The sequence below is a fragment of the Actinomycetospora sp. genome, assembly GCF_036497245.1.
Taxonomy (GTDB): Bacteria; Actinomycetota; Actinomycetes; order Mycobacteriales; family Pseudonocardiaceae; genus Actinomycetospora.
Map to the genome: position 1 here is coordinate 1 of NZ_DASXJS010000153.1, position 42,150 is coordinate 42,150.

Below are 42,150 nucleotides of genomic sequence, written 5' to 3' on the forward strand. Positions count from 1 at the left end.
CCACACCGGCCGCACACCCATCAGCGCGAGGGCCTCGGCGATGTCGTCGCCGCTGGTGCGCATCGCCGCCGTCCCCCAGAGCGAGAGCCCGACGCTGGTGGGCCACTCGCCGTCGTGGTCCTCGCGGTACCGCTCGAGCAGGGAGTCGGCCAGCATCTGGCCGGTCTCCCAGGCCAGCCGCGACGGGACCGCGCGCGGGTCGATGGAGTAGAAGTTGCGCCCGGTCGGGAGCACGTTGACCAGCCCGCGCAGCGGCGAGCCTGATGGCCCGGCCTTCACGTGCCCGCCGTCGAGGGCGTGCAGGACGCCGTCGATCTCCTCGGTGGTGCGCCCGAGGCGCGGGACGACCTCGGTGGCGGCGAAGCGCAGGATCCGCTCCACGGTGTCGTCCTCGGTGCGCGCGAGGACCTCGGTGACGACGTCTCCCGCGTCGTCGGGCCGCCAGCCCCGCTTCTCCATCCCGACGACGAGGCTGTGGGCCAGTTCCTCGGCGCGATCGACGTCGATGCGGCTCGCGGCTCCCGCCGCCTCGTCGAGGCCGAGCGCCTCCCGCAGGCCCGGCAGTGTCTGGGTCCCCGACCACATCTGCCGCGCCCGCAGCACCGCGAGCACCATGTCGACCCGCTCCTGGCCTGCGGGCGCGCGCCCCAGGATGTGCAGGCCGTCGCGGATCTGGGCGTCCTTGATCTCGCAGAGCCAGCCGTCGAGGTGCATGACGAACTCGTCGAAGCGCTCGTCGTCGGGCTGATCGGTCATCCCCAGGTCGTGGTCGAGCTTCGCGGCCTGGATGAGCTGCCAGATCTGGCCGCGGATCGCCTCGATCTTGCCCGGGTCCATCGCCTGGATCGAGGCGTACTCGTCGAGCAGCTGCTCGAGCCGAGCGAGGTCGCCGTAGGACTCGGCGCGCGCCATCGGCGGCACCAGGTGGTCGACCAGGGTGGCGTGGGCGCGGCGCTTGGCCTGGGTGCCCTCGCCCGGGTCGTTGACCAGGAACGGGTAGATCAGCGGCAGGTCGCCGAGGATCGGGTCGGGCGCGCAGGAGGCGGACAGCGCCGCCGTCTTGCCGGGCAGCCACTCCAGGTTCCCGTGCTTGCCGACGTGCACGACGGCGTGGGCGCCGAAGCCCGCCTCGCTCTGCAGCCACCGGTAGGCGGCGAGGTAGTGGTGGCTCGGCGGGAGGTCCGGGTCGTGGTAGATCGCGATCGGGTTCTCCCCGAACCCGCGCGGCGGCTGCATCATCACGACGACGTGGTCCCGGACGATCGCGGCGAGCACGATCGCGTCGGTGCCGTCGGAGTCGTCCCGGAACATCTGCCCGGGCGCCGGGCCCCAGTGCTCCTCGACCTCCGCGCGGAAGTCGGCGGGCAGCGTCCGGAACCAGGCGACGTAGTCGGCGACCGGGATGCGGACCGGGTTGGCCGCCATCTGCTCCTCGGTGAGCCAGTCCTGGTCGTGCCCGCCCGCGTCGATCAGGGCACGGATGAGCAGGTCGCCGTCGTGCTCCTCGAGCCCGGGGACCGGGTTCTCGGCGGAGCCGACGCGGTACCCGGCGTCGCGCATCGCGTCCAGCAGGGCGACGACGGAGGCCGGGGTGTCGAGCCCGACGGCGTTGCCGATGCGGGCGTGCTTGGTCGGGTAGGCGCTCAGGACGAGCCCGACCTTCTTCTCGGCGTTGTCGAGATGACGCAGCCGGCCGTGGCTCACCGCCAGCCCCGCGACCCGCGCCGCCCGCTCGGGGTCGGCGACGTAGACCGGGAGCCCGTCCTGGTCGGTCTCCTTGAAGCTGAACGGCACGGTGATGATGCGTCCGTCGAACTCCGGGACGGCCACCTGGTTGGCGGCGTCGAGGGGGCTCACGCCGTCGTCGTCGGCGAGCCACTCCTCGCGGGACCGGGTGAGGCAGAGCGCCTGCAGGATCGGGACGTCGAGGGCGGCGAGCGCCCCGGTGTCCCAGGACTCGTCGTCCTCGCCCGCGCTCGCCGAGGCCGGGCGGGAGCCGCCGGCCGCGAGCACCGTCGTGACGAGGACGTCGGCGTGGCGCAGCCGCTCGAGCAGGTCGTCGTCGGGGGCACGGAGGCTGGAGCAGAACAACGGCTCGGGGATGCCGCCCGCGTCGACGATCGCGTGGCACAGGCCGTCGACGAACGCGGTGTTCCCGGCCATGTGGTGCGCGCGGTAGTAGACGACGGCGATCCGGGGCCGGTCTGCGTGCGTCAGCGATGCCCTATCGGTGTGCTCGATGCGCATCGCCACGACGTCGGACGTCTGCAACTCCACATTCTCCGCCGAATCCTCGGCCGACCAGCCCGGCAACCGACCCCACGTGGGCATCTCCTCCGGCGCCGCGAACCCGTAGCCGCTCAGCAGCACGGTGTCGGAGAGGAACGCGGCGAGCTCGCGCACGTTGTCCGGCCCGCCCTGGGCGAGGTAGAGGTGCGCCTGGGTCGCGACGCCCACCGGCACCGTCGAGGACTCCATCAGCTGCGCGTCGGGCGCCTGCTCCCCGCCGAGCACGACGACGGGTCGCGGCTGGGCGGCCTGGTCCAACAGGGCGTCGAGCCCCGCCTCCCATGCCTGCCTGCCCCCGAGGAGCCGGACGACGACGAGGTCGACCCCCTCCAGCAGCCCGGGCAGCTCCGTCTCCGGGTCGACGCGCGCGGGGTTCGCCCAGCGCCAGCTCACGGCCGCCGCGTCACTCCCCGCACGGGCCGATCGCAGGTCGGTGTCGGACGTCGAGAGAAGGAGCAGCACGGTCAACATCTCACCATCTGCGCAAGTACTGTGTCATCGATGCCCCGCACCCGAGACCGCGCCGCGACCCGCGCCCGGCCCGACGCCTGCCCCGGCGCGTGGCGCCGTCACGAGGCCGCCGACGGGGCCCTCGCGCGATTCCGCCCCGTGGGCGGGGCGACCACCGCGGCCGAGCTCCGGCTGCTCGCCGGGGCCGCGACCCTCGGCGGATCGCCGCTCGAGCTCACGTCCCGGGGATCGTGGCAGGTCCGGGGCCTCGCGGGAAGCACCGCCGACGACCTCGCCGACGCGCTGCGTGCCGACCGCCCCGACGCACTGCTGGACGCCCTCGGACGCGACATCCCGTGCGGTCTGCTCACCTCGCCGCGCTCGACCCGGCTCGACGCCGCATCGGCGCAGGTCGCGGACGGGCTGCGCGGGCGCACCGACGTGCCCGGGCGACTGCTCGTGGCCCTGGAGGACCGCGTCCCCGCGGGCGGCGACGTGACCACGGTCATGACGGGGGACGTGAGTGGACAGGGCGCGGACATCACGGTCGTCCTGACGCCGGGCGTGGGCGCGTCCGGCTCCTCGGCGGCTCCGGAGCCCGGTAGGCGCGCACCGGTCACGGCCGCGCTGCTGCTCGACGGACCCGACGGCGCCGTCGTCGACACCGGCCTGCGCCACACCGACCCCGCCGCCCTCGCCGTCGCCGCCGTCGACGCGTTCACCGCGCGACGCGACACCGCCTGGCGGGTGCGTGAGCTCGACGACGCCACCCGCGCCGCGCTCGTCGCCGACGTCCGCGACCGGACCGCCGCCGACGAGCCCGCGACCGATCGGACCGCCGCGCTGACGCCCGCACCCGCCGACCCCACCGCCCTCGGCTCCCGCGACGACGGCACCCTCGAGGTCCTCCCCCGCCTCGGCGAGGTCGACGCCACCGCGGCCGCGGCGCTCGTCGGACTCCTCACCGACGGCGTCACCCTGCGCGCCACCCCGTGGCGCACGCTGGTCCTGCGCGGTCTCACCGATCCGCACGCCGCCGCCCGGGCCCTGGACGGGCTCGTCGAGACCGATCCGGTCTCGCGCTGGCGGGGGCTCTCGGCGTGCGTGGGCGCACCGCGCTGCGCGAAGTCGCTCGCCGACGTGCGCGGCGACCTCGCCGCCGCCGTCGCGTCCGGCCACGCCGGCGGCACCGTCCGCCAGCACTGGGTGGGATGCGGGCGGGCCTGCGGCACGCCCGGCGGACGGGTCGCGGTGATCGAGGCCCTGGATCCCGGTGAACCACGGGGAGACGACGGGCATGCTTGCGCAGTCCGTGATCAGCAGCGCGGGACCTACCGCACGGTGGTCCGCTCGGGAAGGGTGACCGGATGACCTCGGGCAGTATCGGCAAGGTGGCCGAGCAGCACGGGATCCACGAGCCGGACTCTCCGGCGGTCCCGGCCTACGTCGCCGACGGTGCCGAGATCTACCGGCGCTCGTTCGCGATCATCCGCGAGGAGGCCGATCTCACCCACCTCCCCGAGGACGCCCACGACCTCGTCATCCGCATGATCCACTCCTGCGGGATGACCGATCTCGCCGGCGACACCGTGGTCTCCCCCGGTGCCGTCGCGGCCGCCCACGCCGCCCTGCGTGGCGGGGCCCCGGTGCTCTGCGACGCGATGATGGTGGCGTCGGGGATCACCCGGCGCTTCCTGCCCGCGGGCAACGACGTCGTCTGCACGCTCAACGACCCGGACGTCCCCGCGAAGGCCGCGGCGCTCGGGACCACCCGCAGCGCCGCCGCGCTCGACCTGTGGTTGCCGCTGCTCGAGGGCGCGGTCGTCGCCATCGGCAACGCCCCGACCGCGCTCTTCCGCCTGCTGGAGCTGATCGACGCCGGCGCGCCGCGACCCGCCGTCGTCCTGGGGCTGCCGGTGGGGTTCGTGGGGGCGATGGAGTCGAAGGCGGCACTGGCCGGACATCCGGCCGCACCGGACCACGTCGTCGTGCACGGGCGCCGGGGCGGCTCGGCGATGACGGTCGGCGCCGTGAACGCGCTGGCCCTCGGAGCAGGAGCGTGAGCGGGGACCCGACGGAGATCCAGGGCAGCACGCCGATAGGGGGTCGGCTCTACGGGGTCGGGGTGGGTCCCGGGGACCCGAACCTGATGACGGTGCGGGCGGTCGACCTGATCCGTGGCGCCGATGTCGTGGCCTACCACTGCGCACGGCACGGCCGGTCGAACGCGCGGGCGATCGCGGCGGCGCACCTCGGCACGCAGGTCGAGGAGGCGCTCACCTACCCGGTCACCACCGAGGCGACCGACGACTACCAGGGCCTCATCGACGCCTTCTACACCGAGGCGGCCGGACGGCTGGCCGCGCACCTCGACGCGGGGCGCGACGTCGTCGTGCTCGCCGAGGGCGACCCGTTCTTCTACGGGTCGTACATGCACCTCCACAAGCGGCTCGCGCACCGCTATCCGGCCGAGGTCGTGCCGGGGGTGACGAGCGTGTCGGCCGCGGCGGCGGCACTCGGGACGCCGCTGGTGGAGCGCGACGAGGTCCTGACGGTGCTGCCCGGCACGCTGGACGAGGACGAGCTGACGCGGCGGCTGGCCGACACCGACGCGGCCGCGGTCATGAAGCTCGGCCGGACCTTCACCGGGGTCCGGACGGCGCTGCGCCGCTCGGGTCGCGCCCAGGAGGCCCGCTACGTCGAGCGGGCGAGCACCCAGACCGAGCGACACGGCGCCTTCGAGGACGTCGACCCGGCGTCGGTGCCGTACTTCTCGGTCGGGATCGTGCCGTCGCGGGTACACGTCGCGACGACGGAGCAGGCGCGTGCGGACGGGGACTCGGCCCGTTCCCCTGCCAGCGATGCGCACCTGCTTGCACCCAACGCCGGCAACTCCGCACGCTCGAACGGCTCTGCGCGCTCGACCAGCGGCCGTGTCACCGTCGTCGGACTGGGCCCGGGTGCGCGGGACCGCCTGACCCCCGAGGCGGCCACCGCGCTCGCCGAGGCCGACGACGTCGTCGGGTACACCACCTACGTCGCCCGGGTGCCCGTGAACCCCCGCCAGCGGGTGCACGGCTCGGACAACAAGGTGGAGTCCGAGCGCGCCGCCTTCGCCCTCGATCTGGCGCGCGCCGGACGACGGGTCGCGGTCGTCTCCTCGGGCGACCCGGGCGTGTTCGCGATGGCCTCCGCCGTCGTCGAGGTCGCCGCCGAGGACTACCCCGACGTCCCGGTCGAGGTCATCCCGGGCATCACCGCCGCGCACGCGGTCGCCGCCCGGATCGGCGCGCCGCTGGGCCACGACTTCGCGACGATCAGCCTGTCCGACCGGCTGAAGTCGTGGGACGTCGTCGAGCGCCGGCTCGCCGCGGTGGCCGAGGCCGACATGGTCGTCGCGCTCTACAACCCCGCGAGCCGGTCGCGCACCTGGCAGGTCGAGGCGGCCCGCGACATCCTGCTCAAGGTCCGCGACCCCGCCACGCCGGTGATCATCGGGCGCGACGTCGACGGACCCGAGGAAACCGTCCGCGTCGTCGAGCTCGGTGCCCTGGAGCCGTCCGAGGTCGACATGCGCACGCTACTCATCATCGGCTCGTCGCAGACCCGCTGGGCCGCGACCGGCTCGGTGTACACGCCGCGCCGCTACCCCTGAGCGCCGACGGCCGCGATGGACGAGAAGGCGGTGAGCCGGCGTACTGAGCTTCGCCGGCACCGAAGGACCAGTTCTCCTTCGGGACCTCGACCAGGTTGATGAACACGTCCTCGGTGCGGAGTCCGACAGCTGCGCACGCGACCACTTGACACCGTTGTAAAGTCACCGCCGCATCCATCGGCGGAGGGGGACGGACGTGGCACTGCCCGGGGTCGAGGACCGCACGCTCCTGGCCGCCGTCGACCGTGTCCTCGCCCGGGACCCGGACCTCGTCGCGCAGACCGACCGGGACGGCGAGTGGACCTTCGCCGCCGCCGTCGAGCGATCGCTCCGTCTCGGCGCCGGGCTCGCGACACGGGGCAGCGGAGTCGACCGCCCGGTGGCGCTGATGCTGGACAACTCGCTCGACGGCATCCACACCTGGCTCGGCGTCGTGCTCACCGGTGGGGTCGAGGTCCCGGTGAACACCGCCTACAAGGGCCGCTTCCTCGCCCACGTGCTGCGCGACTGCGGCGCCTCGGTGCTCGTCGTCGAGGACACCTACCTCGAGCGGATCGCCCGGATCGCCGACGAGGTCCCCGAGCTGCACACCCTCGTCGTCCGGGGCGCCCTCGAGGCGGCGACCGTCCTGCCCCGCGGCCGGTTCCGGATCGTCGAGCTCGCCGAGCTGGACGCCGCCGCCGCCGCGAGCCCCGTGCGCCGCGGGCCGGGAGACCTCCACGCGATCATGTACACGTCGGGCACGACGGGGCTCTCCAAGGGCGTCCTCGTCCCGCACGCGCAGGCCTACACCTACGCCAGCCGGGAGCACCAGGAACGCCCGCACCGCGGCGACCGCGCGCTCGTGACGCTGCCGGTGTTCCACCTGGCCGGCCAGTGGTACGGCGTCTACCAGGCGCTGATCCACGGCATCGGGTGTGTGCTCGAACCGGGCTTCTCCGTCGGCGGCTACTGGGACACCGTGCGCCGCCACCGCATCACCGTCACGACGATGCTCGGCGCGATGGCCGAGCTGCTCGCGCAGCGCGCCCCTGCCGCCGACGACGCCGACAACCCGCTCGAGCTCGCGATCATGGCGCCGCTGGCCGGGGACGTCGAGGAGTTCCGCCGCCGCTTCGGGGTCGACCTCGCCGCGGTGTACGGGATGAGCGAGATCGGGGCGGTACTCGACGGGCCGCCCGAGACCGTGGTCGGGGGCGAGGCCGGGTTCCCGCGCGAGGGCTACGAGCTGCGCCTCGTCGACGTCGACGGGGCCGAGGTCGCCCCGGGCAGCATCGGCGAACTGCTGGTCCGCGCGCAGGTGCCGCACACCGTGATGGCCGGCTACCACGGCCTGCCCGAGGAGACCGCCCGTGTCCTGCACGACGGCTGGGTGCACACCGGCGACGCGTTCCGCACCGACGACGAGGGCCGCTTCTTCTTCTGTGACCGCATGAAGGACGCGCTGCGCCGCCGCGGCGAGAACATCTCGAGCTTCGAGGTCGAGCGCACCGTGAACGAGTACCCCGCGGTGTACGAGAGCGCCGTGGTGGCGGTGCCGTCCGCCCTGACCGAGGACGACATCAAGGTCGTGGTCGTGCTCCAGCCCGACGCGACGCTCGACCCGGCCGAGCTGACGGCGTTCCTCGTCGACCGGCTCCCCTACTTCATGGTGCCGCGCTACGTCGAGGTCGCCGAGGCGCTGCCGAAGACACCCACCCACAAGGTGCAGAAGGCGGTGCTGCGTGACGCGGGCATCGGGTCGGCGACCTGGGACCGCGAAGCCGCCGGCATCCGCGTCACCCGCAGCGGTGCCTCCGGCATGTGAGCACCACGAGCGGCTCCAGCGACATGTCGTGCTCACGAGACCGGAGGTCACCCATGCGCCGCCTGCTGGTCGCCAACCGCGGGGAGATCGCCCTGCGCCTGCTCGACGGGGCCGCCGCCCTCGGCTGGTCGACGGTGGTGGTCCACCCCGCCGACGACCGAGAGTCCGCCCCCGTCGCCCGCGCCGACCACGCCGTGGAGCTGCCCGGTGCCGGACCGGCGGCCTACCTCGACGTCGGCGCCGTGATCACGGCCGCCGTCGACTCGGGCGCGGACGCGCTGCACCCCGGCTACGGCTTCCTCGCGGAGAACCCGGCCCTCGCCTGCGCGTGCAGCGACGCCGGGATCACGTTCGTCGGGCCCTCGCCCGGGACCCTCGAGCTCTTCGGCGACAAGGACCGCGCGCGGTCGCACGCGGCGGGCCTGGGCGTCGCGGTGCTCGAGGCGACGCGTCCCGACGACGCCGACGCGGCCGCCGCCCTGCTGGCACGGACCGGCGCGGTGATGGTCAAGGCGGTCGCCGGGGGTGGCGGCCGGGGGATGCGCGTGGTCCGGGACGCCGCGACGCTCCCCGACGCCCTCGCTCGCGCGGCGTCCGAGGCCGGTTCTGCGTTCGGCGACCGGCGGGTGTTCGCCGAGCAGTACCTCGACGGGGCGCGGCACGTCGAGGTCCAGCTCGTCGGCGACGGCACCGGCGGCGTCGCCGTGCTCGCCGACCGCGACTGCAGCCTCCAGCGCCGCCACCAGAAGCTCGTCGAGATCGCCCCCGCCCCCGGTCTGCCCGACGAGGTGCGCGGCCGGCTGCACGACCAGGCCCGCGCCCTGGGCGCCTCGGTGGAGCTGTGTGGGCTCGCCACCGCCGAGTTCCTCGTCGCCGGGGAGCGGATCGCGTTCCTCGAGGTCAATCCCCGGCTGCAGGTCGAGCACACCGTCACCGAGGAGGTCCTCGGCGTGGACCTCGTGGTGGCCGGCCTGCGGATCGCGGACGGGGCGAGCCTGGCCGAGGTCGGCCTGGACGCCGTGGGCCCGCCGCGGGGAGTCGCCCTCCAGGCCCGGGTGTGCACCGAGACCCTCGACGCGGACGGGGGCGTCCGCCCGGCAGCCGGCACCCTCACCCGCTTCACCCCGCCGTCGGGGCGCGGCGTGCGGGTCGACACGCACGGCGGCGTCGGCACCACGATCAGTCCCCGCTACGACTCGCTGCTCGCCAAGGTCGTCGTGCACGACGCTGACCTCGCCGCCGCCGTCGACCACGCCGCCCGGGCGCTCGCCGCGTTCGACGTCGCCGGGGTCGCGACCCAGATCGGCGTCCTGCGCGCGCTGCTGGGCCGCGACGAGGTGCGCACCGGCCGGTGGGACACCGGGCTCGTCGAACGGCTCCTCCCGGAGCTGGTCGCCCACGACGACGGGCCCGTCCCGGCCGCGAGGGGAGGATCCGAGCGCTCTACCGGCACGAGGGCTCCCCTCGCGCGGGGCGGTGAGGTCGCGCAGGGCGGGGAGCCCGCCGACGGCGAGGTCGCGCTGCGGGCGGCGACCGCGGGCACCGTCGTCGCCGTCGAGACACCCGCCGGCGCCGCTCTCACGCCCGGCGCACCCGTCGTGGTCCTCGAGGCGATGAAGATGGAGCACGTCGCCACGGGATCGGTCGCGGGGACGGTGCGCACCGTGGCGGTGGCCGTGGGGGACGTCGTCGCCGAGGGCGACCTGCTCGCTGTCGTCACCCCCGACCCGGACGCCGCCACGGGCAACGACGAGGCCGCGGCGATCGACCCCGACCACGTCCGCGGCGACCTCGCCGAGATCCACGACCGTCACCGGCTGCTGACCGACGAGGCCCGCCCCGACGCCGTCGCCAAGCGCCGCGCGCTCGAGCGTCGGACCGCGCGGGAGAACGTCGAGGACCTCTGCGACCCCGGGACGTTCGTCGAGTACGGCGGCCTCGCGGTGGCCGCCCAACGGCGCCGCCGGACGATGGCGGACCTGGTGGCGCGCACGCCTGCCGACGGCATCGTCACCGGGATCGGCGTGATCGAGGGCAGGCGCTGCGTCGTGCTCGCCTACGACTACACCGTGCTCGCCGGCACCCAGGGCGTCCTCTCGCACGCCAAGACCGATCGGGCGCTGGAGCTCGCGCTCGCCCACGACCTGCCCGTCGTGCTCTTCGCCGAGGGCGGCGGCGGACGGCCCGGCGAGACCGACACGATCGCCGTCGCGCAGCTCGACGTGCCCACGTTCGCCCTGTTCGCCCGCCTCTCGGGGCGCGTCCCGACGGTGGCCGTGGTCGCCGGGTACTGCTTCGCCGGCAACGCCGCGCTCGCCGGGTGCGCGGACCTCGTCGTCGCGGTCGAGGGCGCGAACCTCGGGATGGGCGGTCCGGCGATGATCGCCGGTGGCGGGCTCGGCGAGGTGGCCCCGGGCGACGTCGGGCCGATGGACGTCCAGGTGCCGAACGGCGTCGTCGACGTCCTCGTGGCCGACGAGGCGGCAGCGGTCGACGTGGCCCGGCGCTACCTCGCGCTCGCGGGCCCGGCGCCGGTTCCCGAGCGCGCCGACCAGCGGGCGTTGCGCCACGCCGTGCCCGAGAACCGGCTGCGGGTCTACGACGTGCGGGCCGTGGTCGACACCCTCGTCGACCCGGGGTCGCTGCTGGAGCTGCGGCCGCACCACGGCGTCGGGATGATCACCGCGTTCGCGCGGGTGCAGGGGCGGGCGGTCGGGCTGCTGGCCAACGACCCGCGCCACCTCGGCGGCGCGATCGACGCCGAGGCCGCGGACAAGGCGGCGCGGTTCCTGCAGCTCTGCGACTTCCGCGGACTGCCGGTGCTCTCGCTGTGCGACACCCCCGGCTTCATGGTGGGTCCCGAGGCCGAAGCCACCGCGACCGTCCGGCGGTTCTCGCGGATGTTCGTGGCCGGGGCGAACCTGCGGGTGCCGGTCGTCTGCGTCGTGCTGCGCAAGGCCTACGGGCTCGGCGCGATGGCGATGTCGGGCGGGTCGATGCGCGTCCCGGTCACGACGGTGGCGTGGCCGAGCGGGGAGTTCGGCGGCATGGGGCTCGAGGGCGCGGTGGAGCTCGGGTACCAGGCTGAATTGGGGGCGCTGGCGCCCGATGCACGTCAGGCGCGCTACGACGAGCTGGTGGCCGCGCTCTACGAGCAGGGCAAGGCGCTCTCCGCGGCGGTCGTCTTCGAGATCGACGACGTCATCGACCCGGCCGACACGGCCGCCGTCGTCGTCGCGGCCCTCGAGACCGCCGAGGGCCCGCTCGGACCGCGGCGGGCGATCGTGGACACGCGATGACCGGGCCCGCGGCGACCCGCGAGGCGATCCTCGCCGGCGCGGTCGCGGTGTTCGCGCGCCGCGGGGTGGACGCCGCGTCGATCGGTGAGCTGGCCGAGGCAGCAGGTGTCACGCGGCCGACCGTGTACGCCCACTTCGGCGCCAAGAACGAGATTTTCCGGGCGCTGGCGTACCGGGTCCGCGACGACGTCCTCGCCGCGCAGGCCGTCACCGGCACCGACGAGCCCGCGGCGATCGCGCGCACCGTGATCACCGACTACCTCGACCTCACGGTGCGCCACCTGCGGGTGCTGGAGCTGCTCGCGGCCCGGGCGCGCACCGACCCGGAGTGCGCGGCGCTGCAGGTCGAGATCCTCGACCGGGTGCACCGGCGGAACACCCGGTTCCTCGCGCGGCTGGCGGCGGCCGGGCTCGCGGACCCGGTGATCGCGCCCGAGAAGGTGTCGGAGGCGATCACGGGGATCGTGCGGCGGTTCGCCGAGATCGTCGACGCGCAGCCGGGCGAGCGGACGGCGCTCGCGGACGCGGCGGTGGCGGCCTACCTGCGCCTGGGTGGCCTCGTGAGGGGTTGATCGAGAGCGCGCTCGCAGGCCTAGCGTCGGTCCCATGACGAGCAGCGCTGCACCCACGATCCTGATCGTCGGGGCCTCCCGGGGTCTCGGCCACGCCATGGCCGCGGAGTTCCTGGCCCGCGGCTGGCACGTCGTCGGCACGGTCCGGGACCCGACGACGCACACCGCGCTGCACGACCTCGCCGACGACCACCCGGGCCGGGTCGAGGTCGAGGTCCTGGACATCACCGAGCCGGACCAGCTCGCGTCGCTGCGCGACCGTCTGTCCGGCCGGGTCCTCGACGTCCTGTTCGTGAACGCCGGGACCACCAACGACGAGCGGACGCTGATCGGTGAGGTGTCGACAGACGACTTCGTGACGGTGATGGTCACCAACGCGCTGAGCCCCATGCGTGTCGTCGAGACCCTCCAGGACCTCGTCGCGCCCGCCGGACTGATCGGCGCCATGACCTCCGGGCAGGGCAGCATCACGAACAACACGACCGGGATGCGCGAGGTCTACCGCGGCAGCAAGGCGGCGCTGAACATGTTCATGCGCAGCTTCGCCGTCCGACAGCCCGAGACGCGCGCCCTCGCCCTGATGGCGCCCGGCTGGGTGCAGACGGCCCTCGGCGGACCGGGAGCCCGGCTGACCATCGAGGAGAGCATCCCGAACCTGGTGGAAGTGCTCCTCGCCAAGCGTGACCGGCCCGGCCTCGAGTACCTGGACTATCTGGGGCGGACGGTGCCCTGGTAGGTGGCCTCCGGCCACGTGAGCTCTCATCCGTGTTATCGCGCGGATTTGTGCTCACGAGCGCGGAGCGCACCTGCACGCGGAGCGCACTTGCCGAGCAGGTCCCGCAGCGTCGCGCGCTCGTCGGGGTCGAGCGCGCCCAGCGCCTCGTCCTCGGCGATCCGCAGCTCGGCGGTCACCTCCGTCAGCACCTCGCGGCCCACGTCGGTGAGAACGACGAGGTTGCGGCGCCGGTCGTCCGGGTCGCGCTCGCGGCGGGCCCGCCCCTCGCTCTCGAGCTCGTTGAGCGCGGCGACCATGTCGCTCGGGTCGACCCCCAGCCGCCGCCCGATCTCCGCCTGCGACGCCGGGCCGGCGTCGGCCAGGGTCGCGAGGATCCCGTACACGTAGGGCCGACGCAGCCCGGCGGACTCGAGCCGCGCGTGGATCGCCTGCTCCACCAGCCGGTTCGCCCGGCGGAGCCGCCAGAACGTCATGTCGCGGAACGAGGCGGGCGCCGTGTCGTCGCACCGCTGGTCGTCGTCGCGCATGCGCGCAGCCTAATCGTTGGCAACACCCACGGCTCTGGCGCTATCGTTGGCCGTACTAACATTGGCGGAACCAACGAAAGAGGGCGTCATGCGCACCGTCCGCTTCCACCGACACGGGGACCCCGACGTGCTCGTCGTCGAGGAGGTCGCCGTCCCGACGCCCGGACCCGGCCAGGTGCTCCTGCGTACCGAGCTCGTCGCCGGGAGCTTCGTCGACACCTCGGTGCGTCGCGGCGACGGACCCTTCGGTCCCGGTCCCCTGCCGTCGAGCCCGCACGGGGAGGTCGTCGGGACCATCGAGGCGGTGGGCGAGGGCGTGGATGATGCGTGGCGAGGGCGTCGGGTCGCGGCGCTGGTGTTCGCCCAGGCCTACGCGGACGCGGTCCTCGCGGACGCGGCAGCGTGTGTCCGGGTACCGCAGGACCTCCCGGCGGCGGACGTGAGCGTGCTCGCGATGGCGGCACCGGTGGCGATGGCGGCGCTCTCGCTGGGCCGGTTCGGGCCGGGCGACACCGTGCTCGTCCAGGCTGCGGCCGGGTCGATCGGGCACCTCGCGGTGCAGCTCGCGCGGCTGCTCGGCGCGTCACGGGTGGTCGGCGCGGTCGGCAGTGCCGCCAAGCTCGACGTCGTCCGGGGGCTCGGCGCGGACGCCGTCGCGCTCGACGGCGACTGGACGGATCCGGTGCGCGCCCTCGTCCCGGGCGGTGTGGACGTGGCCCTGGACAGCGCCGGGGGTCAGGTCACCGCGGACACGCTGGAGGTGCTCGCCCCGTTCGGCCGGCTCGTCGTCTACGGCGCCGCGAGCGGGACGCTGCCCTCGATCCCGGCGCGCCCACTGCTGGCGGGGCGGTCGGTCACGGGGTTCGGGATCGGCACCTGGGCGGCGACCCACCCCGCGGAGGCCGCCCGGCACCGGGCGATGATCACCGGGTGGCTCGCGACCGGCGAGCTGCGGGTGCTGACCTCGGACGTCGTGCCGCTCGCCGAGGCCCCGCGGGCGCACGCGCTGCTCGAGGACCGCGCGCGGGTGGGCCGGGTCGTGGTGGTGCCGTGACCGGCTCCGAGTGGACCCCCATGGCTGCCCCCGTAGCCACGAGGGTCCACTCGGCGAGGTCCGAGCGCGGGGCGCACCTACGCGCTGGCAAGCGCCCCGTCGCCGGCCTTCGCAGCGACCAGTGACTCGTGCGTCGGCGCGTCCGGCACGTGTGCGGGCTTCAGCGCGGCGAACTCCCGACGCAGCACCGGCACGACCTCCTCGCCGAGCAGGTCCAGCTGCTCGAGCACGGTCTTGAGCGGCAGACCAGCGTGGTCCATCAGGAACAACTGGAGCTGGTAGTCCCCGACGTACTCCCGGAAGCCGAGCGTGCGGTCGATGACCTCTTGCGGCGAGCCGACCGTCAACGGCGTCTGGGTCGAGAAGTCCTCGAGCGACGGGCCACCGCCGTAGACCGGAGCGTGGTCGAAGTACGGCCGGAACTCGTTCACCGCGTCCTGCGAGTTCTTCCGCATGAACACCTGACCGCCGAGCCCGACGATCGCCTGGTCGGCCGACCCGTGGCCGTGGTGCTCGAACCGGCGCCGGTAGAACTCCACCATCTGCCTGGTGTGCGACGCCGGCCAGAAGATGTGGTTGTGGAAGAAGCCGTCGCCGTAGAACGCGGCCTGCTCCGCGATCTCGGGCGAGCGGATCGACCCGTGCCAGACGAACGGCGCGACGCCGTCGAGCGGGCGCGGCGTCGAGGTGAAGCCGTGCAGCGGCGTGCGGAACTCGCCGTCCCAGTCCACGACGTCCTCGTCCCACAGACGGCGCAGCAGCGCGTAGTTCTCGATCGCCAGCGGGAGGCCGTTCCGGATGTCCTGGCCGAACCACGGGTAGACCGGACCGGTGTTGCCGCGGCCCATCATGAGGTCGACGCGCCCGCCCGCGAGGTGCTGGAGCATCGCGTAGTCCTCGGCGATCTTGACCGGGTCGTTGGTCGTGATCAGCGTCGTGGACGTCGACAGCTGGAGCGTCGAGGTGGTCGCCGCGATGTAGCCGAGCAGCGTCGTCGGTGACGACGGCACGAACGGCGGGTTGTGGTGCTCGCCGGTCGCGAAGACGTCGAGCCCGACCTCCTCGGCCTTCTGCGCGATCGTCACCATCGACCGGATGCGCTCGCCCTCGCTCGGCTCGCGTCCCGTCGTCGGGTCCGGCGTGACATCGCCGACCGTGAAGACTCCGAACTGCATGACGGCGGCCTCCCTCTTGGTTGAACCGTCAACTACTGTACGGGCCCCAACCGTGCGGCGGCGATGGTTGTTCCCGCACGACGGCGAGGGCGCCCGCCACGTCGTCGACGACCCGGACCCCCTCCGGCAGCGGCGGCCGGTCGACCAGCACCACGGGCACCCCGAGCTCGCGCGCCGCGACGAGCTTGGCCTCGGTCGCTCCCCCGGAGTCCTTGGCGACGACGACGTCGACGCGGTGGCGGCGCAGCAGCGCGCGCTCGTCGTCGAGGGCGAACGGGCCGCGCGCGAGCAGGAGCTCGGACCGCGTCGGCAGGGCGTCCGGAGCCTCGATCGCGCGGACCAGGAACCAGGCGTCGACGTCGAGGAACTCCCCCACGCCCTGCCGCCCGATCGCGAGGAACACCCGCCGGAACCCGACGACGGCGGTCGCCGCGGCACCCGTCGTCGGGACCCGGCGCCAGTCGTCGTCCGGCCCCTCGGCCCACCCGGGCCTGCGGAGCACGACCCACGGGGTGCCGACGCGGGCGGCAGCCGCGGCGGCGTGCCCGGTCATGCGCGCGGCGAAGGGGTGGGTGGCGTCGACGAGCAGGTCGACCTCGGACAGCGCCGCGGCGAGGCCGTCGACGCCGCCGAAGCCCCCGGTGCGGACGTCGCCCGCGGGCAGGCGGGGATCGCGGGTGCGCCCCGCGAGCGAGGTGGTGACGACGACGTCGGGCTCGGCCGCGAGCGCGTCCGCCAGCTCGCGGGCCTCCGCGGTGCCGCCGAGCACGAGCACGCGTCGCGGGGTCACGGGCTTCGCCGCCCGGAACGAACGACTCGTTCGTGCACATAGAGGCCACGAACGACTCGTTCGTTCACCACGGGAGCCCGCCTCACGCCCGCTCGCGCGCGGCCGAGTAGAGGTGGCTCTCGCACCCCTGCTCGGCCATCCCGACCACGGGCCCGACGACGATCACCGCGGTCCGCCGGATGCCCGCGGCCTCCACCCGGTCGGCGATGTCGGCGAGCGTCCCCCGCACGACGAGCTCGTCGTCCCGGGACGCGCGCGCCACCACCGCGACCGGCTCGGACGCCGGCCGGTGCTCCCGCAGCGCGGCCACCACCTCGGCGCAGCGCTGGACCGCGAGGTGCAGCACGAGGGTCCCGCCCGCGGCGGCCCACACGTCGAGCGACTCCCCCGGCGGCATCGGCGTCGCGTTGGCGGCGTCCCGGGTCAGCACGACCGACTGCCCGACGCCGGGCACGGTCAGCTCGGTGCGCAGTGCCGCGGCGGCCGCCGAGAACGCGGGGACGCCGGGCACGATCTCCCAGGGCACCCCGGCCGCGTCGAGGCGGCGGGACTGCTCGGCGACCGCCGAGAACACGGCGGGGTCGCCGCTGCACAGCCGGGCGACGTCCTCACTGCGGGCGTGCGCCGCGACCAGCTCGGCGACGATCTCGTCGAGGGTCATGCGCGCGGTGTCGACCTTGTGGGCGTGTGGCGGGCAGTGCGCGAGCAGATCGTCGGGGACCAATGAACCGGCGTAGAGGCACACCGCGCTCGTCGCGATCGCGCGCAGGCCGCGGATCGTGATCAGGTCGGCCGCGCCGGGGCCCGCACCGACGAAGCGGACGGTCACGAGTTCCTCCAGGGCGGGGTGATCGACGACGGTTCCCGGACGTCCAGTGCCTGCAACGAGTCGTTCCTGGCACCCGGCCCGCCGCCGCCGTCGGGACCCACGTGCAGCACCCACTGGGTGACCGGGGCGAGGGCCTTCCACCCGAGATAGCGCCCGACGGGGGTCGCACGGGACACCGCGATGCGCCGGATCGTCCCGCCGTGCTCGCCGAGGGCGGCGGCGAGCGCGGCCTCCCCCTCGATCGTCACCGCGTTGGCCACCAGCCGCCCGCCGGCGCGCAACGCGGTCCGGCAGGTGTCGAGCATCCCGGACACCGACACCCCGCCACCGACGAACACCGCGTCCGGGGCGTCGAGCCCGGCCAGCGCCTCGGGCGCTCGTCCCTCGACCACGCGCAGCGCGGGCACGCCGAGCGTCTCGGCGTTCGCGGTGATCCGGCCGGCGCGGTCGGAGCGCGCCTCGATCGCGATCGCGCGCGCGGTCGGCTCGACGCGGCACCATTCGATGCCGATCGAGCCCGCTCCCCCGCCGACGTCCCACAGCAGCTGGCCGGGCAGCGGGCGCAGCGCGGCGACCGACAGCGCCCGGAGCTCGGCCTTCGTGAGCTGGCCGTCGTGGTCGTAGGCGCTGTCGGGGAGACCGGGGGCTCGACCGAGGAGATCGTCGTCGGGCAGCGCGGGACAGGCGACGGCGACGACGGCGAGCGGGTCGTCCGTGGGCGCGTCCCAGTCGGCGGCGACGCCGTCGGTGCGCGACTCGTGCTCCGCGCCCAGCGAGGTCAGCACCGTCATCCCGGCCTGCCCGTATCCCGCCCCGACGAGCAGCGCGGCGAGCAGGCGGGGCGTCTCCCCCGAGTCGGCGAGCACCAGCAGGCGCCGGCCGGGCGCGAGCGCGGCCCGGACGGCGGCGAGGGGACGCCCGACCGCGGACACCGTCACGACGTCCTGCTCCGTCCAGCCCAGCCGCCCCGCCGCGAGCGCGAGCGACGACGGGTGGCCGACGACGGCGGCGTCCGGGCGGTGGCGCAGGACCGTCGAGCCGATGCCGAAGAACATCGGGTCGCCACTGGCGAGCACGACGAGCTCCGCGCGGGCGTGCCGGTCGAGCAGTCCCGGAAGGGCAGGCATCAGCGGGGAGGGCCAGGACTCGCGCTCGGCGGTCACGGTGTCGGGCAGCAGATCGAGCTGGCGCGGGGCACCGAGCACGACCGCGGCCTTCTCCAGCGCCGTGCGGGCGGGCGGGGCGAGCCCGGGCCACCCGTCGGCGCCGATGCCGACGACGGTGACGCTCATGAGGCGTTCGGGTGACGATCGCGGGCACGCACGGCGGTTGACCCTAGGTGCTCGATCGGCCGATGTCCCCGGTCGCCGGACGTGACGAGCGTCGTCCTGCTCAGCCCTTCGACGCCACCTCGTCGGCGTACTTCTTCGTCATGTGGTCGACCGCGGAGAGCTGGGACGCGGCGTACTCGTCCCGCTTCCCCCCGGCCCGCTCCTTGGCCGCCCGGGTCGACTCCGCGTGCGAGGTCCCACCCCAGGTCGTGCCCTGGAAGTGCGGCATGACCTCCTGGGCGATGAGCTCCCACGACCGCTTGGTCGCCTGCGGGTTGGCCCACTCGTGGCCGAGCAGGAGCATCGCGCCGAAGCCGCCGGACTGGTCGGCGAGGCGCTGGACCTGGGCCCGGGCGTCCTCGGGCGTCCCGATAGCGCCGACCCCGGCCTCGTTGATGAAGTCGATCATCTCCTTGACGTCGCCGCCCTCGACCGCCATCTGCGGGAAAGCCGCCGTCTTCTGGAAGTACCGGAACCAGGCCTCGATGCCGTACTCGACCTCGCGGTAGGCCTGCTCCTTCGTCTCCGCGACGTGCATGAGGCCGACGAGGCGCCACTTGTCCCGGTCCGGCTCGGGCTGCCCGTAGTGCTCGGCGCGCTCCCGAACGACGTTCCAGTGGTGCGCCAGCGCGTCGAATCCGTCCTGGGTCAGCGTCGCGCCGATGTTCAGCAGCCCGACGCCGTGCCGCCCGGCCATGCGCGGCCCGGTCGGCGACGCCACGGCCGCGACGGCGATGTCGAAGCACGGCTCGGTGTAGGGCCGCAGCTGCAGTCGGGCCTCGATGAGGTTGTGGGTCTTCGTCTGCTCGGTGACGACCTCACCGGCCAGCAACCTCATGATGATGTCGAGGTTGACGTCGAGGAGCTCGCGGGTCTCGGTGGGGTTCAGCCCGATCATCGACGAGTCGGACGGCAGGGACCCGGGCCCGACGCCGAGCATCGAGCGCCCGCGGGTCAGGTGGTCGAGCAGGACCATCCGGTCGGCCACCCACAGCGGGTTGTGATAGCTCGCCGAGGTCACGCCGGTCCCGAGCCTGATTCGCTTCGTCCGCTCGGCGGCCGCCGCGATGAAGATCTCCGGCGAGGCGATGATCTCGCTGCCCGCCGAGTGGTGCTCACCGATCCACGCCTCGTCGAACCCGAGTGCGTCGAGGTGCTCCATGAGCTCCAGGTCGCGCTGCAGGGCGAGGGTCGGGTTCTCCCCGGCTCGGTGGAAGGGGGCCAGGAACGTGCCGAATCGCAACCTGCTCACGCGTCCTCCTCGACGTCGGGGCCGTTTCCCGAACGTAAGCCGGATCACACGCTTGTGTCCATGATGTGCCTGACCCGATGTGAGACGTCAGGCGGCCGCCTCGCACCGATGCACGATGTGCGCCACGGCCGGTGGGCCGTACGCCGCGGCGACCCGGCCGATCAGCACCCGCAGCTCGTCCCCGGGCCAGTCCGGGGGCCGCAGCTCGTGCGGCAGCCCGGGGTCGCGCAGCAGGTCGACGAACACCGCGTTGGTGAGGTGCACGATCCGGCGCAGCGCATCGGGGCCGGGCGCGGGGGTCGGCGCGTCGAGAGCGGCGTGCAGGGCCGGCAGGTGGGCGCGCAGGTCGGCGGCGAGATCGTCGAGGGCCCAGGCCCGCCGGGCCATCGCGGCCGCCGTCGCGGTCCCCGTCGCACCATGATCACCGGGACGTCGCGGTTCCGGACGCCCACCGCCCGGAACCGCTACGTCCCGGTGATCATGTTCGGCCGGAGTGGGGTCGGCCGGATTCTGACCGGGCGTGCCGTCCTCCGGGAACCCGCCCTCGACCGCGAGCCGCCCGAGCACCACCGACGCGCCCGGCGGGGCGTCGGCGAGCACCTCGGCGAGCGCCGCACTCCGGTCGACCGGGCTGATCAGCACCCCCGGCTGCCACGGCGCGTACCCCACGAGCACCGCCGTCCGGCGCAGCCGGTCGCGGTACGGGCGGGCCGACTCCGGGACCTGGTGCAGGAGGGTGTGGAACGAGCCGTCCCAGGTCGACGACTCGCCGCGGTCGTCGCGCAGGCGCTCGACGGAGGCGCGGAACGCCCCGGCGAGGTGGTGGTCGACCTGCCGTCCCCGCGGGGTGGTCACCAGCTGCCCCTGCTCGCGCATCCGGGCCAGCGCCCGGCGGGCCGCCGGGGGCGCCAGCCCGAGGTCCCCGAGGAGCGCCACGAGGGCGGGCCCGGGCAGCGCCGATCGCCCGGACATGCCGAACAGGGCGGCGACGAGCGCCGCGGGCGAGCCCTGCCGCGAGGCCGCTTCCTGTTGTACGGTTCTGCTCACGATCGGGAGTCATCCTGTCACAGTTCCGGGGGCGCCGTGCTGACGAAGATCCTTCCGTGGGTACTGATGGCCGTCCTGGACATCGCCGCCCCGATCGTCGTCTACGGCGTCGCCTCGGGCGCCGGCCTCGGAGATGTCCCGGCCCTGCTGCTCAGCGCCATCGGGCCGGCGGTGAACGCCGTGATCTCGGTGGTGGTGCGTGGGCGGATCGACGAGTTCAGCGCCTTCATCCTCACGATCATCATCGTGGGCGCGGCGACGTCGCTGCTGTTCTCGGACGCGCGGTTGCTGCTGCTCAAGGAGTCGGTGGTGACCGGCGTCCTCGGGCTGCTCTTCCTGGCGAGCGTCCCGACGAATCGGCCGGCGATCTTCCTGTTCGGCCGCCGGTTCGCCACCAACGGCGACCCCGAGCGCATCGCCTGGTGGAACGGGTTGTGGCAGTTCCCGCTCTTCCGGCGCACGCAGCGCCTGATGACGACGATGTGGGGTGTCGGCCTGCTCGGCGAGGCCGTGGTCCGCATCGTGCTGACCTACCAGTTGCCCGTGGCGACGATGGTCGTGGTCAACGCCGTCGTCCCCGCCGTCGTCATCGGGGTGCTGGTCGTCGCGACGTTCATCTGGGGCAAGCGGGCCGGGAAGGCCGGGGAGGCGCGGGCCGCCGCGGCGGCGCAGGCCACCTACGGCCGGAAGGCCGTACCCCCGGCGACGGCGTAGAGCCGCCCCTGCTCGTCGACCAGTTCGGCGCGCCCGACCCGCAGCCGCCGCCCGCCGTGCTCGACGACCACCCGGCACATCACCGGCGTGCCCGCGGCGCGCACCGGGCGGATGAAGCTCACCGAGAAGTCGTCGGGGATCACGTCGAGGGCGTGCGAGAGCCCCCGCGCCGCCAGGCCCGCGAGCGCGCCGCCCTGCACGACGCCCGCCGAGTTCATCGCGGTCGCGTCGGGGTGGGCGATCATCGTCGTGCCGTCGCGGGTGGGGTCCTCGCCGCGGTGGGGCATGAGCATCCGCCACGGGGTGGGGCGCGTCGACCAGGCCGGAGCCATGCGCCCGTACCGCCCGGCGAGCTCGTCGGTGAGCGCGGCGTTGCGCCCCACGCAGCGCGCGACCGCACGCCCCTCCCGGTCGACGACCGTCGCCGAGCTCAGCCCGACGCCGTTGTTCGCGTCGTCGAGCTGCGCGGTCGCGCACAGCTCCTCGCCCGACAGCGGTCGCCCGAGCAGCTGCACCCCCAGCCGGACCGTGACGATGCGGTCGCCCGCCCGCAGGGTGCTCGAGTAGGACACGCCGAGCACGAAGTCGGCGAGGATCAGCAGCGACTCCAGCAGCCCGTCACCGGGCACCGTCGGCATCCGCGCCGAGCAGGAGCCGCGCTCGAGCGAGGTCAGCTCGGCGTGGGTGGCGGCGTGCACCGGGGCCAGCGGAGTCCCGTCGGCGACGAGGCCGCGCAGCACCGCCAGCGGGCTCGGGTCGTCGCTCACGCGGCGATCATGCCCGGTCCGTTCCGGGCGGCGACGGTCGGGCGCCGGGTTCCCGCACCCGACCGTCGTGCCCGGCGGAGGTGACGCGGACGCTCAGCGCACCCCGGCGGACACGGGCACCGTCACCCCGGTGAGCTCCTCGCAGGCGGCGAACAGAGCCCGCTGGACCTCGCGGTCGTGGGACGCGGCGGTCGACCCCACCGGGATCGGGTGGCCCGACGTCTCGCCCCAGCCGTCCGGCCCGACGTACACCCCGCCGGGCAGGTCGGGCACCGTCGCCGCGTACAGCTCCGGCAGGGCGCCCATCTCGGGACCCTGGGCGAAGAAGCGGTTGCCGAGCCCCATCAACGCGTCCTGGAACGACTCGGTGCGCGACTGCAGGTTGGTCGCCGAGTAGCCGGGATGGGCGGCCATCGAGCGCAGCGAGGAGCCCGCGGCGACGAGGCGGTACTCCAGCTCGTAGGCGAACATCAGGTCCGCGAGCTTGGACTGCCCGTAGGCGAGCCAGCGCTGGTAGCGGCGGCGCTCCCAGTTGAGGTCGTCGAGCCGGATCGAGCCGAACCTGTGCATCACCGACGACATCGTGACGACCCGATCGGTGATCCGGTCGAGCAGCAGGCCGGTCAGCGCGAAGTGGCCCAGCACGTTGGTGCCGAACTGCATCTCGAAGCCGTCGGCGGTGCGCTGCTCCGGGATCGCCATCAGCCCGGCGTTGTTGACGAGCACGTCGACCGGGCCGACCCGGCCGGCGAACCGCCGGACGGAGCCGAGGTCGGACAGGTCGAGCTCCTCGACGGTGGTGGTGCCACCGACGCCGCCGCGGGTGATCTCGGCGGCCGCCTGCTCGCCCTTGTCGGTGTTGCGGCAGGCGAGCACCACCCGCGCGCCGTGCGCGACGAGCTCACGGGCCGTCACGAGGCCGAGGCCGGAGTTCGCTCCGGTGACGACGTACGTGCGGCCGGTCTGGTCGGGGATGTCGGCAGAGGTCCAGGGAGCCATGAAGGTCCGGGTACCCGCCCGTGAGCGATTTTCGTCGTCCGCACGACGAAATCCGCTCACAGGGCGTGGGCGATCTCCCGGTACACCGCCGCGTTCACGCACAGCCCGAGGTGGCTCCCCCGGACGACGACGTTGCTCACCGCCCCCGGGTCGGCGCCGCTCCCCGGCCCACCACCCGCGGGCGCCACGCACGACTCCGGCCGCACGATCCCGTCCTCGCTGGTCCGGATCGACGTCAGCGGCACGGGGCCGACCCGGCGCAGGTCCGCACCGAACGCACACGGGCACGACGTCGTCAGGCACTGCGGGCGGGCGGGTCGCCACAGGCTCTGTCCCAGGCGGGCCCACCCGACGGCGGCGAGGGTCAGCACCGAGGCGTCGAAGGGCGACGAGAGCGGGCTCCCGAGGGTGATCACCGCCCGGACCCGGCTCGGGCGGCGGACCGCGACCGCGTGCGCGAGCAGCCCGCCGCGGCTGTGCCCGATCAGCGCGACCGGGCGGCCGGATCGCTCGGCCACGTCGCTCACCCGGCGGTCGAGCCGGCGGACCGCGGCCTCCGAGCAGTCGACGTTCCAGGCGATGCCCGAGCGGTAGGTCCGGTGCCCGATCCGGCGCAGCCACGCGCGCAGGACGGCGAGCGACACGTCGCCCGCCCCGAACCCGGGGACCAGCACGACGGGGGCGCCGTCACCGTGCGGGACACCGACCCCGCGGTGGACCTGGCTCCCGAGCAGCGCGGCGAGCTCGAGCTGGACCCGGGCCTCGCCGAGCACGTTGCCGCGGAACGGCGGGATGCGCGGTGCCGCCTCGTCCGGGACGCGCGACGCCGCCGCCCCCGGGACGTCCGGCCGCGCCGCCACGCCGAGCGACGCTACCCGGCGTCGCGCGCGCACACCGTGGGATACTGGCGATGTGCACCTCACCGGCGAAGCGGATGCGGTCGGCGTCGACGGCGATCACCGGGTCTGCGCGGCCATCGAGGCCCTGCCGGACCGGGCGACGATGCACGGCTGGGTCTCGCGCTTCGCGCTGCTCGCCGACCCGACGCGGCTGACGCTGCTGCTCTGCATCCACGAGGTCGGCGAGATCTGCGTGTCCGACCTCGCGCTCGCGGCGGGTCTCAAGGACTCGACGACGAGCCAGGCGCTGCGCCTGCTGCGCGCGCAGAACCTCGTCAGCGCGCACCGCGACGGCCGGGTCGTGCGTTACCGACTCGCCGACCCCGTCGTCACCGATCTGCTCGACCGCATGCACCAGGGCCCGTACGAGGAGCTCGGCGCCGCGGCCGTCACCCCAGGAGCTTCTCGAGGATCTCCGCGAGACGCTTCGCCTCGATGAGGAAGGCGTCGTGTCCGTAGGGCGACTCGATGCGCTCGACCGGGCCGGACGTCGGGATCAGCTCCGCCAGCTCCTCCTGCTGGTGCAGCGGGTAGAGCCGGTCGCTCGTGGAGCCGGCGACCACGGTCCGGGCGGTGATGCGGCCCAGCGCGTCGGCGGTGGAACCGCGGCCGCGGGCCACGTCGTGGCCGTTCATGGCCGCCGTCAGGGCGACGTAGGACCCGGCGTCGAACCGGTGGACCAGCTTCTCGGCGTGGTGGTCGAGGTAGGACTCCACCGCGAACCGGCCGGGTGAGGACGCGTCGTAGGGATCCTCGCCGGGCTGCGGGCGCCGGCCGAAGCGGGTGTCGAGCTCCTCGGCGGTGCGGTAGGTGGAGTGCGCGATCCGGCGCGCGACGCCGAGCCCCACGTGCGGGCCCTGGCCGCGCGGCCGGTCGTGATAGTCCCCGCCGCACCAGTGCGGGTCCTCGCGGATGGCCGCGAGCTGCGGCGACGCCCAGGCGATCTGGTCGGCCGACGCCGACGCCGAGCACGCGAGCAGCAGCAGCCGCTCCACCCGGTCGGGGTGGGTCACCGCCCACTCGACGGCCCGCATCCCGCCCATCGACCCGCCGAGCACCACGGCCCAGCACGCGATCCCGAGCTGGTCGGCGAGCCGGACCTCGAGAGCGACCTGGTCGCGCACGCTGGTGGTCGGGAACCGTGACCCCCACGGCTGCCCGTCCGGCGCCCGGGACGCGGGCCCCGTCGTGCCCTGGCAGCCGCCGAGGACGTTGGGCGCGACGACGAACCACCGGTCGGTGTCGATGGCGAGCCCGGGCCCGATGACGCCGTCCCACCAGCCCGGCGTGGGATGGCCGAGGCCCGCGGGACCGGAGACGTGGCTGTCCCCGGTCAGCGCGTGCAGGACGAGCACCGCGTTGTCCCCGCTGAACTCGCCCCACGTCTCGTAGGCGACGGTGACGTCCGGCAGCGCCGCACCGCCCTCGAGCGGCAGCGGATCGGGCAGGGTGACGAAGCGACGCCGACCCACCGGGTCCCCCTCCCGCCACGCACCGGTGGCGGGAGGGAGGACCGGCACGGTGTCGGTCGCGGGCGGGGCGCCGGGCGAGCCCGCGGCACGGCCTCCGGGGAGCAGTTCGGTCACACCGCCGACTTCGCCGCGGTGAACCCGGCCTCGAGGTCCGCCTTGAGGTCCTCGACGTACTCGATCCCGACGGCCAGCCGGACGAGGCCGGGTGTCACGCCGGAGGTGGCCTGCTCCTCGGGGGAGAGCTGGCTGTGGGTGGTCGACGCCGGGTGGGCGATGAGGCTGCGCACGTCGCCGATGTTGACCAGCTGCGAGTGCAGGCTGGTGCCGTCGACGAAGGCCCGGCCGGCCTCCACGCCACCGCGCAGGTCGAACGACACGATCGCGCCGACACCGCGGGGCAGGTACTTCTTGCCCGCCTCGTACCACGGGCTCGACGCGAGCCCGGCGTAGTAGACCTTCTCGACCTCGTCGCGCGCCTCGAGCCACTCGGCCAGCGCCTGCGCGTTCGCCACGTGGCGCTCCAGGCGCAGGGACAGCGTCTCGATGCCCTGGATGATGAGGAACGCGTTGAACGGCGAGATCGCGGCACCGGTGTCACGCAGCACCTGGACGCGCAGCTTGGCGGCGTAGGCGCCCGGCCCGAGGGCCTCCCAGTACTTCAGACCGTGGTAGCTCGGGTCCGGCTCGGTGAAGCCCGGGAAGCGGTCGCCGTGGGCGCCGAAGTCGAACGTCCCGGCATCGACGACGAGGCCGGCGATGGTGGTGCCGTGCCCACCCAGGTACTTGGTGGCCGAGTGGATCACGATGTCGGCGCCGAACTCGATCGGGCGGAGCAGGAACGGCGTCGGCACCGTGTTGTCGACGAGGAGCGGGACGCCGACCTCGTGCGCGACCCCCGCGACCCCGGCCACGTCGAGGACGTTCGAGCCCGGGTTGGCGATCGTCTCGGCGAAGAACAGCTTGGTGTTCGGGCGAGCGGCGTTGCGCCACTGCTCGAGGTCGTCCTGGTCCTCGACGAAGGTGACCCCGATGCCGAGCTTGGGCAGCGTGTAGTGGAACAGGTTGTACGTGCCGCCGTAGAGGCTCGGGCTCGACACGAAGTGGTCGCCCGCCTCCGCGATGTTCAGGATCGCGGCCGTGGTGGCCGCGGAGCCGGACGCGAACGCCAGGGCCGCGACGCCACCCTCGAGCGCGGCCACGCGCTTCTCGAGCACGTCCTGCGTCGGGTTCATGATCCGCGTGTAGATGTTGCCCGGCTCGGCGAGGCTGAACAGGTCGGCCCCGTGCTGGGTGTCGCGGAAGACGTACGACGTGGTCTGGTAGATCGGCGTCGCCCGTGCACCCGTGGTCGGGTCGGGCTCGGCGCCTGCGTGCACCTGCTGGGTCTCGAAGGACCAGTTGGCCTCAGGGGTGCTCATGCGCTGGGTTCTCCTGTCGTGAGAGGGGTTCTCGGGGATCAGTCGACGGATCGGACGCCAGGGCGACAGAACTCGTCGAAGGCGTCGATGCGACGACTGGGCCAGAACTCGTCACGAACGGGCTCGAGCACGGCGGTGTGGAGCACGCGGTACAGCCTAGTAGGTCGGCCGTCCGGCCGTGAGCACTCGCGTGGGTCACCCCACCGGCACCCCGGGAGACCCCGCCACCGCGAGCAGCTCGTCCCGTGGCGAGGCCGAGGAAGGGGTGCGCCCCGGGAGCAGGATCCCGACCTGGCGCCACAGCTCGGCCCGCGGGACGAGACCGGTCAGCACCTCGGCCGCCAGCTCGTCGTCCACCGGCGCCGGCGTCCCCGCGAGAGCCGCGAGCGCCTCCGCCCCGAGCGTGCGGGCGACGACGAGCTGCCAGAGGTACTCCTCGCCGGAGCAGTCCCCGAAGGAACAGTGCACCGGCGCGTCGAGGTCGGCCACCGCGCCCGCGGCGTCGCGGGCCGCCACCCCGAGCCGCGCGAACGCCGCCGCGGGGTCGGCGCCGAGAAGGTCGCCGTCGAACGCGTCCGGCCCGTGCTCCGCCATGGTCCGACCGGCGAGCATCGCCGGGATCCACGCCTCGTCGCGCGCGAGGTGGGCGACGGCCGCACCGACCGGGGTGCCACCGGGCGGGTCGGTGGCGAACACCGGGCGCACCGTGCCGCCGCCCGAGCCCCCACCGACCCCCGCGACCGCCTCCACCATCGCGCGGTCCGCCCGGAGGAAGGTCTCTGTCACGGTCATGGCTGCTCCTCGCCGTACTCGGCCGGTGGACCGCACCACGGTCGCGCCCGAGGCGGTCAGGTGCTGTCCTCGACCGCATGCCCCGCCGTCTCCGTTCCCGGCCCGGAACCGTGGCGACGACGGTCACGCCGATCGCCACGACGTACGCGGCCAGCGCCGCGATCATCGGGCCGGTGAGCGACACGGTGCCGCTCACGGTGAGCAGGGCGCCGCAGACCGCGGCCCCGAGGGCACCCCCGGCCTGCCGGGCGGTGGTGAGCACGCCGCTGCCCAGCCCGGTGCGGGCGGCGTCCACCCCGGACATCGTCACGGCGGTCATCGCGGGCATCGCGAGCGAGCAGAACCCGAGCACGGCCGCCCCGACGGCCACGAGCCACAGCGGCCCCGTCGACCCCGCGACGGCCAGGATCGCGGTGCCCAGCGCCCCCATCGCGTAGCCGGCGAGCATCGGGGGACGCGGACCGACGCGCGCGGTCAGCCGCGCCGACAGCGTCGACCCGATCCCGACGGCGACCGTGAGGGGCAGCACGACCAGTCCGGCGCGGAAGGCGCTCTGGCCGAGCGGACCCTGCAGGAACAGCGAGATCGCGAGCAGCGCGCCGTAGAGGCAGAAGTTGAAGAGGCCGCCCGCGGCGGTCCCGCCCGAGAAGGCGCGGACGGAGAACATCGACATCGGCAGCATCGGCTCGGCTCGCCGTCGCTCGGTCACGACGAGGAGCACGCCCCCGAACCCACCGGCGGCGACGAGGCCGAGGGAGAACGGGTCGGTCCACCCGCGCTGCCCGGCCTCGATCAGTCCGCCGGTGAGCGCGCCGAGCGCGACGACCCCGAGGGCGAGGCCGACGACGTCGGTGGAGCGCTCGCGGCGGGGCGACTCGACGACGGCGAGACGGGTCAGCAGGAGGGTCCCCGCGCAGACCGGGACGTTCACCAGGAAGATCCACCGCCAGTCGGCGACGGCGATGAGCGTGCCGCCCAGCACCGGGCCGGTCGCCATCCCGAGACTGCCGATGCCGCCCCAGACGCCGAGCGCGCCCGCCCGCCGCCCCGGGTCGGGGAACTGGCCGACGATCAGGGCGAGCGAGGACGGCAGCAGGCCCGCGGCGCCGAGGCCCTGCGCGGTGCGCGCCGCGACGAGCCACCCCACGGACGGGGCGAGGGCGCAGGCGGCCGAGGCGAGACCGAACACCGCGAGGCCGAGCAGGCACACCCGCCGCGCGCCGTAGCGGTCGCCGAGCGAGCCCGCCGTGAGCATCCCGGCCGCGAGGGCGACGGTGTAGGAGGCGACGATCCACTGCTGGTCGCCGATCCCGCCGCCGAGGTCGCGCCCGATGCTCCCGAGCGCGACGTTGACGACGGTCGCGTCGAGCTGGACGACGAAGAAGGCCAGGCTGAGGGCGACGAGGGCGGGACGGGGCCGGGGCCGCGCGGGGGCCGTCCGCTCGGGTGTCGTGGTCGCGGTCATGACTCGACCGTCTCCCGGGATCGGTTCGACGTGGGTCGAACCGGTGCGCTCACCTGGCGCAGCCACCTACCGAGGCGCCGCCACCTCGGCGAGCCGCCCGTAGGTCAGGGCGTCGGCCGAGGCGAGCGCGGACCAGTCGCCGGACTCCGCCACCGCCCCGACGAGACCGGCCGCGTGGGCCAGGGCCGCCCGGTAGAGCGAGGACCCGAAGCTGATCCTCCGGACGCCCGCCGCGGCGAGCTCGTCCCGGTCGGGGCCGAGGGCCGCGGAGGCGAGCAGGTTGACCGGGGCCGGCGCCCAGCCCCCCACCACCTCCCCGATCAGCGCCCGGTCGTCGACCGAGGGGGTGAACCCCGGGATGAACAGACAGGTCGCGCCGGCACCCAGGTAGCGCTCCAGCCGCGCACGGGCGTGGGCCGGGCGCTCCGCGGGCTCACCGACCCCGTTCCAGAACACGTCGGTGCGCGCGTTGAGCACGACGTCCGGGTCCCGGCGGGCGATCGCCTCCGCACTCGCGGCGACGATCTCGGTCTGGAGCCCGAGGTCGCGCAGCTCCCCGGTGGCGGGGTCGGTGTCCTCCAGGTTGATGCCCGCGGCGCCGAGGGCGACGGCCTCCCCGACGACGTCCGCGACGGCCTCCGGGGTGTCGCCGAAGCCGGCTTCGAGGTCGACGTTGACCGGGATCGGGTCGACGGCGCGGATGATCGCGGCCGCGGCGGAGAGCGCGCCCGACCGTCCGATGCGCTCGCCGTCGCGCAGGCCGAGCGTCGCGGCCGCGGCGGCACTCGAGGTGCCGACCGCCGGGGCCTGCCGGGCGAACAGCCGCGCACTCGCCGCGTCCCACGCGTTCGGCATCAGGAACAGGGCGTCGTGCAGGTGACGGAAGCGCGCGGCGCGCGATCCCGGGTGGTCGGCGGTCATCACCGGGGCCTTCCGGTCGAGGGGTGCACGAGGTCGTCAGGCCGCGGCGAGCCCGAAGTGCTGCGCGAGCGCGTCGGCGCCCGCGTCGGTGACCGCCACGCTCCGGTTCGTGTCGCGGCGACACACCCACCCGCGGTCGAGGAACACCCCGAGCAGGTTCCGGCCGAGGCGCCCGCCGAGGTGGTGGCGCTGCTCGCTCCAGTCCACGCAGTACCGGACGAGCGGCCGCTTCCCGACGGACACGTCCACCCCGAGGCCGCCGAGGAAGTCCCACCCCCGGTCGGTGACCTCGTAGTCCAGGTCGCGGCCGTGGCCGGTGGGGGTGTCCTCGACCGCGCGGTCCGGGTCGTACACGCCGTCGCCGCCGGTGAGGTGGCCGTGCTCGATCATGCCCCCCATCACCGCGACGCCGAGCCGGCCCGCGAGGTGGTCGTAGCAGGTCCTGGCCGCGCGCAGCTGCGCGGCACCGGGTCCCCTCCCGCAGCGAGCGCACGGGTCGCGTCGGGCCGAGACGCGTCATGATCTCGAGGAGCTCGCCGACGGGGGCACCGGCGAGCCGGTAGTACCGGTGGCGCCCGTGCTGCTCCACACGGAGCAGGCCCGCCTCGACGAGCTTGGCGAGGTGGCTGCTCGCGGTCGGCCGGGACACGTCGGCCTCGTCGGCCAGCACGCTCGCGGGCAGCGAACGGCCGTCGTCGAGGGCGAGCAGGATGCGGCACCTCGCCCGGTCGGCCAGGACCGCCCCGACCGTGGCGATCTCGACGTCCCCGTGCCGGACCTCGGTCACGATGACCTCCGTCTGCGTCGTCTCCCGGTGGCGGACCCACGGTAGGACGGTCTCGGTTCGACGTGGGTCGAACCGTCAGGGCTCCTGGAACGGCGGGTTCAGGGAGAGCGGGGTTCAGGGACGCAGCTCCTCGGTGGGGAGCCCGAGCGCGGCGACGATCGGCTGGCAGAGGTCCCCCAGCGCGGGCAGGCCGTCCTCGCCGAGCGGTTCGACGACGAGCCGGCGGACCGTGGCCACGTGCGCGGGCGCGGCCGCGGTGAGGTGGTCCCGGCCGGCGTCGGTGAGGGTCGCGACCGTGAAGCGCCTCCCCCGCCCGGTGCAGACCGTGCGGCGCACCCAGCCCCGGTCCTCGAGCCGGGTGACCGCGTGCGAGGTGCGGGGCAGGGAGCCGTTGGCCATCTCGGCGACGTCGCTCATGCGCAGCGTCTGCTCGGGAGACACCGAGAGCCGCGCCAGGACTGATGCTCATGCACACGGCGGTCGCCACCGCCGTCGTCCTGGGCATGCGCGAGGCCTGAGCCGGACCGGTCAGCCGGCGGCCGGCCCGGACACCGCCGCCTCGGTGACCACCGGATCCCCGACCGCGATCGGCCCCGAGGTCAGCACCCGGCACACCGCTCCCCCGCGCCCGTGCATCGCCCGGCGCGCCCCCGGTCCGACCGAGGTCTCCATGACGCGGCACGGCGCGGCCTTGCGGACGACCTCGAGATCGACGCCCCCGATCCTGAGCCGCGCGCCCGGCGTCGTCGGCACCCGACCGTGGTCGAGCGTGATCGTGCGCCGGGTCCCCGCGGCGGGCACCGGAGCTCCCCGCGCGGTCGCGGCCTCGCCGAGCTCCTCGAGCGACTGGACGGAGACGTGCCGGTGGCGGGTGCCGAAGTAGCGGTCCCCGACGATGCCTCGCCCGGCCTCGGCCTGCACCCGCTCCACCGCCACCATCGGCGCCCTGCGCTCCGGCGCCACGTGCAGCGCAGCGACCCGGGCATCCACGATCACCAGCGTACGAGGCCCCCCGACGTGGAACGAACGACTCGTTCGTGCATCTAGAGGCCACGAACGCGTCGTTCGTTCCACGGAGCCGGGCCCACTCTTGACAGGCTGCCAACAACAGGCGCACCGTGATCGGCATGGTCGAGAGCGAGGGCACCGACCACGACGTCGTGGTGATCGGGTCCGGTTTCGGGGGCGGTGTCGCCGCCCTGCGCGCGGTCGAGAAGGGCTACCGGGTCGCGGTCCTGGAGGCCGGCCGCCGCTTCGCCGACCACGAGTTCGCCCGCACCTCGTGGCACCTGCGCGACTTCCTCTGGGCGCCCCGGCTGGGCTGCCACGGCATCTTCCGCCTCGACCCGCTGCGCCACGTCCTGGTCCTCTCCGGGGCCGGGGTCGGCGGCGGGTCGCTCGTCTACGCGAACACCCTGTACCGCCCGCCGGCCCGGGTCTTCGCCGACGGCAGCTGGCCGGACGTGACCGACTGGCACGACGAGCTCGCCCCGTACTACGACCAGGCCTCACGCATGCTCGGCGTCACCACCTACCCGCGTACCTCGGCCGCGGACGCCGTGATGCGCGACGTCGCCGAGGAGATGGGCGTCGGCCACACCTACCGCCGGGCCGACGTCGGGGTGCTCTTCGGTGAGGAGGGCACGGCGCCCGGCACCGACGTCCCCGACCCGTACTTCGGCGGCGCGGGTCCCGCCCGGCGGACGTGCCGGCACTGCGGCGAGTGCATGACCGGCTGCCGGCACAACGCCAAGAACACCGTCACGAAGAACTACCTGCACCTCGCCGAGACCGCGGGCGCCGTCGTCCACCCGCTCACCACGGTGACCGCGATCCGCCCCCGGCACGGCGACCTGACCGGGGCGTCCGGCTACGAGGTCGAGGTCCGCGAGACGCCGCGTCCCGGTCGATCAGGGGGCCGGCGGGTCCTGACGGCGGGTCAGGTCGTCGTCGCCGCCTCGGCGCTCGGAACCCAGCGGCTGCTCCACCGCCAGCGCGAGCACCTGCCGCGGATCTCCGGACGTCTCGGGCACCACGTGCGCACCAACTCCGAGGCGATCCTCGCCGCCCGCACCCCGGACCCGGCGGCCGACTTCACCGACGGCGTCTCGATCACCTCGTCGATCCACGTCGACGAGCACACCCACGTCGAGCCGGTCCGCTACGGGCACGGTTCGAACCTGCTGGCGCTGATGTCGGCGATGCTCGTCGACGGCAGCCCCGACGCGGCGGACCCGACGATCGGTCGGCGCGGCCCGACCTGGCGTCGTGTGCTCACGTCGCTCGCCACGCGGCGCCGCGAGCTGGCCCTCATCCACCGCCCGAAGCACTGGTCGGAGCAGTCGATCGTGCTGCTGGTGATGCAGGCGCTGAACAACTCCCTGACCCTGCGCCCGCGCCGGTACCTGCCCGGACTGACGAGCGCGGCCGCCGACGGCGAGGGCAACCCGCCCTGGATCCCCGCCGGGCACGAGGTCGCCCGACGGGTCGCGCGACGGATCCGCGGCGTACCGGTGGGGGCGGCCTCGAGCCTGGCCAACATCCCGGTCACCGGTCACTTCCTGGGCGGCGCGGTGCTCGGCACCACCCCGGAGGACGGCGTCGTCGACCCGTACCACCGTCTGCACGGCCACCCGGGGGTCCACGTCATGGACGGCTCGACGGTGCCCTCGAACCTCGGCGTGAACCCCTCGCTGACCATCACCGCGCTCGCCGAGCGGGCGATGTCGGCCTGGCCCAACGCCGGCGAGGAGGACCCGCGCCCCGCCCCGGGCGAGCCCTACCGCCGGGTCGCGCCGGTCACGCCGCGCCGGCCCGCGGTGCCCGAGGACGCCCCGGGCGCGCTGCGCCTGCCGCTGCACGTGGTGTCGGGATGACGGCCCCCGAGAGCGTCGTCCGGTCCGCCGAGGGCGAGGTCCCTCCTCAGGGTGCTGCCCTGGTCGCCGCGTCGCCCGGCCGCCGCCTCGACCCCGACGCCCGACGCGCGGAGATCCTCGAGGCCGCGCTGCGGATCTACGCCGAACGGCCGTACGCGGACGTGTCCACCACCGAGATCGCCCGGGAGGCCGGCGTCGCCCGCGGCCTGCTGAACCACTACTTTCACACCAAGCGCGCCCTCTACCTGGAGGCGCTGGACATCCTGCTGACGATTCCCGAGGCGGCCGCGACCGATCTGCCCGGGCACACCCGCACCGAGCGCGCGGGCGCCGCCGTCGACTGGTTCCTCGACACCGTCTCCACCCGGCGCGGCCTGTGGCTGTCGGTGGGGGTCGGCGGGGCGGGCGGCGATCCGGACGTGGACGCGGTCGTCGAGGGGGCCGACGAGACGGCCGCCGACCGGGTGATCGCGGCGCTCGTCCGGGATCGGGACACCGCCTCCGACCCCACGGGCGACGAGGCCCTGCGTGCCCGTGTCCGGGCCTTCTTCGGTCTCGTGCGCGCCGCGTCCCGCGAGTGGCTCGTGCGCGGCTCGCTCGACCGCGCCGGGGTCCGCGACCTGCTCGTCACCGCACTCGTCGCCCTGCTACCCCCTCAGGAGGACCCATGACCGGCCCGACCACGACCGCACCCCTCGATCTCGGTGACCGCGAGTTCTGGGCCGCCCCCTGGCCGGAGCGCTACGCCGGGTTCGCCGCCCTGCGCGCCACCGAGGGGCTCCCGGGCTACGCCGAGCCGGAGTTCCCCGGGTTCGAGCCCGGGCCGGGGTTCCGGGTGATCACGCGGCACGCGGACGTCGAGGAGGTCAGCCGCAACCCCGGCCGGTTCTGCTCCGGGAGCGGCGCGGTGTCGATCCTCGACCTGCCCGCCGAGGCCCACGAGTTCTTCGGTTCGCTGATCAGCATGGACGCCCCCCGGCACACCAAGATCCGGCGGATCGCCGCGGGCGCCTTCACCCCGAAGCGGGTGGCCTCGCTGATCGACGACGTCGACCGCATCGCCGACGAGGTGCTCGCCCGGGCCCGCACGACGGCGGCCGCGCACGGCGGCGAGTTCGACCTGGTCACCGAGATCGCGGCGCCGCTCCCGCTGCTGCTGATCTGCGACATGATGGGCATCCCGCAGTCGCGCCGCGAGGACGTCTTCACCTGGTCGAACATGATCCTCGCCGGGGACGACCCGGAGTACGTCTCCGACAACCCGCTGCAGGACTACCTCACCGCTGGCGGCGGCCTCTCCGGGCTGATGACCGAGCTCGCGGCCGACGCCGAGGAGAACCCCCGCGACGACGTCCTGTCGGCGCTGGTGCACGGCGAGGTCGACGGGGAGCGGCTCTCGCCCCAGGAGATCGCGTCGTTCTTCATCCTGCTCTGCGTCGCGGGGAACGAGACCACCCGCAACGCCGTCACCCACGGGGTGTGGGGGATGCACCAGGATCCCGCGGCCAAGCAGACCTGGATCGACGACATCGAGGGGGTCACGCCGACCGCGGTCGACGAGATCGTGCGGTGGGCCTCCCCCATCAACTGGATGCGCCGCACCGTCGTCGCCGACACGACCGTCGGGGACGTCCCGGTGACGGCGGGCGAGAAGCTGCTGCTCGTCTACGGGTCGGCGAACCGGGACGAGACGGTGTTCACCGACCCCGACCGGCTCGACCTGCGCCGCGCCCCCAACCCCCACCACGGCTTCGGTGCGCACGGCCCGCACTTCTGCCTCGGCGCGCACCTGGCCCGCCGCGAGGCGGGCGTGATGTTCCGCCGGCTGCTCACCGAGATGACCGACCTCGAGGTGATCGGGGAGCCGGACCGGCTCTCGTCGATCTTCGTCAACGGGATCAAGCACCTGCCGGTGCGCCTGCCGTCGGCGGTCTGAGGCCCCCTGGCGAGGGAGGGCCACGTGGACGAACTTTCGTGGGGCAGGTGGCCGTAGACGCGTGCGCTGATGCCGACGTCCGCTCGGCACGCCCCGTGCACGGGCGGTGAGGCATCGGGTGCGACCACTGGTCCGGACCGGTTGCTCACACACAGTCCATCCATGGCCCTCGCGATCCGGCGGCGACCAGGGCAGGGGTCGCCGCCGGACCGTGGCCGGAGCCGTCCGGCCATCGAGGGCCGGGTGGTCGGCGCGGTGACCACCCGGCGGGTCGACTCCCGGGCGGCGGACAGCGCCCCCGCCGGGCGTTGAGAATCCCTCCACCGTCGTGGCGGGACATGCACCTCATCGTCCCCGCGGTGACCGCGTTACGGCCGCTCCGGGGCCGCGGGAGCTCTCACTGAGTTGGCTCAGCGCGACTAGACCGAGCGGCCGTGCGCATCCATCCGAACGCGCCGCGTGACCGACGAGGGTCACGATGCGGTAACGAGCCCATCGGGAGGGGCCGGACGGGGGTTACGCACGTCCTCCGAGGATTCACCTCGGTCGCAATGAGTGACACTCGACGCATGACCGGCGAATCGCTACGCGTCGAGTTCCGGCGCCAGGTCCGCGAGCGGGTACTCGACACCGCCGCGGCGCTCACCGTGGAGCGCGGGTGGGACCGGGTGCGGATCGGCGAGGTCGCCGTCGCCTCCGGGGTCTCCCGCCCCACCCTCTACCGCGAGTTCGGCACCAAGGACGGCGTCGGCGAGGCCCTCGTCGCCCGCGAGGCGGACCGCTTCTTCACCGGGATCGCCGAGCAGCTCGAACAGCACGAGGACCCGTCCGAGGGCGTGCGCGCCGCGGTCCGCTTCACGCTCGACGAGGCCGGCGGCAATCCGCTGCTCCGGGCCATCCTCACGGGCAGCCGCAGCGGCGACACCAGCCTGCTGCCGTTCCTCACCACCCGCGGCGACGCGATCATCACCGGCGGCAACGCGCTCGTCGGCGACTGGATGCGCCGTCGCCGCCCCGACGTCGAGCCCCGCACGGTCGCCGACGCCGTCGACGCCATCGTCCGGCTGACGATCAGCCACCTGGTCTCCCCCGGCCTGAGCCACTCCGACGCCGCCGACCGGCTCGCCCGGCTCACCTCCTGCCTGATGGCCGACCCCTCCCGGGTCTGACCGGATCGCTCCTCCCGCTCCGCCATCGAGAGAGCACTGCTCCGTTCTGAAACAAAATCTCTGTCTTGTTTCTACTGCGACGCGCTGTCACAGTAATTCGGGACGACGTGACCCGGGACGCGAGGAGACCGACGATGACCGTCGAGCAGGCACCGGACGAAGCACTCGAGCAGCAGGAACCATGGCGCGACAAGCGCCGCTACCTGTGGCCGCTCGGCACCGTGATGCCCGCCCTGCCGATCGCGGGGTACGGCCTGGTCCACCTCACCGGGCTGAGCCTGTTCTGGTGGCTCGGCCCGATCATCCTGTTCGTGGTCCTGCCCGCGCTGGACCTGCTGATCGGCCGGACCAGCGACAACCCGCCCGATTCCGAGCGCGCCCGCCTGGAGGCCGACCGGTACTACCGGTGGATCACCTACCTGTTCCTGCCGGTGCAGTACGTGAGCCTCGTCTTCACCTGCTGGGTGTGGGCGACGCAGGACCTCGGGTTCGTCAGCAACCTCGGCCTGGCCCTGACGATGGGCGTCGTCTCCGGCATCGCGATCAACACCGCGCACGAGCTGGGACACAAGCGCGAGGAGAACGAGCGCTGGCTCTCCAAGATCGCGCTCGCGAGCTCCGGGTACGGGCACTTCTACGTCGAGCACAACCGTGGCCACCACGTCCGTGTCGCCACCCCCGAGGACCCCGCGAGCTCACGCTTCGGCGAGAACTTCTGGACCTCGTTCCTGCCCCGCACGGTCTGGGGGAGCCTGCGCAGCTCCTGGCACCTCGAGGTGAAGCGGTTCTCGCGTCACCAGCAGAACCCGTGGAGCCTGCGCAACGACATCCTGATCTCCTGGGCCATGACGATCGTGCTCTTCACCGCGCTGTTCCTGGTCTTCGGCGCCGGCGTGCTGCCCTGGCTGGTCGTGCAGGCCGTCGTCGGGTTCACGCTGCTCGAGATCGTCAACTACCTGGAGCACTACGGCCTCAAGCGCGGTCGTCGTGAGGACGGGCGTTACGAGCGCGTCGACCCGCGGCACAGCTGGAACGCCGACCACACCGTGTCGAACCTGCTGCTCTACCAACTGCAGCGCCACTCCGACCACCACGCGAACCCGATCCGGCGCTACCAGGCGCTGCGCCACTTCGAGGAGTCGCCGCAGCTGCCCTCGGGCTACGGGACGATGATCGTCGTCGCCGTGTTCCCGCCGCTGTGGCGCCGGATGATGGACCCGAAGGTCGTGGCCCACTACGACGGCGACCTCACGCAGGCCAACATCATGCCCCGCAAGCGGGCGAAGATCCTCGCGCGCTACGGGCTGACCGACACCGCCTGACCGAGTCTCTCCCCCGTCGCTCCGCTCGCCCTGTGCCTCTCCCCCGTCGCTCCGCCCGCCCTGTGTCTCTCCCCCGTCGCTCCGCTCGCCCTGTGTCTCTCCCCCGTCGCTCCGCTCGCCCTGTCCAGCACGTTCCCGACGAGGACCCGCACCCGGTGCTCCGGGGCGGGTCCTCCGTCGTGTCCGGGGGACGCGGGCTCGAACAGCGCCCGGTAGTACAGCGGCGCCAGCACGCCGTCGACGACGGCGTCCACGTCCGGGACGTCGCCCCCGCGGCGGCGTTCGTGGTCGAGCATCGCCGTGATCTGGGCCCGACGGTCCGCGGTGCAGGCGCACGAGGCCGCCTCCCCCGCCCCGATCGACGCGCGCATCAGCGCGAGGGTGTCCGGATCGGCGAGGTCGCGCGCCACGTCGGTCGCCCACCGCTCGAGGTCGCCCGCCAGGCCGCCGGTGTCAGGGACGACGACGTCCCCGGTGAACCGGTGCTCGGCGACCGCGGCCAGGAGCTCCGCGAGGGAGCCCCACCGCCGGTAGACCGTGGTCGCGTGCACGCCCGCGCGCGCCGCCACCACCGGGATCGTCAGGTCCTCGGTGCGTACGCCCTCGGCGACCAGGTCCTGAACCGCGCGGTGCACCGCCGCGCGCACGCGGGCCGACCGGCCGCCCGGCCGCGTCCCCGCACCCTCGCTGAGTTCTGCCACGACCCCGAGTGTTCCACGTCGCCGGAATGAACGCAGTGATCGTTGCCTTAACCGTGCTAGCGTCGCCGCAGTATTAACGCAGCGATCATTGCGATCGCGTTCGACGAGGGAGCCCCATGCACCCGAGAACCCGTGCCCGGCTGTTCGCGGCCGCGGGCGGCATCGTCGTCCTCTTCCCGGCCGCCTCGAGCGTGCCGAGCCCGCTCTACCCTCTCTACCAACAGCTCTTCGGATTCTCGGCCGCGACGCTCACGGTCGTCTTCGCCGTCTACGTCGCGGGCCTGCTGGCCTCCCTGCTCGTCGTCGGAGCGCTGTCCGACCACGTCGGACGCAAACCGGTCCTGGTCGGAGCCCTCGTGCTCGAGGCGGCCTCGTTCGCGGTGTTCCTCGGCGCGGGCGGCGTCTCGGCCTTGCTGGTCGCGCGCGTGATCCAGGGCGTCGCCACGGGGGCGGCGATCACGACGCTCGGCGCCACGATGGTCGACCTCGCCCCGCCCGAGGCCCCGCACCGCGCCGGGATGGTCACCGGCGTCGGGACGCTCGCCGGGCTGGCCGCGGGCGCGGTCGGCGCGGGCGCACTGATCCAGCTCGCCCCGTCACCGACGCGGCTGGTGTGGATCGTGCTGCTCGCCCTGCTGGCCGTGTCCGCGGTCGTCGTCGCCGTCCTGCCGGAGACCTCCGGGCGGCGGCCGGGCGTCTGGGCGTCGCTCGTCCCGAGGGTCGGGGTGGCGCCGCGCCTGCGGGGCGAGGTCCTCGCGGTGACCCCGGTGCTCGTGACCAGCTGGGCGCTCGGCGGGCTCTATCTCTCGCTCGGTCCGTCGATCGCGGGGGCGCTGCTCGGGGTGTCCTCCCACCTGGTGGGCGGGCTGGTCGTGACGCTGCTCTGCGGGACCGGAGCGCTGGCCTCGTTCCTGCTGCGCGACCGGCCCGTGCGCTCGCTGGTCGCCCCCGCGGCGGGACTGCTCGCCGGCGGCACCGCGGTGACCCTCGTGGGGTTCACGACCGCCTCGCTGCTGCTCACCGCACTCGGCACCGTGGTCGCCGGGGTCGGATTCGGTGCGGCCGCACTCGCGTGCTTCGGCGTGTTCGCCGAGATCGCCGGCCCCACCGAGCGCGGCGGACTCTTCGCGCTCGCCTACGTCATCGCCTACACCGCGTTCTCGGTGCCTGCCGTGGCGGCGGGGATCGCCAGCGGCATCGTCGGACTCGCGACGGCGGCCGAGGTCTACGGCGCCGTCGTGGTCCTCCTCGGAGTCGGGTCGGCCGTCCTCACGCTCGCCCACGATCGACGTCGCGTGGTCACGGAGCCGGTACCGGTGGTCGTCGGGTCCCCGTGCGAGTGACAACGAATCTCGACGCACCGTCACCGGCCTCCTCGTCGTTGTGACTGTCAGCGCACGCTGACCTTCGCATACCCCCGCTGCATCGTCCCCGTACGGACGAGTCCGCAACGCAACGTGTCAACTCAGCTGCCTGAGCCGAAGCTGAGGAGGGAATCCCATAGGAAAGCTTTGGTCTCGGGCTGATCGACTTGGGGAAACGTTTGCCGGATTCACAGATATGTGCGTTTCACTCGACCGGGTGACAGCTCACGCACAGCTCGCTCTCATGTTGTGATCCCACCGTGACCTCGCCTCGCCACCCGGTGAGGGTCGTTCTTCCCCCGAGAGGACACATCGATGAGCTTCGGTCTCCTGCAGCACCTCGCTCCCCCGCGCCACAAGCACCACCACCACCGTGGCTGCAGCTGCCACCAGTGCAAGCCGCCGCAGCACTGCGCGCCCAAGGAGTGCAAGCCGAAGTCCTGCTGCGACGACTGACCTGACCGCTCCGGAGGCGGGCACGTCGCCCGCCTCCACGGTCACGACAGCGGCCCGGCGCTGACCGGGTCGATGCAGAGGCTCGCGGCCCGCCCGACCACCCGCCGTCCCACTCCGGACGCCGGAGGGTCGGGCGGGCTCCCCCGGGCTCGAGGCCCGGGGTCGTTCGAGGGGAGACGGTGGGCGCGCACTCGACACTGGTCGACGGGATGACAGCGGTGGGTCCGGACGAGGCCCCCGGGACGGGACACGGTGGCGTCGGGGGCGCTGCTGATCCCGGGTCCTCCCGGGGACAGGACGGTGGGCGCGCGACCGCCCCGGACGAGTCCGACGGTGCCTCCAGGGCCTCGTCGCCGGGTTCCGGCGACACCCCGGAGGCACCGTCGCTCACCCTCCGGACGATCATCCGGCGGTTCTGGCCCTACACGCGGTCCGACCGCCTGAAGCTCGTCCTCGCGTTCCTCGCCATGGCCGCCGCGACGGCGTGCGACACCGCCGTCGTCACGATGTTCGCGCGCATCGTCGACGGGGCGACCGTGTCCCACACGATGGACGCGGTGTGGCCTTCGGCGATCGAGTGGCTCGCCCTGACGGCGTTCGGTGGCGTGCTCTCGGTGATCGGCGGGTTCCTGCTCGTCGGCGCCGCGGAGCGCTTCGTCTTCCGCCTGCGCCACGACGTCTTCGCGCATCTCCAGCGCCTCGGGCCGGGGTTCCTCGGCACCCATGCGACCGGCGACCTCATGTCGCGGCTCACCACCGACGTCGACGGCGTCGAGGTGCTCGCCTCCTCGGGCATCGTCACCACGGTCATCGCCGTCGGCACCGCCATCGCTTACGCGGTCGCCGCCGTCCTGGTGCAGTGGCAGCTCGCGGTGATCGTCGTCGCGCTCGCCCCGCTGATGTGGCTGACGAGCCGCATCACCGGGCGCTTCACCAAGACGGCCGCCCGGGTGGAGCGCCGGGCCGCCGGTGAGGTCGGGACCGCCGTCGAACAGGCGCTGTCCAACCTGCCCCTGATCCAGGCGTACGGCACGGAGGCGACGGAGAGCGCCCGACTCGACCGGCACAGCGAGACCTGGTGGCGCGCGCGGGCCCGCGAGAGCCGCCTCCAGATGATCTACTCGCCGATCTCGACCATCATCCAGAGCGGTGCGCTGCTCGCGGTGCTCATCGCCGGTGCGGCCTTCATCGCGACGGGCGAGCTCACGGTCGGGGGCCTGTTCGGGTTCGCCGCCTACCTCGGCTACCTCTACCCGCCGCTGTCCCAGCTCGGCTCGCT

At 74.1% G+C, this 42,150-nt stretch carries 37 protein-coding genes and 2 pseudogenes; 18 read left to right on the forward strand and 21 right to left on the reverse strand.

What is annotated here, in order from left to right:
* The coding region (locus tag VGI02_RS16535) for a cobaltochelatase subunit CobN (RefSeq protein WP_331628752.1) at positions 1-2,760 on the reverse strand (2,760 nt) is incomplete at its 3' end.
* 30 nt (positions 2,761-2,790) lie between these two features.
* Between VGI02_RS16535 and VGI02_RS16540 the strand changes: the two genes are divergently transcribed.
* The 7 genes from VGI02_RS16540 (at position 2,791) to VGI02_RS16570 (ending at position 12,808) form a co-directional block, all read left to right on the forward strand.
* Entirely contained in the window at positions 2,791-4,110 is a 1,320-nt protein-coding gene (locus VGI02_RS16540) for a ferredoxin-like domain-containing protein (RefSeq protein WP_331628755.1), read from the forward strand.
* Positions 4,107-4,802 (forward strand): precorrin-8X methylmutase, encoded by a 696-nt coding sequence (locus tag VGI02_RS16545; RefSeq protein WP_331628757.1) that lies wholly within the window; start codon positions 4,107-4,109, stop codon positions 4,800-4,802. Before VGI02_RS16540 ends, VGI02_RS16545 begins: the two co-directional genes overlap by 4 nt.
* 35 nt (positions 4,803-4,837) lie before the next feature.
* On the forward strand, positions 4,838-6,394 hold the full coding sequence (locus tag VGI02_RS16550) for a precorrin-2 C(20)-methyltransferase (RefSeq protein ID WP_331628822.1): 1,557 nt from the start codon (positions 4,838-4,840) through the stop codon (positions 6,392-6,394).
* Between the two features lie 196 nt (positions 6,395-6,590).
* Positions 6,591-8,201 (forward strand): AMP-binding protein, encoded by a 1,611-nt coding sequence (locus tag VGI02_RS16555; protein ID WP_331628759.1) that lies wholly within the window; start codon positions 6,591-6,593, stop codon positions 8,199-8,201.
* A gap of 53 nt (positions 8,202-8,254) precedes the next feature.
* Positions 8,255-11,500, forward strand: coding sequence for an acetyl-CoA carboxylase family protein (locus VGI02_RS16560; protein WP_331628762.1), 3,246 nt, complete (start codon positions 8,255-8,257; stop codon positions 11,498-11,500).
* Positions 11,497-12,072, forward strand: coding sequence for a TetR/AcrR family transcriptional regulator (locus tag VGI02_RS16565; protein ID WP_331628764.1), 576 nt, complete (start codon positions 11,497-11,499; stop codon positions 12,070-12,072). The genes VGI02_RS16560 and VGI02_RS16565 overlap by 4 nt, the downstream gene beginning before the upstream one ends.
* Positions 12,073-12,106: 34 nt before the next feature.
* Positions 12,107-12,808, forward strand: a complete 702-nt coding sequence (locus VGI02_RS16570; RefSeq protein ID WP_331628766.1) for an SDR family NAD(P)-dependent oxidoreductase — start codon at positions 12,107-12,109, stop codon at positions 12,806-12,808.
* A gap of 32 nt (positions 12,809-12,840) precedes the next feature.
* On the opposite strand, the gene VGI02_RS16575 is transcribed toward VGI02_RS16570, so the two are convergent.
* Positions 12,841-13,335 carry a MarR family winged helix-turn-helix transcriptional regulator gene (locus VGI02_RS16575; RefSeq protein WP_331628768.1) on the reverse strand — a complete coding sequence of 165 codons (495 nt, stop codon included), beginning with the start codon at positions 13,333-13,335 and terminating at the stop codon, positions 12,841-12,843.
* 88 nt (positions 13,336-13,423) lie between these two features.
* Here VGI02_RS16575 and VGI02_RS16580 point away from each other — a divergent pair, with 88 nt between their 5' ends.
* The gene (locus tag VGI02_RS16580; RefSeq protein ID WP_331628770.1) at positions 13,424-14,389 is read left to right on the forward strand and encodes a quinone oxidoreductase family protein; all 966 of its coding nucleotides are present in this window, start codon (positions 13,424-13,426) and stop codon (positions 14,387-14,389) included.
* 77 nt (positions 14,390-14,466) lie between these two features.
* On the opposite strand, the gene VGI02_RS16585 is transcribed toward VGI02_RS16580, so the two are convergent.
* The 6 genes from VGI02_RS16585 to VGI02_RS16610 form a co-directional block, all read right to left on the reverse strand.
* Positions 14,467-15,564 (reverse strand): LLM class flavin-dependent oxidoreductase, encoded by a 1,098-nt coding sequence (locus VGI02_RS16585; RefSeq protein ID WP_331628772.1) that lies wholly within the window; start codon positions 15,562-15,564, stop codon positions 14,467-14,469.
* Positions 15,565-15,592: 28 nt separating this feature from the next.
* On the reverse strand, positions 15,593-16,354 hold the full coding sequence (locus VGI02_RS16590) for a cobalt-precorrin-6A reductase (RefSeq protein ID WP_331628774.1): 762 nt from the start codon (positions 16,352-16,354) through the stop codon (positions 15,593-15,595).
* Between the two features lie 82 nt (positions 16,355-16,436).
* Complete coding sequence (gene cobM / locus VGI02_RS16595; RefSeq protein WP_331628777.1) at positions 16,437-17,183, reverse strand: precorrin-4 C(11)-methyltransferase; 747 nt, start codon at positions 17,181-17,183, stop codon at positions 16,437-16,439.
* A complete protein-coding gene (gene cbiE, locus VGI02_RS16600; RefSeq protein WP_331628779.1) occupies positions 17,180-18,475 on the reverse strand; it encodes a precorrin-6y C5,15-methyltransferase (decarboxylating) subunit CbiE in 1,296 nt (431 codons plus the stop codon). The genes cobM and cbiE overlap by 4 nt, the downstream gene beginning before the upstream one ends.
* A 100-nt stretch (positions 18,476-18,575) precedes the next feature.
* A complete protein-coding gene (locus tag VGI02_RS16605) occupies positions 18,576-19,766 on the reverse strand; it encodes an LLM class flavin-dependent oxidoreductase (protein ID WP_331628781.1) in 1,191 nt (396 codons plus the stop codon).
* An 87-nt stretch (positions 19,767-19,853) separates the two neighbouring features.
* Positions 19,854-20,813: a PaaX family transcriptional regulator C-terminal domain-containing protein gene (locus VGI02_RS16610; RefSeq protein WP_331628784.1), complete on the reverse strand. Its 960-nt coding sequence runs from the start codon at positions 20,811-20,813 to the stop codon at positions 19,854-19,856.
* Positions 20,814-20,879: 66 nt separating this feature from the next.
* Here VGI02_RS16610 and VGI02_RS16615 point away from each other — a divergent pair, with 66 nt between their 5' ends.
* Positions 20,880-21,527, forward strand: coding sequence for a VC0807 family protein (locus VGI02_RS16615; RefSeq protein WP_331628786.1), 648 nt, complete (start codon positions 20,880-20,882; stop codon positions 21,525-21,527).
* On the opposite strand, the gene VGI02_RS16620 is transcribed toward VGI02_RS16615, so the two are convergent.
* The 3 genes from VGI02_RS16620 to VGI02_RS16630 all read right to left on the reverse strand — a co-directional run bounded on the left by VGI02_RS16620 (position 21,491) and on the right by VGI02_RS16630 (position 24,153).
* Complete coding sequence (locus tag VGI02_RS16620; RefSeq protein WP_331628787.1) at positions 21,491-22,294, reverse strand: PaaI family thioesterase; 804 nt, start codon at positions 22,292-22,294, stop codon at positions 21,491-21,493. The two genes, VGI02_RS16615 and VGI02_RS16620, sit on opposite strands and share 37 nt — an antisense overlap.
* Positions 22,295-22,387: 93 nt before the next feature.
* Positions 22,388-23,293 (reverse strand): oxidoreductase, encoded by a 906-nt coding sequence (locus VGI02_RS16625; protein ID WP_331628788.1) that lies wholly within the window; start codon positions 23,291-23,293, stop codon positions 22,388-22,390.
* Positions 23,294-23,349: 56 nt separating this feature from the next.
* Entirely contained in the window at positions 23,350-24,153 is an 804-nt protein-coding gene (locus tag VGI02_RS16630) for an esterase/lipase family protein (protein WP_331628791.1), read from the reverse strand.
* 52 nt (positions 24,154-24,205) lie between these two features.
* On the opposite strand from VGI02_RS16630, the gene VGI02_RS16635 reads away from it, so the two are divergent.
* Complete coding sequence (locus VGI02_RS16635) at positions 24,206-24,631, forward strand: ArsR/SmtB family transcription factor (RefSeq protein ID WP_331628793.1); 426 nt, start codon at positions 24,206-24,208, stop codon at positions 24,629-24,631.
* Here VGI02_RS16635 and metX read toward each other — a convergent pair.
* The 9 genes and pseudogenes from metX to VGI02_RS16680 form a co-directional block, all read right to left on the reverse strand.
* Positions 24,582-25,712, reverse strand: coding sequence for a homoserine O-acetyltransferase MetX (gene metX, locus VGI02_RS16640; RefSeq protein WP_331628824.1), 1,131 nt, complete (start codon positions 25,710-25,712; stop codon positions 24,582-24,584). The two genes, VGI02_RS16635 and metX, sit on opposite strands and share 50 nt — an antisense overlap.
* A gap of 62 nt (positions 25,713-25,774) precedes the next feature.
* On the reverse strand, positions 25,775-27,082 hold the full coding sequence (locus VGI02_RS16645; RefSeq protein ID WP_331628795.1) for a bifunctional o-acetylhomoserine/o-acetylserine sulfhydrylase: 1,308 nt from the start codon (positions 27,080-27,082) through the stop codon (positions 25,775-25,777).
* 195 nt (positions 27,083-27,277) lie between these two features.
* Entirely contained in the window at positions 27,278-27,874 is a 597-nt protein-coding gene (locus VGI02_RS16650; RefSeq protein ID WP_331628826.1) for a hypothetical protein, read from the reverse strand.
* Positions 27,875-28,040: 166 nt separating this feature from the next.
* A pseudogene (locus VGI02_RS16655) lies at positions 28,041-29,339 on the reverse strand (DHA2 family efflux MFS transporter permease subunit); the annotation flags it as partial.
* Positions 29,340-29,405: 66 nt separating this feature from the next.
* Positions 29,406-30,260, reverse strand: coding sequence for an isocitrate lyase/PEP mutase family protein (locus VGI02_RS16660; RefSeq protein ID WP_331628797.1), 855 nt, complete (start codon positions 30,258-30,260; stop codon positions 29,406-29,408).
* Positions 30,261-30,296: 36 nt separating this feature from the next.
* Positions 30,297-30,650, reverse strand: a complete 354-nt coding sequence (locus VGI02_RS16665) for a hypothetical protein (protein ID WP_331628799.1) — start codon at positions 30,648-30,650, stop codon at positions 30,297-30,299.
* A gap of 199 nt (positions 30,651-30,849) precedes the next feature.
* A pseudogene (locus VGI02_RS16670) lies at positions 30,850-31,047 on the reverse strand (ArsR/SmtB family transcription factor); the annotation flags it as partial.
* Positions 31,048-31,161: 114 nt separating this feature from the next.
* Entirely contained in the window at positions 31,162-31,464 is a 303-nt protein-coding gene (locus VGI02_RS16675; protein WP_331628801.1) for a MarR family winged helix-turn-helix transcriptional regulator, read from the reverse strand.
* 111 nt (positions 31,465-31,575) lie between these two features.
* Positions 31,576-32,037, reverse strand: a complete 462-nt coding sequence (locus VGI02_RS16680; protein ID WP_331628803.1) for an MOSC domain-containing protein — start codon at positions 32,035-32,037, stop codon at positions 31,576-31,578.
* Positions 32,038-32,174: 137 nt separating this feature from the next.
* Here VGI02_RS16680 and VGI02_RS16685 point away from each other — a divergent pair, with 137 nt between their 5' ends.
* The 5 genes from VGI02_RS16685 (at position 32,175) to VGI02_RS16705 (ending at position 38,350) form a co-directional block, all read left to right on the forward strand.
* Positions 32,175-33,923, forward strand: coding sequence for a GMC family oxidoreductase N-terminal domain-containing protein (locus VGI02_RS16685; protein WP_331628805.1), 1,749 nt, complete (start codon positions 32,175-32,177; stop codon positions 33,921-33,923).
* Positions 33,920-34,594 (forward strand): TetR/AcrR family transcriptional regulator, encoded by a 675-nt coding sequence (locus VGI02_RS16690; RefSeq protein ID WP_331628807.1) that lies wholly within the window; start codon positions 33,920-33,922, stop codon positions 34,592-34,594. The genes VGI02_RS16685 and VGI02_RS16690 overlap by 4 nt, the downstream gene beginning before the upstream one ends.
* Entirely contained in the window at positions 34,591-35,859 is a 1,269-nt protein-coding gene (locus VGI02_RS16695) for a cytochrome P450 (protein WP_331628809.1), read from the forward strand. The genes VGI02_RS16690 and VGI02_RS16695 overlap by 4 nt, the downstream gene beginning before the upstream one ends.
* Before the next feature lie 569 nt (positions 35,860-36,428).
* The gene (locus VGI02_RS16700) at positions 36,429-37,028 is read left to right on the forward strand and encodes a TetR/AcrR family transcriptional regulator (protein ID WP_331628811.1); all 600 of its coding nucleotides are present in this window, start codon (positions 36,429-36,431) and stop codon (positions 37,026-37,028) included.
* A 134-nt stretch (positions 37,029-37,162) separates the two neighbouring features.
* A complete protein-coding gene (locus tag VGI02_RS16705) occupies positions 37,163-38,350 on the forward strand; it encodes an alkane 1-monooxygenase (protein ID WP_331628813.1) in 1,188 nt (395 codons plus the stop codon).
* Here VGI02_RS16705 and VGI02_RS16710 read toward each other — a convergent pair.
* On the reverse strand, positions 38,326-39,051 hold the full coding sequence (locus VGI02_RS16710; RefSeq protein WP_331628814.1) for a TetR/AcrR family transcriptional regulator: 726 nt from the start codon (positions 39,049-39,051) through the stop codon (positions 38,326-38,328). The genes VGI02_RS16705 and VGI02_RS16710 overlap by 25 nt on opposite strands.
* Positions 39,052-39,167: 116 nt before the next feature.
* On the opposite strand from VGI02_RS16710, the gene VGI02_RS16715 reads away from it, so the two are divergent.
* The 3 genes from VGI02_RS16715 to VGI02_RS16725 form a co-directional block, all read left to right on the forward strand.
* Entirely contained in the window at positions 39,168-40,394 is a 1,227-nt protein-coding gene (locus VGI02_RS16715; protein ID WP_331628816.1) for an MFS transporter, read from the forward strand.
* Positions 40,395-40,730: 336 nt separating this feature from the next.
* Positions 40,731-40,871, forward strand: coding sequence for a hypothetical protein (locus VGI02_RS16720; RefSeq protein ID WP_331628818.1), 141 nt, complete (start codon positions 40,731-40,733; stop codon positions 40,869-40,871).
* Between the two features lie 209 nt (positions 40,872-41,080).
* Positions 41,081-42,150: ABC transporter transmembrane domain-containing protein (locus tag VGI02_RS16725; protein ID WP_331628820.1), on the forward strand; the 1,070-nt coding region annotated here is incomplete at its 3' end.

Bases quoted from the DNA above. Each gene is read 5' to 3' on its own strand.
- cbiE (WP_331628779.1), bottom strand. From the start codon at position 18,475: ATGAGCGTCACCGTCGTCGGCATCGGCGCCGACGGGTGGCCCGGGCTC.
- VGI02_RS16700 (WP_331628811.1), top strand. From the start codon at position 36,429: ATGACCGGCGAATCGCTACGCGTCGAGTTCCGGCGCCAGGTCCGCGAG.
- VGI02_RS16540 (WP_331628755.1), top strand. From the start codon at position 2,791: ATGCCCCGCACCCGAGACCGCGCCGCGACCCGCGCCCGGCCCGACGCC.
- VGI02_RS16615 (WP_331628786.1), top strand. From the start codon at position 20,880: ATGGCCGTCCTGGACATCGCCGCCCCGATCGTCGTCTACGGCGTCGCC.
- VGI02_RS16570 (WP_331628766.1), top strand. From the start codon at position 12,107: ATGACGAGCAGCGCTGCACCCACGATCCTGATCGTCGGGGCCTCCCGG.
- VGI02_RS16625 (WP_331628788.1), bottom strand. From the start codon at position 23,293: ATGGCTCCCTGGACCTCTGCCGACATCCCCGACCAGACCGGCCGCACG.
- VGI02_RS16705 (WP_331628813.1), top strand. From the start codon at position 37,163: ATGACCGTCGAGCAGGCACCGGACGAAGCACTCGAGCAGCAGGAACCA.
- VGI02_RS16565 (WP_331628764.1), top strand. From the start codon at position 11,497: ATGACCGGGCCCGCGGCGACCCGCGAGGCGATCCTCGCCGGCGCGGTC.
- VGI02_RS16665 (WP_331628799.1), bottom strand. From the start codon at position 30,650: ATGATCGAGCACGGCCACCTCACCGGCGGCGACGGCGTGTACGACCCG.
- VGI02_RS16650 (WP_331628826.1), bottom strand. From the start codon at position 27,874: ATGACCGTGACAGAGACCTTCCTCCGGGCGGACCGCGCGATGGTGGAG.
- VGI02_RS16575 (WP_331628768.1), bottom strand. From the start codon at position 13,335: ATGCGCGACGACGACCAGCGGTGCGACGACACGGCGCCCGCCTCGTTC.
- VGI02_RS16645 (WP_331628795.1), bottom strand. From the start codon at position 27,082: ATGAGCACCCCTGAGGCCAACTGGTCCTTCGAGACCCAGCAGGTGCAC.
- VGI02_RS16660 (WP_331628797.1), bottom strand. From the start codon at position 30,260: ATGACCGCCGACCACCCGGGATCGCGCGCCGCGCGCTTCCGTCACCTG.
- VGI02_RS16580 (WP_331628770.1), top strand. From the start codon at position 13,424: ATGCGCACCGTCCGCTTCCACCGACACGGGGACCCCGACGTGCTCGTC.
- VGI02_RS16690 (WP_331628807.1), top strand. From the start codon at position 33,920: ATGACGGCCCCCGAGAGCGTCGTCCGGTCCGCCGAGGGCGAGGTCCCT.
- VGI02_RS16545 (WP_331628757.1), top strand. From the start codon at position 4,107: ATGACCTCGGGCAGTATCGGCAAGGTGGCCGAGCAGCACGGGATCCAC.
- VGI02_RS16585 (WP_331628772.1), bottom strand. From the start codon at position 15,564: ATGCAGTTCGGAGTCTTCACGGTCGGCGATGTCACGCCGGACCCGACG.
- VGI02_RS16715 (WP_331628816.1), top strand. From the start codon at position 39,168: ATGCACCCGAGAACCCGTGCCCGGCTGTTCGCGGCCGCGGGCGGCATC.
- VGI02_RS16685 (WP_331628805.1), top strand. From the start codon at position 32,175: ATGGTCGAGAGCGAGGGCACCGACCACGACGTCGTGGTGATCGGGTCC.
- VGI02_RS16675 (WP_331628801.1), bottom strand. From the start codon at position 31,464: ATGAGCGACGTCGCCGAGATGGCCAACGGCTCCCTGCCCCGCACCTCG.
- VGI02_RS16695 (WP_331628809.1), top strand. From the start codon at position 34,591: ATGACCGGCCCGACCACGACCGCACCCCTCGATCTCGGTGACCGCGAG.
- VGI02_RS16560 (WP_331628762.1), top strand. From the start codon at position 8,255: ATGCGCCGCCTGCTGGTCGCCAACCGCGGGGAGATCGCCCTGCGCCTG.
- VGI02_RS16720 (WP_331628818.1), top strand. From the start codon at position 40,731: ATGAGCTTCGGTCTCCTGCAGCACCTCGCTCCCCCGCGCCACAAGCAC.